Annotated in this window: 46 protein-coding genes (2 of these 46 running past the window's edge); 21 read left to right on the top strand and 25 right to left on the bottom strand. The window is 61.9% G+C overall.

Annotated elements, in window-relative coordinates; translation table 11 throughout:
- Both CAG25_RS02110 and CAG25_RS02105 read left to right on the top strand, forming a co-directional pair.
- A protein-coding gene (locus CAG25_RS02110) for a DUF3142 domain-containing protein (RefSeq protein ID WP_085612456.1) crosses the window boundary here: on the top strand, positions 1-1,009 show its 3' portion. It extends 185 nt beyond the left edge of the window; the window shows 1,009 of its 1,194 coding nt (coding positions 186-1,194); the start codon falls outside the window, past its left edge; the stop codon is at positions 1,007-1,009.
- The gene (locus CAG25_RS02105; protein ID WP_085612455.1) at positions 996-3,134 is read left to right on the top strand and encodes a hypothetical protein; all 2,139 of its coding nucleotides are present in this window, start codon (positions 996-998) and stop codon (positions 3,132-3,134) included. Before CAG25_RS02110 ends, CAG25_RS02105 begins: the two co-directional genes overlap by 14 nt.
- Here CAG25_RS02105 and CAG25_RS02100 read toward each other — a convergent pair.
- A complete protein-coding gene (locus CAG25_RS02100) occupies positions 3,131-3,760 on the bottom strand; it encodes a LysE family translocator (RefSeq protein ID WP_085612454.1) in 630 nt (209 codons plus the stop codon). The genes CAG25_RS02105 and CAG25_RS02100 overlap by 4 nt on opposite strands.
- 144 nt (positions 3,761-3,904) lie before the next feature.
- Here CAG25_RS02100 and CAG25_RS02095 point away from each other — a divergent pair, with 144 nt between their 5' ends.
- On the top strand, positions 3,905-4,378 hold the full coding sequence (locus CAG25_RS02095) for an Lrp/AsnC family transcriptional regulator (protein WP_007954205.1): 474 nt from the start codon (positions 3,905-3,907) through the stop codon (positions 4,376-4,378).
- Between the two features lie 37 nt (positions 4,379-4,415).
- Here the strand turns inward: CAG25_RS02095 and lpdA are convergent, their stop codons facing one another.
- The gene (gene lpdA / locus CAG25_RS02090; RefSeq protein WP_064600586.1) at positions 4,416-5,816 is read right to left on the bottom strand and encodes a dihydrolipoyl dehydrogenase; all 1,401 of its coding nucleotides are present in this window, start codon (positions 5,814-5,816) and stop codon (positions 4,416-4,418) included.
- A gap of 210 nt (positions 5,817-6,026) precedes the next feature.
- Between lpdA and hflK (CAG25_RS02085) the strand changes: the two genes are divergently transcribed.
- The 5 genes from hflK (CAG25_RS02085) (at position 6,027) to cfaB (ending at position 13,340) form a co-directional block, all read left to right on the top strand.
- The gene (gene hflK / locus CAG25_RS02085) at positions 6,027-7,973 is read left to right on the top strand and encodes a protease modulator HflK (protein WP_085612453.1); all 1,947 of its coding nucleotides are present in this window, start codon (positions 6,027-6,029) and stop codon (positions 7,971-7,973) included.
- Positions 7,970-9,016, top strand: coding sequence for a protease modulator HflC (gene hflC, locus CAG25_RS02080; RefSeq protein ID WP_085612452.1), 1,047 nt, complete (start codon positions 7,970-7,972; stop codon positions 9,014-9,016). The genes hflK (CAG25_RS02085) and hflC overlap by 4 nt, the downstream gene beginning before the upstream one ends.
- Positions 9,013-10,071: a protease modulator HflK gene (hflK, locus tag CAG25_RS02075; protein ID WP_085612451.1), complete on the top strand. Its 1,059-nt coding sequence runs from the start codon at positions 9,013-9,015 to the stop codon at positions 10,069-10,071. The genes hflC and hflK (CAG25_RS02075) overlap by 4 nt, the downstream gene beginning before the upstream one ends.
- Positions 10,068-11,975 (top strand): heavy metal translocating P-type ATPase, encoded by a 1,908-nt coding sequence (locus tag CAG25_RS02070; RefSeq protein ID WP_085612450.1) that lies wholly within the window; start codon positions 10,068-10,070, stop codon positions 11,973-11,975. Before hflK (CAG25_RS02075) ends, CAG25_RS02070 begins: the two co-directional genes overlap by 4 nt.
- Before the next feature lie 177 nt (positions 11,976-12,152).
- The gene (gene cfaB, locus CAG25_RS02065) at positions 12,153-13,340 is read left to right on the top strand and encodes a C17 cyclopropane fatty acid synthase CfaB (RefSeq protein WP_039765033.1); all 1,188 of its coding nucleotides are present in this window, start codon (positions 12,153-12,155) and stop codon (positions 13,338-13,340) included.
- Positions 13,341-13,342: 2 nt separating this feature from the next.
- Here the strand turns inward: cfaB and cls are convergent, their stop codons facing one another.
- Entirely contained in the window at positions 13,343-14,782 is a 1,440-nt protein-coding gene (cls, locus tag CAG25_RS02060; protein ID WP_085612449.1) for a cardiolipin synthase, read from the bottom strand.
- A 146-nt stretch (positions 14,783-14,928) separates the two neighbouring features.
- Between cls and CAG25_RS02055 the strand changes: the two genes are divergently transcribed.
- The gene (locus CAG25_RS02055; protein ID WP_007954220.1) at positions 14,929-15,447 is read left to right on the top strand and encodes a DUF3617 domain-containing protein; all 519 of its coding nucleotides are present in this window, start codon (positions 14,929-14,931) and stop codon (positions 15,445-15,447) included.
- 37 nt (positions 15,448-15,484) lie between these two features.
- On the opposite strand, the gene CAG25_RS02050 is transcribed toward CAG25_RS02055, so the two are convergent.
- The 6 genes from CAG25_RS02050 to folE2 are packed head-to-tail and all read right to left on the bottom strand — an operon-like array spanning position 15,485 to position 20,697.
- The gene (locus CAG25_RS02050) at positions 15,485-16,822 is read right to left on the bottom strand and encodes a dihydroorotase (protein ID WP_085612448.1); all 1,338 of its coding nucleotides are present in this window, start codon (positions 16,820-16,822) and stop codon (positions 15,485-15,487) included.
- A gap of 3 nt (positions 16,823-16,825) precedes the next feature.
- Positions 16,826-17,386 carry a carbonate dehydratase gene (locus CAG25_RS02045; RefSeq protein WP_085612447.1) on the bottom strand — a complete coding sequence of 187 codons (561 nt, stop codon included), beginning with the start codon at positions 17,384-17,386 and terminating at the stop codon, positions 16,826-16,828.
- Complete coding sequence (locus CAG25_RS02040) at positions 17,383-18,258, bottom strand: metal ABC transporter substrate-binding protein (RefSeq protein ID WP_085612446.1); 876 nt, start codon at positions 18,256-18,258, stop codon at positions 17,383-17,385. Before CAG25_RS02040 ends, CAG25_RS02045 begins: the two co-directional genes overlap by 4 nt.
- Before the next feature lie 11 nt (positions 18,259-18,269).
- Positions 18,270-19,136 carry a metal ABC transporter permease gene (locus tag CAG25_RS02035; protein ID WP_085612445.1) on the bottom strand — a complete coding sequence of 289 codons (867 nt, stop codon included), beginning with the start codon at positions 19,134-19,136 and terminating at the stop codon, positions 18,270-18,272.
- Positions 19,136-19,804 carry a metal ABC transporter ATP-binding protein gene (locus CAG25_RS02030; protein ID WP_085612444.1) on the bottom strand — a complete coding sequence of 223 codons (669 nt, stop codon included), beginning with the start codon at positions 19,802-19,804 and terminating at the stop codon, positions 19,136-19,138. The genes CAG25_RS02035 and CAG25_RS02030 overlap by 1 nt, the downstream gene beginning before the upstream one ends.
- Positions 19,801-20,697, bottom strand: coding sequence for a GTP cyclohydrolase FolE2 (gene folE2, locus CAG25_RS02025; protein WP_085612443.1), 897 nt, complete (start codon positions 20,695-20,697; stop codon positions 19,801-19,803). Before folE2 ends, CAG25_RS02030 begins: the two co-directional genes overlap by 4 nt.
- 84 nt (positions 20,698-20,781) lie before the next feature.
- Between folE2 and CAG25_RS02020 the strand changes: the two genes are divergently transcribed.
- Entirely contained in the window at positions 20,782-21,981 is a 1,200-nt protein-coding gene (locus CAG25_RS02020; RefSeq protein ID WP_085612442.1) for an N-acetylmuramoyl-L-alanine amidase, read from the top strand.
- On the opposite strand, the gene CAG25_RS02015 is transcribed toward CAG25_RS02020, so the two are convergent.
- On the bottom strand, positions 21,978-22,352 hold the full coding sequence (locus tag CAG25_RS02015) for a glutamine synthetase (RefSeq protein ID WP_085612441.1): 375 nt from the start codon (positions 22,350-22,352) through the stop codon (positions 21,978-21,980). The two genes, CAG25_RS02020 and CAG25_RS02015, sit on opposite strands and share 4 nt — an antisense overlap.
- A gap of 223 nt (positions 22,353-22,575) precedes the next feature.
- Between CAG25_RS02015 and zigA the strand changes: the two genes are divergently transcribed.
- Positions 22,576-23,781: a zinc metallochaperone GTPase ZigA gene (gene zigA / locus CAG25_RS02010; protein WP_085612440.1), complete on the top strand. Its 1,206-nt coding sequence runs from the start codon at positions 22,576-22,578 to the stop codon at positions 23,779-23,781.
- Positions 23,781-24,431: a DUF1826 domain-containing protein gene (locus CAG25_RS02005; protein ID WP_085612439.1), complete on the top strand. Its 651-nt coding sequence runs from the start codon at positions 23,781-23,783 to the stop codon at positions 24,429-24,431. The genes zigA and CAG25_RS02005 overlap by 1 nt, the downstream gene beginning before the upstream one ends.
- Before the next feature lie 4 nt (positions 24,432-24,435).
- Here CAG25_RS02005 and CAG25_RS02000 read toward each other — a convergent pair whose 3' ends face one another.
- Positions 24,436-24,792, bottom strand: a complete 357-nt coding sequence (locus tag CAG25_RS02000) for an NADH:ubiquinone oxidoreductase (protein WP_085612438.1) — start codon at positions 24,790-24,792, stop codon at positions 24,436-24,438.
- Between the two features lie 24 nt (positions 24,793-24,816).
- Between CAG25_RS02000 and CAG25_RS01995 the strand changes: the two genes are divergently transcribed.
- Complete coding sequence (locus CAG25_RS01995) at positions 24,817-25,788, top strand: GTP-binding protein (protein ID WP_085612437.1); 972 nt, start codon at positions 24,817-24,819, stop codon at positions 25,786-25,788.
- 1 nt (position 25,789) lies between these two features.
- Here the strand turns inward: CAG25_RS01995 and CAG25_RS01990 are convergent, their stop codons facing one another.
- Entirely contained in the window at positions 25,790-26,203 is a 414-nt protein-coding gene (locus CAG25_RS01990) for a DUF3301 domain-containing protein (RefSeq protein WP_039765057.1), read from the bottom strand.
- A 117-nt stretch (positions 26,204-26,320) separates the two neighbouring features.
- On the opposite strand from CAG25_RS01990, the gene pdxY reads away from it, so the two are divergent.
- Positions 26,321-27,193 (top strand): pyridoxal kinase PdxY, encoded by an 873-nt coding sequence (pdxY, locus tag CAG25_RS01985; protein WP_064379732.1) that lies wholly within the window; start codon positions 26,321-26,323, stop codon positions 27,191-27,193.
- Positions 27,194-27,309: 116 nt separating this feature from the next.
- Here the strand turns inward: pdxY and CAG25_RS01980 are convergent, their stop codons facing one another.
- Entirely contained in the window at positions 27,310-27,792 is a 483-nt protein-coding gene (locus CAG25_RS01980) for an acyl-CoA thioesterase (RefSeq protein WP_003229693.1), read from the bottom strand.
- A gap of 282 nt (positions 27,793-28,074) precedes the next feature.
- Between CAG25_RS01980 and CAG25_RS01975 the strand changes: the two genes are divergently transcribed.
- Positions 28,075-29,838 carry a cation:proton antiporter gene (locus tag CAG25_RS01975; RefSeq protein ID WP_064379734.1) on the top strand — a complete coding sequence of 588 codons (1,764 nt, stop codon included), beginning with the start codon at positions 28,075-28,077 and terminating at the stop codon, positions 29,836-29,838.
- Positions 29,839-29,860: 22 nt separating this feature from the next.
- On the opposite strand, the gene CAG25_RS01970 is transcribed toward CAG25_RS01975, so the two are convergent.
- The 4 genes from CAG25_RS01970 to uvrD all read right to left on the bottom strand — a co-directional run bounded on the left by CAG25_RS01970 (position 29,861) and on the right by uvrD (position 34,232).
- The gene (locus tag CAG25_RS01970) at positions 29,861-30,268 is read right to left on the bottom strand and encodes an SMI1/KNR4 family protein (protein WP_007954245.1); all 408 of its coding nucleotides are present in this window, start codon (positions 30,266-30,268) and stop codon (positions 29,861-29,863) included.
- A gap of 137 nt (positions 30,269-30,405) precedes the next feature.
- Positions 30,406-31,284, bottom strand: a complete 879-nt coding sequence (locus tag CAG25_RS01965) for a Tim44 domain-containing protein (protein ID WP_085612436.1) — start codon at positions 31,282-31,284, stop codon at positions 30,406-30,408.
- 175 nt (positions 31,285-31,459) lie between these two features.
- On the bottom strand, positions 31,460-31,900 hold the full coding sequence (locus CAG25_RS01960) for an EamA family transporter (protein ID WP_064379739.1): 441 nt from the start codon (positions 31,898-31,900) through the stop codon (positions 31,460-31,462).
- 148 nt (positions 31,901-32,048) lie between these two features.
- Positions 32,049-34,232: a DNA helicase II gene (gene uvrD, locus CAG25_RS01955; RefSeq protein ID WP_007954248.1), complete on the bottom strand. Its 2,184-nt coding sequence runs from the start codon at positions 34,230-34,232 to the stop codon at positions 32,049-32,051.
- 259 nt (positions 34,233-34,491) lie between these two features.
- On the opposite strand from uvrD, the gene CAG25_RS01950 reads away from it, so the two are divergent.
- The 3 genes from CAG25_RS01950 (at position 34,492) to CAG25_RS01940 (ending at position 38,696) form a co-directional block, all read left to right on the top strand.
- Positions 34,492-37,365, top strand: a complete 2,874-nt coding sequence (locus CAG25_RS01950; RefSeq protein ID WP_085612435.1) for a GGDEF domain-containing phosphodiesterase — start codon at positions 34,492-34,494, stop codon at positions 37,363-37,365.
- Positions 37,366-37,514: 149 nt separating this feature from the next.
- The gene (hexR, locus tag CAG25_RS01945) at positions 37,515-38,381 is read left to right on the top strand and encodes a transcriptional regulator HexR (RefSeq protein ID WP_007954250.1); all 867 of its coding nucleotides are present in this window, start codon (positions 37,515-37,517) and stop codon (positions 38,379-38,381) included.
- 108 nt (positions 38,382-38,489) lie between these two features.
- Positions 38,490-38,696 carry a PA3496 family putative envelope integrity protein gene (locus CAG25_RS01940; RefSeq protein WP_085612434.1) on the top strand — a complete coding sequence of 69 codons (207 nt, stop codon included), beginning with the start codon at positions 38,490-38,492 and terminating at the stop codon, positions 38,694-38,696.
- Here CAG25_RS01940 and CAG25_RS01935 read toward each other — a convergent pair.
- Positions 38,638-39,600, bottom strand: coding sequence for a LysR family transcriptional regulator (locus CAG25_RS01935; protein ID WP_039765068.1), 963 nt, complete (start codon positions 39,598-39,600; stop codon positions 38,638-38,640). The genes CAG25_RS01940 and CAG25_RS01935 overlap by 59 nt on opposite strands.
- Before the next feature lie 190 nt (positions 39,601-39,790).
- Here CAG25_RS01935 and CAG25_RS01930 point away from each other — a divergent pair, with 190 nt between their 5' ends.
- Together CAG25_RS01930 and oadA are read left to right on the top strand one after the other, a co-directional pair.
- The gene (locus CAG25_RS01930; protein ID WP_007954255.1) at positions 39,791-41,206 is read left to right on the top strand and encodes an acetyl-CoA carboxylase biotin carboxylase subunit; all 1,416 of its coding nucleotides are present in this window, start codon (positions 39,791-39,793) and stop codon (positions 41,204-41,206) included.
- A gap of 11 nt (positions 41,207-41,217) precedes the next feature.
- Positions 41,218-43,026, top strand: coding sequence for a sodium-extruding oxaloacetate decarboxylase subunit alpha (oadA, locus tag CAG25_RS01925; RefSeq protein ID WP_039765069.1), 1,809 nt, complete (start codon positions 41,218-41,220; stop codon positions 43,024-43,026).
- Between the two features lie 103 nt (positions 43,027-43,129).
- Here oadA and CAG25_RS01920 read toward each other — a convergent pair whose 3' ends face one another.
- The 5 genes from CAG25_RS01920 to CAG25_RS01900 all read right to left on the bottom strand — a co-directional run bounded on the left by CAG25_RS01920 (position 43,130) and on the right by CAG25_RS01900 (position 49,740).
- Complete coding sequence (locus tag CAG25_RS01920; RefSeq protein ID WP_371857697.1) at positions 43,130-44,203, bottom strand: autotransporter domain-containing protein; 1,074 nt, start codon at positions 44,201-44,203, stop codon at positions 43,130-43,132.
- 593 nt (positions 44,204-44,796) lie between these two features.
- Positions 44,797-47,754 carry an autotransporter domain-containing protein gene (locus CAG25_RS01915; RefSeq protein WP_085612432.1) on the bottom strand — a complete coding sequence of 986 codons (2,958 nt, stop codon included), beginning with the start codon at positions 47,752-47,754 and terminating at the stop codon, positions 44,797-44,799.
- 221 nt (positions 47,755-47,975) lie between these two features.
- Positions 47,976-48,647, bottom strand: a complete 672-nt coding sequence (locus CAG25_RS01910) for a GNAT family N-acetyltransferase (RefSeq protein ID WP_085612431.1) — start codon at positions 48,645-48,647, stop codon at positions 47,976-47,978.
- Between the two features lie 12 nt (positions 48,648-48,659).
- Positions 48,660-49,106 (bottom strand): GNAT family N-acetyltransferase, encoded by a 447-nt coding sequence (locus CAG25_RS01905; RefSeq protein WP_011336633.1) that lies wholly within the window; start codon positions 49,104-49,106, stop codon positions 48,660-48,662.
- 10 nt (positions 49,107-49,116) lie between these two features.
- Positions 49,117-49,740 (bottom strand): FMN-binding negative transcriptional regulator, encoded by a 624-nt coding sequence (locus CAG25_RS01900; RefSeq protein ID WP_085612430.1) that lies wholly within the window; start codon positions 49,738-49,740, stop codon positions 49,117-49,119.
- A 92-nt stretch (positions 49,741-49,832) separates the two neighbouring features.
- On the opposite strand from CAG25_RS01900, the gene CAG25_RS01895 reads away from it, so the two are divergent.
- On the top strand, positions 49,833-51,386 hold the full coding sequence (locus CAG25_RS01895) for a PLP-dependent aminotransferase family protein (protein WP_085612429.1): 1,554 nt from the start codon (positions 49,833-49,835) through the stop codon (positions 51,384-51,386).
- A gap of 15 nt (positions 51,387-51,401) precedes the next feature.
- Here CAG25_RS01895 and CAG25_RS01890 read toward each other — a convergent pair whose 3' ends face one another.
- A complete protein-coding gene (locus CAG25_RS01890) occupies positions 51,402-55,994 on the bottom strand; it encodes a dermonecrotic toxin domain-containing protein (RefSeq protein ID WP_085612428.1) in 4,593 nt (1,530 codons plus the stop codon).
- Positions 55,995-56,136: 142 nt separating this feature from the next.
- Positions 56,137-57,671: the 3' portion of a dermonecrotic toxin domain-containing protein gene (locus CAG25_RS01885; protein WP_085612427.1), read on the bottom strand. It continues 3,031 nt past the right edge of the window; the window shows 1,535 of its 4,566 coding nt (coding positions 3,032-4,566); the start codon falls outside the window, past its right edge; it ends in the stop codon at positions 56,137-56,139.

The raw sequence follows: 57,671 nt of genomic DNA, 5'->3' as shown, positions 1-57,671 counted from the left end.
GGCGTTCCCGAATGCCGGATGGAGTCGGGCACGCGTCGATTCTGCGTTGCTGAGACGCGATGCCCGGCCGTTGATTGCGGTGATTCGCCTCGACGGCCAGCTCAAGGCGCTCGACCCGCAAGCGGTCACGGCGCAGATCCTCCAAGTGCTCACTGACTGGCAAGGTCAGGGACTTACCCTGGCCGGGATCGAGATCGACCATGACGCCGGCAATGCCCGCCTGCCTGCTTACACCGGATTCCTTGCTCACTTGCGTACGGCATTGCCGGCCAATCTGCCCCTGAGCATCACTGCGTTACCTGCCTGGCTCGACAGTCCGCAATTGCCGGCGTTGCTGGCGACCGTCGACAGCAGTGTGTTGCAGGTGCATGCCGTCAGCGATCCGCGTCGCGGTCTGTTCGACTCCGAACAGGCGCGGCGCTGGGCCAAGGCCTGGGGGCGAGTGACCGACAAACCGTTTTATCTGGCGCTGCCGGCCTATGGCGTGGCGCTGTTGCCGGATGTCGATGGCGCTCCGGTGGTGGAAAGCGAAGTACCGCTCGAACGGGGTGGCCAGCGCCGCGAATTGCTTGCCGATCCACAACAACTGGGCCGGCTGGCAAATGAGTTACGCGAGGATCGCCCGGCGCATCTGGCCGGCCTGATCTGGTTTCGTCTGCCGTTGGCCAACGACCGCCGAGCCTGGAGCCTGAGCACGCTGCGTGCGGTCGCCCGAGGCGATGCGTTGAGCAGCCAGCTCGGCGTGGTGTTTACCGAACAGAATGGCCTGCAAGACATTGCCCTGCGTAACGTCGGTAACCTCGACAGCGCCTGGCCCGCCCGCATCACCGTCAAGGCCCGGGGCTGCGAAGGGAATGACGCGCTCGCCGGTTATGCGTTGCAACAGACGGCGGATCTGCTTACCTTCACCCGCCTGCGCGACGGCCGATTGCCGGCAGGCGGGCAGCGTGCGATCGGTTGGGCACGTTGCGCAAATATTGATCAAGGAGGTTCGCATGTTGACCCGTAACTGGCCCCGCCATCTGCTTTGCCTGAGCCTCAGCCTGCCGCTGGGCTCGGCGCTGGCCTGTGGCCCGGACTTCCCGATGCGCCTGCTCGACGATCGCGGGCAATCGCTGGCGCAAATGCCGGAGGGCAACTTCAGGTTCGAGATCAGTCGCCTCGGCAAAACCATCGCCGGGCTGAAGAACGTCACCGCCGCCACCTACAATCCGGATGACATCTACGCCGAGACGCCAGAACCCGCCGAGGTGCGCGACAAGGCCGAGCAGATCGGCCTGACGCCTGAACAGCAAACGCTGGTCAAACGCCTGCGCAGCCTGACCGACGCGCGTCAGGTCGACGTGCAGGGCGCGAGCCTGCCGGCGGAACTGCGCCTGTATGTGGCGGGCGCCGTGGCGTTCGGCGCCGGTGACCATCAATTGGCGGTCGAGTATTTCCGCCAGTTGCTGGCGCTGCCGGCCGATCAGCGTGGGTTGCGCAGCACCTGGGCCGCGTATTCGCTGGGCCGGGCGTTCTTTGCCATGAGCAGCGAAGCGGGCGATGCGCTCGAAGCCTTGGAAAACGCCATCGACGCCTTCCGTCAGACGCGGCAGCTGAGCATCGACGGTTTCAGCGATCCGCTGGAACTCGGCGTGGCCAGCCTCGGCGAAGAGGCGCGGGCGTTGCGCACGGCGGGTGACTGGAACAACGCCATCAAGCTCTATGCCGCGCAGAACCTGCACGGCTCGAACGTCGGTTACACCTCGCTGAAGCAGTTGATGAACGAACTGGCCGAGGAGCCCGAAGATCGGCTGGCGAAATTGCTGCGCGGCGAAGCGGTGCAGCAACTGGTGACCGCCTCGCTGATCAGCCGGATCGGCTGGTCGTTCGGCGATGAGCCACCGAACGAGAAGAAGCTGGTCAAAGCGCTGCAAGCAAGCACCCGCGGCAGCCTCGATAACGCCGATCGATTAGCGGCGATGAATTACCAACAGGGCGATTACGCCAGCGCCAAGGCATTCCTCGAACACGCTGGCGACAGCGGTCTGGCGTGGTGGCTGCGGGCAAAACTGGCCGTGCGCGATGGCGACAGGAACGCGGCAGCTGCGGCCTATGCGAAAGCTGTGCAAGCGTTCCCGCAGGAGGAGTCCTGGGGCGAGCGGCGTACCGCCGACTGGAATCTCGAAACCGTGCAGCCGAAATGCCGGGTCGAGGGCGAGAGCGCGATCCTTGCGCTGCAACGTGGCGAGTACCTGCAGGCCTTCGACCAGTTGTATCGCAGCCAGCACCTTTACTGGTTCGACGCTGCGACCGTGGCCGAGCGAGTGCTGACGGTCGAGGAGCTGAAAAACTATGTCGATACCAACGTGCCGGCACCGCCCGCGCTGAGCCAGCAGGATCGCGACAATTACGTGCCGCTGCCGGTGGCCGCCAGCCTGCGCAATCTGCTGGGTCGGCGGTTGTTGCGTGAGGGGCACTACGAAGAAGCGGTCGGTTATTTCGACAATGCTGATCTGCAGAACAAGGCCCGGCTCTATGGCGAGCAACGCCTGAAGGCCGATTCGGCATGGTGGCCGACCAAACGTGCCAGCGCACTGTTCAATGCGGCGTGGACAGCCCGTGAGTGGGGCATGGACATCCTGGGCTACGAAATGGCCCCGGATTACGCGACCTTCGGCGGCAACTACAGCCTGGAAAACACCGAGCTGAAAGTCGGGCCGCTGGTCAGCGAGGCCGAAGTGCAACGACAGAAGGCCAGTGAAGCGCAGCCGGATGAGCGTTATCACTATCGTTTTGTCGCCACGGCGCTGGCCAGTCGTGCGGCGGATAATCTGCCGTACACCAGCCAGGCGTTCGCCGCTGTGTTGTGTTCGGCGGCGGGCTGGAACAGCAGCCTGGAAGAGCAGAGTGCGTTGTACAAACGCTATGTCGATGAAGGGCCGTATGTTCCGTGGGCCGTGGATTTCGGCCATCAATGCCCTTATCCGGATTTTGAAAACGCTGACAAGCGCTACGTCACTCAGGTGACCGATTCGGTGCGTTCGACACTGCGGCCGTACAAGTGGCCGGTGCAGATCGGAGCGATCGTGGCCTTCAGCGCTGTGGCGTTGCTGCTGATCACTCGCCGCCGGCGCAAGGCCCGCAAAGCCTAAGCCTGCTGGACGAACGTCAGGCGCACGGCGAAGCCGATCAACAGGCTGCCGAACAACCACTGTTGCACTCGCTGGGCCGTCGGGCTGTGTTTCAGCCAGCGGCCCAGCGCGGCGCCGGTCAGGGCGTAGGCGCTGTCGAACAACAGGCCGGCGCCCACCAGCATCGCGCCGAGCAGCGCAAACTGCGTCAGCACTGGTGCACCATTCGCCACAATGAACTGCGGCAGCAGCACCGAACAGAACAGCAAGGCTTTCGGGTTGAGCAGATTGGTCAGCAGGCCGCGACGGATGGCCGCGTACCACTGCGCATGACTGTCCGTCACGGTGCCGGCGTCCAGATCCGGCAACAGCGTGGTGCGCAGGCATTGAATGCCGATCCACAGCAAATACGCCGCCCCGGCGATCCGCACAGCATCGAACGTCCACGGCGCCGCCTTGAACAGCGCCGCCAGCCCCAACGCCGCGAGCGCTACATGACAGCCTCGGGCGATGGCCAGACCCACCGCCGTGGCCAGCGCTGCACCGCGTCCCTGGCGAGCGCCGGTCTGCAGCAGCAGGATCATGTCCGGGCCGGGCAACAGAAAGACCACTGCCAGCGCCAGGAAAAACAGCCAGAGACTTGCCATGTCGCACCCCTTTCGTTGTCGATTCGGTAGCCTCAGTCTAGGGCCGAAGGGCAGGGCAGGTGGTTGCGTAGTCAGCTTCTAAAGGCCTCTGGATTGGCATAATCTGCGCTCTTTCACCGCGAAAACCATCAGGATCTGCCAACCATGAAACTGGATGCCTTCGACCGCAAGATTCTTGCCGCACTGCAACGGGACGGACGCCTGAGCAACGTACAACTGGCCGACGAAATCGGCCTGTCGGCATCGCCGTGCCTGCGCCGGGTGCGGATGCTCGAAGAGGCCGGGGTGATTCGCGGATATCAGGCCAATCTGGACCGTGATGAAGTGGGGCTGGGGCTGACGGTGTTTGTCGGGGTCAAGGTCGAGCGGCACAACGATGAACAGGCCGAGGCGTTTCACCGGGCGGTGACGGCGTTGCCGGAGGTGATTTCGGCGTTTCTGGTGTCCGGGGAATCGGACTTTCTGCTGCAAGTGGTGGTGCCGGATCTGCGCGCCTATGACCGTTTTCTCACCGGGTGCCTGTTGAAACTGCCGGGGGTGAGCGACATCCGCAGCAATTTTGCGATTCACACGGTGAAGACGCCCGGCGCGCTGCCGTTGGGGCATCTGCCGTCCTGATACTTCCCGCATTGCGCGGGAAGTATTCGCAAAGGGCTTACATCTGCGTCGCCATCCCTTCGACATTCATTGCCGCCTGACGCAACGCTTCGGAGCGGGTTGGATGCGGGTGACAGGTCAGCGCGATGTCTTCGGCCGAGGCGCTGAATTCCATGGCCACGCAGAACTCGCCGATCATTTCGCTGACGCTCGGGCCGACCAGGTGCACGCCGAGGACTTCGTCGGTGCGTTCATCGGCGATGACTTTGGCAAAGCCTTCGGTCTCGTGATTGATCTTCGCCCGGCTGTTGGCGGTGAACGGGAATTTGCCGACCTTGTACGCCCGGCCTTCGGCCTTCAACTGCTCTTCGGTCTTGCCGACGCTGGCCAGCTCCGGCCGTGTGTAGATCACGTTGGGAATCAGCTCGTAATTGACCTCACCGGCCTTGCCGACGATCTGCTCGATGCAGGCCATGGCTTCGTCTTCAGCCTTGTGCGCGAGCATCGGCCCCGAGGTCACGTCACCGATCACCCACACACCGGGCGCTTCGGTGCGATGCTGTTTGTTGGCGAGCATGCCGCGTTTGTCGGTGCTCAGGCCGACGTTTTCCAGGCCCAGGCCCTGGGTGTACGGGCGACGACCAATGGCCACCAGCACGTAATCGGCCTCGAGGATTTCCGCGCTGCCGCCAGCGGCGGGTTCGACGCTGAGCTGTACGCCAGTGGCCGAGGAGGTGGCGCTGGTCACTTTGGAGCTCAGCTTGAAGCTGATGCCTTGTTTGCTCAGCGAGCGTTGCAGGGTCTTGCCGGCTTCGCCGTCGACACCGGGGCAGATGCGGTCGAGGTATTCCACCACCGTCACCTGCGCGCCGAGTCGGCGCCAGACCGAGCCGAGTTCGAGGCCGATCACGCCCGCACCGATTACCACCAGATGCTTGGGCACTTCGCTCAAGGACAGCGCGCCGGTGGAGTCGAGGATGCGCTTGTTGTCGATCTCCACGCCGGGCAGGGGAGTGGGCTCGGAGCCGGTGGCGATGACGATGTCCTTGGCCGTCAGCTCGATCCGGCTGCCCTGATCGCCGGTCACGCTGACTTTTCCGGGGCCGTCGATATGGCCCCAGCCCTTGATCCAGTCGACCTTGTTCTTGCGAAACAGGAATTCGATGCCTTTGGTCAGGCCGCTCACGCTTTCGTCTTTCTGTTTCATCATTTGCGCAAGGTTGAGCGTGGGTTTGACTTCGATACCGAGGTTGGCGAACTCCGTTCCCAGCGCCGCTTCGTAGAGCTCGGACGCATGCAAAAGCGCCTTGGACGGCATGCAGCCGACGTTCAGGCAGGTGCCACCCAGCGTGGCGCGACCCTCGACGCACGCGGCCTTGAGGCCCAGCTGGCCGGCGCGGATCGCTGCGTTATAACCGCCGGGGCCACCGCCCAGAATCACCACGTCATAGTTGCTCATGCTCTTACTCCTGGATGAAGGATGCGGATCGGTAAAAGTAGTTCGTGCTAAAAATTACGAACGTAATATGTGCGTTTCCAGACATTTCGGTCAAGGCTTCAGGCAAGCGACAGGTTGCCCATCTTTGAATGATGCAAATGAGTACAAATATTTCACGACTTTCGTTATATCGTAACGATATGTGCAGTGAGCCAAAGAGTTTGGGGGGATATGCAAGTCGATCTGGATGAAGGCACGCCGGTGACCGGGTTGCCGCGCTTTCAGCAAGCGGCAACGCAGGGCCGGCGTTTGCGTCGCCTGGCGATCAGTCTGGGCGCGCTGACCGGGGCAGGGTGGGTACTGGCATTTTTTGTCGGGCTGTTTGCGCCGCAATCGCTGTGGCCCGCGCTGCTGGTCAATCAAAGCGCGGCGCTGCTGGTGCTGGTGGCGGGGCTGCAATCGGCGTGGTGGGTGACGCAATGGCGGGCGCGGGTGATCAATCCCGTGGTGCCGGTGACGGTCGCTGAAGAACCTGCGCCGGACGGCTGGTACGAGCGGCTGCTGGATCGGATGAGCCAGCGCAGTCTGCATCTGCTCGGGCAGATCGGCGCGGCCACGTTGTGGCTCGGCGGGTGGTCGTTGCTGGTGCTGCTGAGCCTCGAGCAGACGTGGAATCTGACGCTGCCTGCGGCGGGTGTGGGGTTGTCCGCCACGGTCGGTGCGGCCATCGCCTTGCTCTTGGCGTTCGGTCTGCTGGTGCTGGAGCGACAGCTGGCGCAGGAAAACCCGGCGCAATGGCCCGAGGCCGGAGTACTGGCGCAGCTGACGCGGGTGGCAATCATCAGTCTGGTGCTGGGCGCGTTGTGCCTGTTGTTCGCCAGTGACAGTGCAATCTGGCCGGTGCGTCTGGCGGTATTGATCGGCATTCTGCCGGGGCTGGTTGCCCTAGAGTTGCTGTTGCGTGCGCTGCTGTCGCTGTTCAGCCCGCGCCGCGAACAACTCGAACCGGTGCTGCTGGCCCGCAGTTTCGTCGCCGATCTGCTGCGCTGGCCGCCACAACCGTTGCTTGCGTTGCAGCACGAATTGCACAACCGCTTCGGCATCGATCTGCGTCAGATCTGGGCCTTCGGTTACATGCGCCGGGCGTTCTTGCCGGTGTTGGTGCTGGTGGCAACGCTGGGCTGGTTGCTCACCGGGCTTCACGAAATTCCGATGCAAAGCCGTGGGATTTACGAGCGCTTCGGCAAACCGGTGCAGGTGTTCGGGCCGGGGCTGCAGACGGGTTTGCCTTGGCCGTTGGGGCGTGTGCTGAATGTTGAGAACGGCGTGGTCCATGAATTGGCGACCAGCGTCGGTGAAAACCCGGCACCCGTGCAGTTGGATCCGGCAGAAGGCCCGGCGCCACTCACCGCCAACCGTTTGTGGGACGCCAGTCACGTCAATGACAAGTCTCAGGTTATCGCCAGCAGTCGGGGCGATCAGCAGAGCTTTCAGATCGTCAACATGGACGTGCGCTTCGTCTACCGCATCGGCCTGAGCGATCAAGCCGCACTGGCCGCCACCTACAACAGCGCCGATGTGCCGACGCTGATCCGCAGCACCGCCAGCCGGATTCTGGTGCATGACTTTGCCTCGCGCACACTCGACGGTTTGCTTGGCGAGGACAGGACCGGACTCGCCGAAGAAATCGGCCGCGCCGTGCAAAGCGATCTGCAGAAACTCGACAGCGGCGTGGAAATTCTCGCCACGGTGGTCGAAGCGATACACCCGCCCGCCGGGGCGGCCAATGCCTACCACAGCGTGCAAGCGGCGCAGATCGGCGCTCAGGCGTTGATCTCCCGCGAGCGCGGCGCCGCTGCCGAAGCGAGTAACCAGGCGCAGTTGCAGGCCAGCCTCGCTCGGGATCAGGCCAGTGCCAATGCCCATGAAATCAATGCCACCGCCCGGGCGGCGGATCTGAAATTCAGCGCCGAACAAAAAGCCTACGCCAGCGCCGGCCAAGCCTTCGTGCTGGAGCAATACCTCAGCCAACTCAGCCAGGGTTTGAGCAAAGCCAAACTGTTGGTACTCGACCATCGCCTGGGCGGCAGCAGTAACGCACCGACCATCGACCTGCGTACGTTCACGCTGCCGGTAGATCCGGCGCGCACCACCGCTCAGCCAGGAGCCACCCATTGAGCCAGTCGCACACTCACGATCACCATGACCACAGCGGCCACGATCATGCTCATGGCGGCGGTCATCACCATCACGGGCATCATCACCATCACCACGGTGCGCCGGAAGAGGCGGGGCCCTTTCCGTGGAAGCGTATGGGCTGGGCAGCGTTGCTGGTGGCGTTCGCCATCGCGGCGGCGAGCCTGGTGCAAGTGCGCTCCGGTGAAGCCACGGTCATCACCCGGTTCGGCAATCCGTCCCGCGTGTTACTGGAACCGGGGCTGAGCTGGCGCTGGCCGGCGCCGTTCGAAGCGGCGATTCCGGTGGATCTGCGTTTGCGCACGACCTCCAGCGGCTTGCAGGACGTCGGCACCCGCGACGGTTTGCGCATCATCGTTCAGGCGTACGTGGCTTGGCAGGTGCAGGGCGATCCCGACAACGTGCAGCGTTTCATGCGCGCCGTGCAGAACCAGCCGGATGAAGCCGCACGGCAGATTCGCACGTTTATCGGCTCGGCACTGGAAACCACGGCCAGCAGTTTCGATCTGGCCAATCTGGTGAATACCGATGCCAGCCAGGTTCGCATCGCCGATTTTGAAGCGCAGCTGCGCCAGCAAATCGATCAGCAGCTGCTCGCCACTTACGGCGTGCGGGTGGTGCAGGTGGGCATCGAACGGCTGACATTGCCATCGGTGACCCTCACTGCAACGGTTGACCGGATGCGTGCCGAGCGTGAAACCATCGCCACCGAGCGCACGGCCATCGGCAAGCGAGAGGCAGCGCAAATTCGCTCCGCCGCCGAACGCGATGCGCGAATCGTGCAAGCCGATGCCACGGTGAAAGCTGCCGATATCGAAGCCCAATCGCGGGTGGAAGCGGCGCAGATTTACGGGCGTGCTTACGCCGGTTCACCGCAGCTGTATAACCTGCTGCGCTCGCTGGATACCCTCGGCACCATCGTTTCGCCAGACACCAAACTGATCCTGCGCACCGACGCCGCGCCGTTCCGGGTGTTGGTTGACGGTCCGCCCAATCTCGACAGCAAGAGCGGATCGCAGCCATGAGTGAAGTTCCACGTGGAACACATTCGCTGAACAGTCCGTGGATTCAAGCGGGACGTCTGGCGTTTTTCGCTCTGTATGCGGTGACAGTGCTCGCGGCATTGGCCTGGGCGTTTTCCAATGTCCGGCAGATCGACCCGCAAAACCGCGCGGTGGTTTTGCATTTCGGAGCGCTGGATCGTATTCAGAATGCCGGGTTGTTGTTGGCGTGGCCGCAGCCGTTCGAACAGGTGGTTTTGTTGCCGGCGGCGGATCGGGTGATCGAGCGCAGAGTGGAAAACTTGCTGCGCAGCGATCAGGCCCTGCAAGCGGATCGCGTGGCAACCTTCGCCACGCCGCTGAGTGATGCGCTCGCCGGTTCCGGTTATCTGCTCACTGGTGACGCCGGTGTGGTGCAGCTGGATGTGCGGGTGTTCTACAAGGTCACCGATCCCTATGACTTCGTGCTGCAAGGCGAGCACGTGCTACCGGCGCTGGATCGATTGGTGACACGCAGCGCGGTGGCGCTGACGGCCGCGCGGGACTTGGACACGATTCTGGTGGCGCGGCCGGAGTTGATCGGCGCTGACAATCAGGCGGCCGAACGTCGCGAACGGTTACGTGGCGATCTGGTGCAAGGCATCAATCGACGTCTGGCCGAGTTGAAGGCGAGCGGTCAGGGCATCGGCATCGAAGTGGCGCGGGTCGATGTGCAATCGAGTCTGCCGGAGCCGGCGGTGAGTGCGTTCAACGCGGTCCTCACCGCCAGCCAGCAAGCCGACAAAGCGGTCGCCAATGCCCGCACCGAGGCCGAGAAGCTCACTCAGTCCGCCAACGAGCAAGCCGACCGCACGCTGCAAGTCGCCCACGCCCAGGCCGGTGAGCGCCTGGCCAAAGCCTCCGCCGACACGGCGACGGTATTGAGCCTGGCCAAGGCGCAACAGCAGGGCACGGACCCGCAAATGCTGTTGCGTCTGTACCGCGAGCGGATGCCGAAGATTCTCGGTCAGGCCGGCTCGGTCACCACGGTCGATCCGAAAGACGATTCACGCCTGATCATTCAGGGAGCCAGCAAATGACTGCCACCACCACCGCACCGAGCCTGTTGTCCTCGGCCGAGCAACGCCGCGCCGCGCGCCAGTTGACCTTGGCGATGCTCGCCCTCGGCTTGCTCGGTCTTGGGCTGATCTGGCGCTGGTTGATGCCGGAACAGACGGGCGTCAGTCAGTTGCTGCTCGGATTTGCTTCTTTGTTAGTCGCGGTGCCGGTAATGCGTTCGGCGTGGTTCAGCCTGCGTTATCCGAGCCTGCACGGCATCACCGATCAGTTGATCGCTTTGGCGATGATCGGGGCCTGGGCCACGGGCGATCTGCTCACGGCGGCGCTGTTGCCGATCATCATGATCTTCGGCCACGTGCTGGAAGAACGCAGTGTGATCGGTTCCCAGGAAGCGATTCATGCCCTCGGCCAATTGACCCGCAGCCACGCGCGCAAGGTGCAGGCGGACGGCTCGATCATCGAAGTCGACAACGGCACGCTCAAGGCCGGCGACAAAGTCGAAGTGCGCGCCGGGGATCGAGTGCCGGCGGACGGTCGGGTTTTGTCCGGCCAGGCCAGCCTCGATACAGCGTCGATCACCGGTGAGTCGGTTCCGATGGAGGCGGGCGTCGGCATGGCGGTGTTCGGCGGTGCGATCAACCTCGACGGGCTGCTGCGAATCGAAGTGACCCGTACCGGGGATGAATCCACCCTCGGCAAGGTCATCGCGCTGATGCAGAACGCCGAACGCTCCAAGCCACCGATCACCCGGTTGCTCGAACGTTATGCCGGCAGCTACATGGTGCTGGTGTTGCTGCTCGCGGCGGTGACCTGGTTTATCACCAACGATGCGCAGGCGATGCTCGCGGTGCTGGTGGCGGCATGCCCATGCGCGCTGGTGTTGTCGGCGCCGGCCACGGCGATTGCCGGGGTGGCGGTGGCGGCGCGGCACGGGATTCTGATCCGCAGTTCTGCGTTCCTTGAGGAGCTGGCTGATCTCACCTCGCTGGTCGTCGACAAGACCGGCACCCTGACGTACGGCACGCTGCGCTTGCAGTCGATCAACAGCCCGCGAGCAGATCACGGGTCGGTGATGGCGCTGGCTGCAAGCCTGGGTGCGGCTAGCAGCCATCCGGTCAGCCGCGCGCTGGCCGGACTGGTCAGCGCGGAAGAGGTGCTGGTGCTGACCGATATTCATGAGCGGCAGGGGTTGGGCGTGGTCGCCGGAACTGCGCAAGGCGAAGCAGCGCTCGGGCGTCCGGAGCTGTTTGCGCAGTTGGGCATCCCGACCACCGCCATCCCCGACCACGATGGCCCGATTGCCGGGTTGGCATTGAACGGAGAATTCCTTGCCTGGCTGTTGTTGGCCGACACGGTCAAACCGGAAGCGCGATTTGCGCTGAGTGAACTGCGTGACCTCGGGCTGGGGCGGCAATTGCTGTTGACCGGCGACAGACAGAGCGTCGCGCAAACCCTCGCCAGGGATGTCGGCCTGCACGAAGTCGAAGCCCAGGCGTTGCCCGAAGACAAACTCAATCGAGTGCTCAAGGAAATCGACAACGGCTTTCGGCCGATGGTGGTCGGCGACGGGATCAACGATTCGCTGGCGCTCAAGGCGGGTGTCGTGGGTGTGGCGATGGGCGCGGGCGGCGCGGATATTGCGCTGGCATCCGCCGATATCGTGCTGATCGGCAGCGACCTGCGTCGGCTCGGCACCTGTGTGCGCCTGAGCCGCCAGTGCCGACGGACCTTGCAGGTGAACGTGATCATCGGCCTGGGCTGGACGCTGGCCATCGTGGTTTTCGCCGCCTTCGGCTGGCTCGGTGCGGCGGGGGCGATGATCGCCGCGTTGCTGCACAACCTGAGCACGCTGTTGGTGCTGGGCAACGCCGGACGCCTGCTGCGTTTTCAGGAACCACTGCTGAAGCTGAAAGCGTCGGACTGATCATTTTTCGAACTGTGCGCCGCTCTCGCAGTCATTTGAGAAGGCGCACTGAACCAGGGATGACAGCGCGATGATAGCCTCTGAGGCTGATAGTCGGCGACTATCAAATCGATAGCCTGCTAATTTTCAAGGATGGTCTACCCTCAGATCAGACGTCTGAAACCAGGGGGATATTCCATGCTCGCGCAACTTCCACCGGCCTTACAGAATCTGCAGCTTCCGCTTCGCCTGCGACTCTGGGACGGCCATGAATTCAATCTGGGCCCGACGCCCAGTGTCACCATCGTGGTCAAGGACCCGTTGATGGTGTCCCAGTTGACCCATCCAAGTCTCGACGCGCTGGGGGCGGCGTTCGTCGAGGGCAAACTCGAACTGGAGGGCTCGATCAGCGAGGTCATCCGGGTGTGCGATGAGTTGAGCACGGCGCTGCTCGACGAGGACGAAGACAGTCAGCCGGTGCGCACCGTGCATGACAAGGAAACCGACGCCAAAGCCATTTCCTATCACTACGACCTGTCCAACGCGTTCTACCAACTGTGGCTGGACAGCGACATGGCGTATTCCTGCGCATATTTCGAAACCGGCAGCGAATCCCTGGAGCAAGCCCAGCAAGCCAAGTTCCGGCACCTGTGCCGCAAGCTGCGCCTGCAGCCCGGCGACTATCTGCTGGACGTTGGTTGCGGTTGGGGCGGACTGGCGCGTTATGCCGCCCGAGAGTTCGGCGCCAAGGTCTTCGGTATCACCCTGAGCAAAGAGCAACTGGCGCTGGCCCGTGAGCGGGTCAAAGCTGAAGGTCTTGAAGACCAGATCGAACTGCAATTGCTTGACTACCGCGATCTGCCCCAGGACGGGCGCTTCGACAAAGTGGTCAGCGTCGGCATGTTCGAGCACGTCGGCCACGCCAACCTCGCCGAATACTGCAAAACCCTGTTCGGCGCGGTGAAAGAGGGCGGTCTGGTGATGAACCACGGCATCACCGCCAAGCACACCGATGGCCGCCCTGTGGGGCGCGGCGCCGGGGATTTCATCGAGAAATATGTGTTCCCCAACGGCGAGCTGCCGCACCTGGCGATGATCTCGGCCGAGATCAGCGAAGCGGGTCTGGAGATCGTCGATGTCGAGAGTCTGCGCCTGCACTACGCGCGCACCCTGGACCACTGGAGCGAACGGCTGGAGGACAACCTTGAAGCCGCCGCGAAACTGGTGCCGGATCAGGCGCTGCGTATCTGGCGTCTGTACTTGGCAGGCTGCGCTTATGCATTCGCTCGCGGCTGGATCAACCTGCACCAGATCCTCGCCGTGAAGGCCCATGCCGACGGCAGCCATGAACTGCCGTGGACGAGGGACGACATCTACCACCCTTGAACCTAGAGGATCGGTGAAATCAGCCGGGCGATCCGCATACCGACCTGTTGCAGGCGGTGGATCTCCCGGCTTTCTTCTTTGGCGACTTCGTAGGCCTGGGCGAAGTCATCGTTGAGCATCTGTTCCACGCTGGCGGCGAATTCGCTGTCGACGGTCAGCAGCATGACCTCGAAATTCAGCCGGAACGAGCGGTTGTCCAGGTTGGCGCTGCCGATGGCGCTGATCTCGCTGTCGATCAACACCACTTTCTGATGCAGGAAACCCGGTTCGTAGCGAAATACCCGCACGCCGGCGCGCACTGCTTCGAACGCATACAGGCTGGAGGCGGCGTAGACGATGCGGTGGTCGGGGCGCGAAGGCAGCAACAGGCGCACGTCGACCCCGCGCAATACGGCGAGGCGCAATGCTGCGAATACGGCTTCGTCGGGAATGAAGTAGGGGCTGGTGATCCACACGCGCTCGGCGGCGGCGTGGATGGCTTCGACGAAGAACAGCGAGCAGGTTTCGTAGGCATCCGCCGGGCCGCTGGCGAGCAATTGGCAAAGCACGCCTTCATCCGGGTAAGCGTCCGGCAGGATCAGCGGCGGCAATGACCGCGCGGCCCAGAACCAGTCTTCGGCAAAAGACTCCTGCATGCACGCCACCACCGGGCCGCGCACCTGGACGTGAGTGTCGCGCCACGGTGCCAGCGGTGGTTTTTCACCCATGTATTCGTCGCCGACGTTGTGGCCGCCGACAAATCCGATCAGCCCGTCGACCACCACGATCTTGCGGTGGTTGCGGAAATTCACCTGGAACCGATTGAGCCAGCCGCTGCGGGTGGCGAACGCCTTGACCTCGACGCCGCCATCGCGCAGCGCCTGCACGTAGCTGTGGGGCAGGGCGTGGCTGCCGATGCGGTCGTAGAGCAAATGAATCACCACGCCTTCGGCGGCTTTCTTCAGCAACAGGTCACGCAAACGCTGGCCGAGGCGATCGTCGTGAATGATGAAAAACTGGATCAGTACGGCTTTCCGCGCTTGGTCGATTGCGTGGAAAATCGCCTCGAAGGTCGCCGCGCCATTGATCAGCAATCGCACTTCATTGTTGGCCAGGCATGGCATGCGCCCCAGCTTCGGCATTGCGCGCAACGAGTCGTAAGCATTCGAGGCGCGGGCGGTCAGGGCCTCTTCCACCCAGGGTCGCCAGTTGAGCTCGGAAATCGCCAGGCGCATTTGTTCGTTGGCCTGGCGGCGGGCCTTGATGTAGCCATCGAAGGTGCTGCGGCCGAACACCAGATAAGGAATGAGGGTGAGGTAGGGAATGAAGATCAGCGACAGCGCCCAGGCGATCGAGCCTTGGGCGGTGCGGACGGTCAACACGGCATGGATCGCGGCGATCGAGCCGAGGGTGTGTATCAGGGCGATCAGATAACCGAAAATGTGCGGTCCGAAATAATCCATGGGGCAACCTTGCTCCTGAAGATTCAATGCTTAACAGACCATGTTCCATGGCGATTGTCGCTATTTGTTTTCAAGACGCCAGCGCCTGCCATGAACCGAAACAGGCGGCCGGCGTCTAACGGCCACTACTGATCAGGAGTTTTTCAATGAACGTTCGTCTGCTGGGTTTGGCGCTGGGCCTGGGTTTGGCCTTGCCGGTGGTTGCTCAGGCGCAAATGCTGCAGCCGGGGTTGTGGGAAATGACGTCGAGCAATGTGAAGGTCGATGATCAGGTGATGGATGTGCAATCGATCCTCGGTCAGATTCAGGGCCAGATCACCCCGCAGCAGCGGGCGGAACTGGAGAAGCAGGGGATCAACATCGGTGGCAAGGGCATCCGCGCCTGCCTGACGCCACAGCAGGTAGCAACCAACGATATCCCGCTGGCGGACCCGCAGTCGGGTTGCAAACAGCAGATCACCGAGCGCGTCGGCAACCAGTGGAAATTCCGCTTCAGTTGCCCGAAAGCCCAGGGCACCGGCGTCGCGACGTTCCTCAGTGATCGTGAGTTCACCACCGTCGCCAACGGCACTTTCAACGCCATCGGGATCAACCAGAAGGGCAGTCTGGAAACCCGGGCGGTCTGGCTGGGGCAGGATTGCGGCACCGTCAAACCGAGAGCGTAAATCAAACCGCCTCCACATCGAGTGGAGGCGGTTTTTTTCAGCGCATGAACCGCAGCGGCAATCCCTGACAGTTGTCATGGATCCGATGGTCATGCCACGCGATCTGCCCCGACACCATCGTCGTGCTGACCCGATGCCGAAAGCTGCGCTGAGCGAACGGCGTCCAGCCGCATTGCGACAGAACCGGTTGGCGGGACACCGCGACACCCCCAGGCTCCGGTTGAACCAACACCAGATCCGCCCAATACCCTTCACGTAAATAACCGCGATCCGGAATGGCAAACAGATCAGCCACCCGGTGGCTGGTCTTCGCCACCAGCGTGGTGATCGGCAATACGCCATCCGCTACCAGTTCCAGAAGCGCCGGCAGCGCGTGTTGCACCAGTGGCAGTCCAGACGGAGCCTGTTCATACGCTTGCTGCTTTTCCGCCCAGGTGTGCGGTGCGTGATCGCTGCCGATCACGTCCAGTCGATTGCTCAGCAGTGCCTGACGCAAGGCATCACGATCGGCTTGGGACTTGATCGCTGGATTGCATTTGATCAGGTTGCCAAGGTTCGGATAGTCACGGTCATCGAACAGCAAGTGATGCAGGCAGACTTCGGCGGTGACGCGTTTTTGCGACAGCGGTTTGTCTTCGAACAACGCCAGCTCGCGGGCCGTTGTCAGGTGCAGGACGTGCAGGCGAGTGCCATGACGTTTGGCCAGATCCACCGCCAGAGACGATGAACGAAAGCAGCTGTCGGCATTGCGGATCTGCGCGTGGGCATCGGCTGGCAATTGGTTGCCGAACCGTTCACGCAGGTTGGTGGCGTTCGCTTCGATGCTCGGCGTGTGTTCACAGTGGGCCAGCAGAATCGTCGGCACTTCGGCGAACAGACGCTCGAGGGTGTTGGGGTCGTCCACCAGCATGTTGCCGGTGGACGCGCCCATGAACACTTTCACACCGGCCACCTCGCTCGGATTCAGCGCTGCAACCGTGTCCAGATTGTCGTGACTGACGCCAAAGTGAAAACCGTAGTTGGCCACCGAGTTGATTGCTGCCCGGCGCTTTTTGTCGGCCAGCGCTTCAAGGGTCAGGGTGGCTGGGTTGGTGTTGGGCATGTCCATGAAACTGGTGATGCCGCCGGCCACCGCCGCACGGGACTCGGTGTGGATGCTGCCCTTGGCCGGCGCACCCGGCTCACGGAAATGCACTTGGTCGTCAATCATTCCCGGCAGCAGCCATTGACCGTTGGCGTCGATTTCCCGGGTCGCGTTTTCACCTTCGATGCTGCCGGCGATCTTGACGATGCGCCCGTGGCTGACCAACAGATCGGCGTCGAATTCACGACCCTCGTTCACCAGCCGCGCATTGCGAATCAACACACTGCTCATGATTCAGAACTCGTTCTGCAAGGCTTTGTAGCCGCGCACCAGGTCGACGTTGGTGCGCGCCACGTCTTCGGAAAACTCCGAAGCGCTGACGCTCACCGGCGGAAATTGCGAGAGGTCGGTGCCCGGGCCGATGCGGGTGGTGGAGGGCACGTAGAACGCGTCCGGCAGGTCCCGGCCGTCGACCACCGAGTTGTGCCGCACCACGCAACCATTGCCCACGACGCAGTTGAACAGCACGCTGTTGAAGCCGATGAACACCCGGTCTCCGACCGTGCATGGGCCGTGCACGATCGAGCGGTGGGCGATAGAGCTGAATTCGCCGATGGTCACCGCCGCGCCGGATTTGGAGTGGATCACCACGCCGTCCTGAATGTTCGAATTGGCGCCGATGGTGATCGGTTCCATCTCGCCCGTGGCGTCCACTTCATCAGCGCGGATCACCGCGTACGGGCCGACGAACACGTTTTCACCGATGATGACTTTGCCGCAGATGATCGCGGTTTTATCGACGTAGGCAGACTCGGCAATCTGCGGCAAATCACCGGAAGGATTTTTTCGAATCATGGTTGGCTCAGGGCTTCGTAGAGGGTGTTGAGGTTGTATTCGAACAGCCCGGTGAAGGTGCTGGCCGGTCCTCTGGTGGCGAGGGCGTCGGAGTACAGCGTGCCGCCGATGTGTGCGCCGCTTTCGTCGGCGATCTGTTTGAGCAGGCGTGCGTCCTTGATGTTTTCCATGAACACCGCTTTGACCTTGGCCTGGCGAATCTGGGTGATCAGCGCGGCGACTTCGGCAGCGGAGGGTTCGCGTTCGGTGGACAGACCTTGTGGCGCCATGAAGTCGATGCCGTAGGCCTGACCGAGATAACCGAAGGCGTCGTGGCTGGTGACGATCTTGCGGTTGCCCGGCGGCAATGAACCGAGCCTGGCTTTCGCCTGGGCGAGGAGGGCGTAGATCTGTTTCAGGTAGGCCTGGCTGTTGCGCTCGTAGTCGGTCTTGTTTGTCGGGTCAGCAGCGATCAGCGCCTTGGTGATGTTGGCGACGTACAGTTCGGCGTTTGCCAGGTTGTGCCAGGCGTGAGGGTCGGGGACGGTTTCGCCGTCCTCATCCAGCGAGCGCGGAATCACGCCGCGACTGGCGCTGATTACCGGAGCTCTGGTGTCGGTGCTGGCGACCAGCCGATCCAGCCACGGCTCGAAGCCCAGCCCGTTCTTGACGATCAGTTTCGCCTTGAGCAGGGCCTTGGCGTCATCCGGCGTCGGTTCGTAAGTGTGGGCATCGGCGTCAGGGCCGACCATGTTGGTGATCTGGATATGCTCGCCGCCGACCTGATGCACCATGTCGGCAAGGATGCTGAAACTGGTGACCACCGGCAGTTTTTCCGCCGCCGATAACGACATCGACAGCATCAGGCTGAACAGCACGAGTAGAGCGCGCATCGGGAAACACCTCATTGGGATGTGAGCAAAGGCGGGCGGCGCAACAGACCGTGCACCGGTCCGAACACCACGGACAACAGGTAACCGCCACCGGCGACCAGCACGATGGCCGGTCCGCTGGGCAGCGAGTAGTAGAACGACAGCAACAGGCCGAGCCATACCGATGCGCAACCGATGAGCGCGGCGATGGCAATCAGGACCGGCAGGCGTCGGCTCCAGAAGCGTGAAGCGGCGGCGGGCAGCATCATCAGGCCGACTACCATCAAGGCGCCGATCGCCTGGAAACCGATCACCAGATTGAGCACCACCAGCGTCAGGAACACGCCATGGGCGACGGGGCCGAGTCGGCTGACTGTGCGCAGGAAAAACGGATCGAGGGTGTCGAGCAGCAAGGGTTTGTAGATCAGCGCCATGGCCATCAGGCTGAGTGCCGACACCCACAGCATGCCGTTGAGGGTCGGCCCATCGACCGCCAAAGCGGAGCCGAACAGCAGGTGCAGCAAATCGAGTCGCTTGCCAGCGATGCCGAGAATCAGCACGCCGCTGGCCAGTGAGATGGGATAGATCGCGGCGAGGCTGGCGTCTTCGCGCAGGCCGGTGCGGCGGGTGATCCACGCGGCGAGTCCGGCCATGCTCAGGCCGGCACCGAGTCCGCCGAGGGTCAGCGCCGGCAGACTCAGCCCGGCGAACCAGAACCCCAACGCGGCGCCAGGGAGGATGCCGTGGGCAACGGCGTCGCCAATCAGGCTCATCCGGCGCAGGATCAGAAACACGCCCAGTGGCGCCGTGCTGCACGCCAGGACCAGACCGCCGAGCAGGGCCCGGCGCATGAAGACGAACTCGTGGAACGGCTGCCATAAATGGCTGAGCGTCAGCATCAAGCCACCTGCGTGTGAGGCGTTTGCTGGATGAGGTCGGTGCTGCTGCCGAATGCGCAGCCGTTCTGTTTGATCAGCAAGGTCTGTGGAATGTGTTGGCGCACGGCGGCAAGGTCATGGCAAACCACGACCAGGGTTCGTCCCTGCTCATGCCAGGCGTGCAGGTGTTGCCACAACAGTTTCTGCCCCAGTTCGTCGAGCGCGGCATGGGGTTCGTCGAGCAGCAGCAACGGAGTGTCGACCAGACTCAATCGGGCCAGCAGGGCGCGTTGCAGTTCTCCGCCGGAGAGAGCCATCAGGGGACGATGCTCCAGACCGCTCAGATGCCAGTCTTCCAGTGCGGATTCGAGACGCTGGGCCCTGAGTTGCGATGACAGTCGTCGCCCCCAGAAACCGGCGGCCACCAACTCTTGAAGACTGATCGGGAACTGTCGATCCAGATGCTGTTGCTGAGGCAGGAAGGACAAACCGCTTTGGCGTGGAACACCCAGTTCGACTTTGCCGGCCAGCGGTCGCTGTAATCCGGCGATGACTTTGAGCAGGCTGCTTTTGCCGCTGCCGTTGACGCCGATGATTGCGGTCAGGCTGCCGCTTTCCAGCCGAAGGTTCAGAGGCGCAGTGAGCGGTTGGCCGGGTGTTCCCCAGCTCAGGTTCTGGCAACGAATCATGGCTGCTCCCGGCGCCAGTGACTTTCGGCGACCGCATCGTGGGCATGAAGGCTTTCGGCGTGGATGACTCGGACGTGGAACTCGCTGATACCGGCTGAACGACGCAGGGCCAGATTCAGGCGTCGAGCAGCGTCTTCGCAGAACATCAGGTTCTGGCCGTTGGCGAGGGCGAAGGCCTGTTCGTCGGCGCGTTTCACAGCGGTTTGCACGGCGGTGCCGAGGGCTGCTTCGGCGTCGTTGATGATGGACGTCAGCGGTAGTTCGTCGACGAATTCATCCAGGTGGAGATGCAGCTGTGCGGTACTGCGTTGGCTGTGAGGTGTGGCCACGATGCCTTGGGTCGAACCCAACCACGCCAACACGTCGGCGTGCTGCAGTGGCTTGTTTGCAAAGTCGTCGATGAATTGTTGCTGGATCAGTTGCCTCGCCAATGCTGCAGAACACGGGCAAGTCGACGAGTAAGCCACCTCCATTTTCAGTTCCACGTGGAACATTTTGCTTTTCAGGTGGGCTGAAACAGTGACGGGATAAGATTTCCATCCTGCCAAAGGACTGATCAATGCCGGCCTTCTCAGTAGTAAATCGGTGTGGATATTGAGATAGGCGGCTTCGGACAGATCTTCGTGGCTATCGAGAAAACGCTGCAGAACTTTTCGCAGAAGCGCGGGAGACAGGTTCTGCTGCTCCAGCGCTTCCAGCCCCAGATAGAGCCGCGACATGTGAATGCCTCGTGCGTCTCCATCATCCAGACTGACGCCTGCATCCGCTTTGGCAGCCAGGCGTTGGCCTTCGATAAACACAGGTAATGCGATGCCGCACATCCCCACCCATTCGAGAGGCAGGGCCTGGCGGGCGGCTTGAGCCGCGACATCCGGCAAAGTCAGCGCGTTCATGAGCAGTTCCATCATGGTGATTGAATTTAATGTTACATTATAACAATTCAAACCACGATGCCTTTTTCATGAACAGGCTTTCATATGCACAGACGCCATTTGCTCAACCTGATGCTGGCCAGCGCGGCCTTTGTTTTGCCTTTTTCGGTGTCCGCCACGCAGATACGCAATGCGCGGCTCTGGCGTTCGGATGACAAGCTTCGGCTGGTGTTCGATCTGAGTGGTCCCGTGAGCTACAAAACGTTTACCTTGAGTGCACCGGAACGATTGATCATCGATTTGAGCGGTGCCAGCCTGAATGGAGATTTCAGCCAGTTGGCCTTATCCGGCACCCCTATTCATTCGATTCGCTCCGGCCATTTTGGCCAAGGGAACACCCGGATCGTGCTGGATTTAAGCAGCCCGGTTCAGCTCAATTCATTCTTGCTGGCGCCTCAAGATGGGCAAGGGCACCGTCTGGTTTTGGACTTGATGAGTGCATCACCGGGGTTGCCTGCGAGCGTTCCACGTGAAACACCTCAGGAAAAATCTCACCCCAAGCGCGACGTCATGGTGGTGGTGGACCCAGGGCATGGAGGAAAAGATCCGGGTGCAATTGGCGCCAAGGGCGAGCGTGAAAAGGATGTGGTTTTGTCCATTGCGCAATTGCTTGCACGTCGGCTTAAGCGAGAGAAAGGCTTTGATGTGAAGCTGGTGCGTAATGACGACTTCTTCGTCCCGTTACGCAAGCGTGTGGAGATCGCGCGTCAGCACAAGGCTGACATGTTCATCTCGGTGCATGCCGATGCTGCACCGCGTCTGACGGCTTCCGGGGCGTCGGTGTACTGCTTATCCGAAGGTGGCGCTACGTCCGCCACCGCGCGGTTCATGGCGCAGCGTGAGAACGGTGTGGATCTGCTCGGTGCAACCAGCCTGCTCAATCTCAAAGACAAGGACCCGATGCTCGCTGGCGTGATCCTCGACATGTCGATGAATGCAACCATCGCCGCCAGTCTACAACTCGGAAGCACAGTGCTGGGCAGTCTGGCCGGCATCACCACGCTGCACCAAAAGCGCGTGGAACAGGCTGGATTTGCCGTTCTGAAATCGCCGGATGTGCCGTCAATCCTGGTGGAAACCGGGTTCATTTCCAACGCGCGGGACAGTCAGCGCTTGGTGACCGCGCGTCATCAGCAAGCCGTGGCAGACGGTTTGTTTGAGGGGTTGCAGCGTTATTTCCAGAAGAATCCACCTGTCGACAGCTACATGGCCTGGCTACAAGAGCAGAAAGGGTCGCGGGTTTAGCAGCCAGTGATCCGGCTGCAGGTGAACTTCGCACTGCTGCCGCCTGAGCTGGAAAACCGGTTGATCGTCGTCCAGCCCACGCGCCGGTTGTAGCCAACCCAGGCTTCCCCATCGGAAGCGATGCCGGTGAAGAAGGTCAGTTGCCCATAGCGGCTGTTGGTTTGCGCCCAATAGCGGTTTCCCGCTTTTTCAAATCCACGCAGGTACATCGTGCTGCCGACGGTGTTGACGCTGTAGGCGTTGCCGTTGCCATCGATGCACGCCAACAAGTTCGCGCTGCGCGTGCAATTGGCGAGCCCCGGCAGTTGTGCTTTGGCATTAACCGCTAGCAATGCCAGGCAGATAAACGAGTATTTCAACGCGGTTTTCATGACGTAACTCGGCGACGACCTGATTACAGCTTCCGGCCCTTTGTCAGTTTGGGCAAGAAGAGAGTGGATTGACTTTGTTGTTATACTATAACATTCATCGGACAAGGCTTTCTGTGGCTTCCATTTCAAGCGTCCGTTTCCTTGGTGACCCCATCGAAGCCCAAGAACGCTCGCCCCGAGAGCCTCCAGCGCTGTTTAGCGACCGTCTGATGAGGTTTATCCAATGTCTTCCCGACTTCCCGTGACCGTTTTGTCCGGCTTTCTCGGCGCCGGAAAAAGTACACTTTTGAATTACGTACTACGTAACAGAGATGATTTGCGCGTCGCCGTTATCGTCAACGATATGAGCGAGATCAACATCGATGGCAGCGAAGTCCAGCGTGATGTCAGCCTGAACCGTGCTGAAGAGAAGCTCGTCGAAATGAGCAATGGCTGTATCTGCTGTACGTTACGTGAAGACCTTCTGGAAGAGGTCAGTCAGTTGGCCCGCGAAGGCCGCTTCGACTATTTGCTGATCGAGTCCACTGGAATCTCCGAGCCGCTGCCAGTGGCCGAGACATTCACCTTCCGTGATGAGCAGGGGCAAAGCCTCGCCGACATCGCACGCCTCGACACCATGGTCACTGTAGTCGACGGTATGAGCTTCCTGCCGGACTACCAGGCCGCTGAAAACCTCGCCTCCCGTGGCGAATTCCTCGGTGAAGAGGATGAGCGCTCGATCACCGATCTTCTGATCGAGCAGATCGAATTCGCCGACGTCCTGTTGATCAGCAAGATCGACCTGATCAGCAGCCGCGAGCGGGAAGAGTTGATGGCCATTCTCAGACGCCTCAACGCTCAGGCCGAGATCATTCCGATGGTCATGGGTGAGGTACCGCTGGAGAAAATTCTCAATACCGGTCGTTTCGACTTCGAAAAGGCCGCCCAGGCCCCGGGCTGGTTGCAGGAATTGCGTGGCGAACATGTGCCGGAAACCGAGGAGTACGGCATCGCATCCACGGCCTATCGGGCGCGCCGGCCCTTTCATCCGCAGCGTTTCTTCGACTTCATCGATCGCCCTTGGGTAAACGGCAAACTGCTGCGCTCCAAAGGCTTCTTCTGGCTGGCCAGCAAACCCACGGACGCCGGTAGCTGGTCCCAGGCAGGTGGCTTGATGCGCCATGGTTTCGCCGGGCGCTGGTGGCGCTTCGTGCCGAAAGAACAGTGGCCGCAGGATCAGGAAAGTACCGCCGCGATCATGGAAAACTGGATCGCCAGCGTAGGCGACTGTCGTCAGGAGCTGGTGTTTATCGGGCAGAACATCGATTTCGCACAGCTGTCGTCGGAACTGGATGATTGCCTGCTGACCGATGATGAAATGGCGCTCGGTACTCAAGGCTGGCTTCAACTGACCGATCCGTTTGGCTCCTGGCACGACGAGGTGGCCTGATGCTCGCCCTGAAACCTCTGCCAGGCAGTACACGTCATCAATCGTTCGGCCAGACCCCGCAGGCGCTGGCGGACATTCTTGACGACGAGATCAACCTCGCGGTCTGGCAACGGCAGCTTCCGCTGCACATTGCCGAGTTTGCGGACTTGTTGTTGTCTCTGAACGAACCCTACGCCGAGGCACTGTGCCTGGAATTGCCGGACGAAGACGCAGAACCGGATCTCACGGGATTGGCCAGCGGCTTTCGCGATCTGGAAGGCTACGAAGGGTTTATCGCCGACTTGAAATGGCTGGTCAGTGCCTTCGCCTGCCTGCTGGGCGCGCGGCGAATCGGCTTGCGCTTGCGGGTATTGGACAAGGCCATGTGTCCGCGTTTTCACGTCGATCATGTGCCGGTGCGGTTGATCACCACGTACGCAGGCGTCGGCAGCGAATGGCTCAGGGAAGGGGAAATGGATCGTCGGCAACTGGGAAATCCGCAAGCCGAGCCGCAGGAAGCGTCACGGATTCAGCAATTGAATCGCGGCGAAGTGGCATTGCTCAAGGGCGAAAAATGGCACGGCAACGAAGGTTTCGGCCTGATCCATCGCTCGCCACAACCGACGCCGGGAGAGCGGCGACTGCTGCTGACCCTCGACTGGCTTGGATAGCGCCTCAGGGCTTGAGCCACTTCCCCTGGCTCTGGCCCTCGCAATAGGGCTGCAAATACGCCGCATCGGTGGCTATGCCGTAATAGTGGATATCCTGGCGATAAGGCATATTGGCGACTTGCGCGTTGCTGCACACGCCGAACGCGCCGGCGGGGCACTGGTCGGCGTATTGAACCTCGACTTTCTGCCCGGCCAGGGTCGGCTGGCAGAAGCCGTCGTTGAACAGTTTCTCCGGGATGTTGCGGTTCTGCTGGCAGACTTTCACGTCGAGCCGCTCCGCCTGGCTGTGCACCACGCAGGCCTGGGCCAAAGCCTCGCCCGACACCAGCGTCAGCAGCAACGACCATCCCATCCACCGCATCTTCGACCTCCAGAAATCTTGATCATGTTGCAGAACATTCCCACCCACGTCATCGCCGGCCCCTTGGGCGCGGGCAAGACCAGCCTGATCCGCCAGCTCATGGCCCAGCGACCGGCGGGCGAGCGCTGGGCGGTGCTGATCAACGAGTTCGGTCAGATCGGGCTCGACGCGGCGCTGTTGACCCGCGACGCCGATGGTATCGCACTGGGCGAAGTGGCCGGGGGCTGTTTGTGTTGCGTGAACGGTGCGCCGTTCCAGATTGGTCTGGGGCGTTTATTGCGCAAGGCGCGGCCGGATCGCTTGTTCATCGAGCCATCCGGGCTCGGACATCCGGCACAGTTGCTGAAGCAGCTGAACGAGGCGCCGTGGCAAGGCGTACTCGCCGTACAACCTTGCGTGCTGGTGCTGGACGCCCAGGCCCTTGCCGCGGGCAAACCGCTGCCGGACGCGCAGCAGGAAACCTTGTACAGCGCAGGCCTGCTGCTGTTGAACAAGGCGGAAAACCTCGACGAGCCCACGCGTGAGCGAATCACCCGACAGTTGCCGCCTGTCAGACTGATCTGGACGCAACAGGCGATGTTGTCGCTCAGCGAGCTGCCGGGGCTGGCCGTACAGGCGCAGGCAGGTGTTGATAAGTTGGTCGTGCCTCAGGGGCTGGCACAAATCCCGGCCATCTGGAGCGATCCGGCGTTGCCGATCTGCCTGAGTCAGGCGCAGGAGGGTGGCTGGAGCATCGGTTGGCGCTGGCATCCGAGCCAGGTGTTCGATGTGTCGGGGATAACCCAATGGCTGAAAAGCCTGAACTGGCGCCGGGCCAAACTGGTGATTCACAGCCCGGTCGGCTGGCAGTCAGCCAATGCGCTGGACAATGCCGAGCTCAGCTGGCTGCCCAGTGAATGGCGCAAGGATTGCCGGATCGAGCTGATTTTCGACGAGCCGCAGGCGGTTGGTGAATTACAGGCCGGGCTGGCCCGGTGTCGGCTTCAGGCGAGCTGATTCAAGGCTTCCACTTGGTGTGCTCCTGACGCCACTGGCTCAGCTCGATCACTTCACCACGCGGCTTGGTCACTTCCACCACGGGCGGCGTGTCATCAAATGGCGCCGGGTAGGGCGCCAGTTCGATCTGCGCGCTGTGCGCACCGAACTGGGTGATGGTGCCGTTGTGCCGGGTTTCGCCGGTCACGGTAAATTCGAAATTGTAGACCCGGGCCAGACGTCGCCGACCGCTGGCGTCCTTGATCAGGCCGATCTTCTTTAGCGCCACGTTACCGTCGAGCAACTCGACGCCGACATTCACGCAATGCTGTTTAACCCGCTCCAGCGCCCGCTCGCGCAAGCCGTGGTTGTGCCAGAGCCACGCACCGGCGGCGGCGAACAGCATCAGCACGAAAATGTTTTCCAGGGTGAGCATCAATACGAAACTCCAAATGATGGCGTCAGCTTAACTGCGTCGCCGGTCTGTCGTACAGGCTGCGTTTCGTCGCATACTGCGCGGCTTGAATTTCAATCGTTTTACGGAAAAACCCGAATGAAACGTACGCCTCATCTGCTCGCCATCCAGTCCCATGTGGTGTTCGGCCACGCCGGCAACAGCGCTGCGGTTTTTCCGATGCAGCGGGTCGGGGTGAATGTCTGGCCGCTCAATACGGTGCAGTTCTCCAACCACACCCAGTACGGCCAGTGGGCCGGTGAAGTGCTGGCACCGCACCGGATCCCCGAGCTGGTCGAGGGCATTGCCGCCATCGGTGAGCTGGGCAATTGCGACGCGGTGCTGTCCGGCTATCTCGGCAGTGCGGCGCAGGGGCGGGCGATTCTCAGTGGCATCGAGCGGATCAAGGCGGCCAACCCGAAAGCCCTTTATCTGTGCGACCCGGTGATGGGGCATCCGGAAAAGGGCTGCAGCGTTCCTGCTGAAGTCAGTGATTTTCTGTTGGACGAAGCCGCTGCCGTTGCGGATTTCATGTGCCCGAACCAGTTGGAGCTGGACAGCTTCTCCGGGCGCAAGCCGCAGTCGCTGTTCGATTGCCTGGCGATGGCGCGGGCGCTTCTGGCGCGTGGGCCGAAAGCGGTGCTGGTCAAGCATCTGGATTATCCGGGTAAACCGGCGGATGGCTTTGAAATGTTGCTGGTGACGGCCGAGGGCAGCTGGCATTTGCGGCGTCCGCTGCTGGCGTTTCCGCGTCAGCCGGTGGGGGTGGGCGATCTGACGTCCGGTCTGTTCCTGGCGAGAGTGCTGCTCGGTGACAGCCTGGTGGCGGCTTTTGAATTCACCGCAGCAGCGGTTCATGAAGTGCTCCTGGAAACCCAGGCCTGCGCCAGTTACGAGCTGCAACTTGTGCGGGCGCAGGACCGGATTGCGCATCCGCGGGTGAAATTCGAAGCCACGCCGATCAGCCTGTAAGACCGCGTCGCCCCATTCGCGAGCAAACCCGCTCCCACAGGGGGAACGCATTCCAAATGTGGGAGCGGGCTTGCTCGCGAAAGCTATCTACAGAGCGCCGTAGATCGAAGGGCTGATCAGGCGTCGCCCTTGATTTCCTGATAGCGCTTTTCCAGCTCCTGACGAATCTGCCGGCGCTGCTGCGCCTGCATGTAGCGGCGCTTGTCTTCGCTGTTCTGCGGTTGCAGCGGCGGTACGGCGGCGGGTTTGCGCTGATCGTCCACCGCGACCATGGTGAAGAAGCAGCTGTTGGTGTGGCGCACCGAGCGCTCGCGGATGTTCTCGGTCACCACTTTGATGCCGACTTCCATCGAGGTGTTGCCGGTGTAGTTCACCGACGCCAGGAAGGTCACCAGTTCGCCGACATGGATCGGCTCGCGGAAAATCACCTGATCCACCGACAGGGTCACCACGTAGCGGCCGGCATAACGGCTGGCGCAGGCGTAGGCCACTTCGTCGAGGTATTTGAGCAGGGTGCCGCCGTGGACATTGCCAGAGAAGTTGGCCATGTCGGGGGTCATCAGTACCGTCATCGACAGCTGGGCGTTTCCGGGTTCCATAACGTTCTCACGGGTCAAGGCAGGGTTGCTGGAAGAAACACCTCTGCGGGTGCCTGGTCGCTTTTCAAAAGCACCGTTATCGGGACGCCAGGCAACTGGCCGCCGTCACGCCCGAATCGATCTGTTTCCATATATTGCACCGCCTTTCAGCCGGAAGTCGCGGTGTTACCCTGCAAAAGCGCCTCCCCAAGGGCGATTCCTACACCCAAAGCGGATTTTTACTCAGCTCACCCAGACATTTCCGATGCCTGCGTGAGCCTCGTCATTCAAGGAGCCCACACCATGCATGCCATCAGCTTTATTCAGGATCTGGCGGTGATCATGTTGGTCGCAGGTGTGGTGACCGTGCTGTTCCATCGCTTCAAGCAGCCGGTAGTGCTCGGCTACATCGTCGCCGGTTTCATCATCGGCCCGCATACACCGCCGTTCGGCCTGATCCACGATGAAGAAACCATCAAGACCCTCGCCGAGCTGGGGGTGATTTTCCTGATGTTCTGCCTGGGCCTGGAGTTCAGCCTGCGCAAACTGTTCAAGGTCGGTGCCACGGCATTCATCGCGGCATTCCTCGAAATTGTCCTGATGATCTGGATCGGCTACGAAATCGGCCGCTGGTTCGACTGGAACACCATGGATTCGCTGTTCCTCGGCGCGATCCTGGCGATTTCCTCGACCACCATCATCGTCAAGGCGCTCAACGACCTGAAGATGAAAAACGAGCGCTTCGCGCAGCTTATCTTCGGCGTGCTGATCGTCGAGGACATTCTCGGCATTGGCATCATCGCCTTGTTGTCGAGCATCGCCGTCAGCGGCACGGTGAGTTCCGGCGAAGTGTTTTCCACTGTCGGCAAGCTCTCTCTGTTCATGATTGTCGCCCTGGTGGTCGGCATCCTGCTGGTGCCGCGTCTGTTGGCTTACGTCGCCAAATTCGAAAGCAACGAGATGCTGCTGATTACGGTGCTGGGCCTGTGTTTCGGTTTCTGCCTGTTGGTGGTCAAGCTTGAGTACAGCATGGTGCTGGGGGCGTTCCTGATCGGCGCGATCATGGCCGAGTCGCGGCAACTGCTGAAAATCGAGCGCCTGATCGAGCCGGTTCGCGACCTCTTCAGCGCAATCTTCTTCGTCGCCATCGGCCTGATGCTCGACCCGATGATCCTGCTGCAGTACGCGTGGCCGATCGCGGTGATCACGGTCGCCGTGGTGCTGGGCAAGATGCTGTCGTGCGGGCTCGGTGCGTTTATCGCCGGCAATGACGGGCGAACCTCACTGCGGGTCGGGATGGGACTTTCACAGATTGGCGAATTTTCTTTCATCATCGCGGCGCTGGGGATGACTCTGCAGGTCACCAGCAACTTTCTCTATCCGGTGGCCGTGGCGGTTTCGGTGATTACCACGTTGCTGACACCGTACCTGATTCGGGCTGCCGATCCGCTGTCGATCAAGCTGTCCGCCGCCATGCCGCAACGCCTGGGTCGAGTGTTCGGAATGTACGGCGAATGGCTGCGCAGCATTCAGCCGCAGGGTGAGGGCGCGATGCTGGCCTCGATGATCCGGCGAATCCTGCTGCAGGTCGGGGTCAATCTGGCGCTGGTGATCGCGATCTTCTTTGCCGGGGCTTTCTTTGCCGGGCGCCTCTCGATCTGGATGCAGGACTGGATCAGTGATCCGAGCTGGCAGAAAGCGTTGATCTGGGGCGGGGCGTTGCTGGTGTCGCTGCCGTTCCTGATCGCGGCCTATCGCAAGCTCAAGGCGCTGTCGATGCTGCTGGCGGAGATGGGCGTGAAGCCGGAAATGGCCGGGCGTCACACGCAGCGAGTGCGCCGGGTGATCGCCGAAGTGATCCCGATCATCTCGCTGCTGGTGATTTTCCTGCTGCTGGCAGCCTTGTCGGCCAGTATCTTGCCGACCAACAAGTTGCTGGTGCTGATCGCCGTGGTCGCTGCCGCCGTGGCGGCGCTGCTCTGGCGCTGGTTCATCCGGGTGCACACGCGGATGCAGGTGGCCTTGCTGGAAACCCTCGACAACCACAAGGAGCCGTCGGGGCACTGACCACCAATCGAGGCGGGGCGTGTCAGCTTTCCAGCCAGACGTCCCGCGCCCAGTGCCAGACCGATTCCCAGGACTCTTCGGTGATCAGTTCTTCTTCGCCGGACCACAGCACCACGGTGCCGTCTTCTTCGACGCAGTAGTAGTCGTCACCGTCCTGGCAGATCGGGATCAGGTCGCGCGGCACGCCGGCATCCCAGGCGTTGGCGGCGACGTCCGGCAGGTAGGTGTGGGATTGCGGGTCGGTGACGGTCACCGGCTCCAGACTGCCGTAAACCACGTCGCTGACGGTCAGCAGAAACTCTTTGAAGACGAACGGGATGTTGATGAAGAGTTCTTCTTCGATTTCCACCAACTGGTCTTCGTCGGGCAATTCCAAAGGAACCGGTACGGGTTCGTTGGCTTCGCGCAGTTGTTCGATGATTTCTTCCACGTCCGGGATCCTCTTGCTTGAATGGCGCGGTTCATATGGGCCGGTTTATACAGTAGCTCGCTATAGATGCAACCGCGAAATAGAAAACCCCGGCCGAGGCCGGGGTTTTATTGCAGCGAGTAAAACGTCGAAGGTGATCAGCCGTTCTGGCGGATACCGGCGACCAGCCAAGGCTGGTTGTCACCCTGTGGACGTTCCATGTTCCAGCTTTCGCTGAACACTTCGCCCTGCTGGTCGAAACGCGAAGTCTTCGACACGCCGTTGAAGGTCAGGGTAGCGATGGTCTTGTCCGCACGGTCATCCACGCCATCCAGTTGTACCTGGAGGTTGTCGATGTAGGTGGACTGGAACGCGTCGCCCAGTTCCGCGCGCTCGCGCTTGAGGAACTCGAGCATCTGCGGGGTCACGAACTCGGCGATCTTGTCCATTTCGTTGGCGTCCCAGTGCTGCTGCAGCGCCTGGAAGTGGCTGCGGGCGGCTTCAAGGAAGCGCTGTTCGTTGAACCAGGCCGGTGCGTTGATCACCGGACGAGCGGCAGCGGGAGCCGCCGAACCACCGAAGATCGAACCCATCGCCGCTGGTTTCTGTTCGAACACTTCACGCTGCATCGGCGCGCCGGCCGGAGCGAACTGCTCCTGCTGTTTGCGGCGACGGGCGGCAATGAATCGGAAGATCACGAACGCGATCACGGCCATGATCAGGATGTCGAAGATCTGCATGCCTTCGAAGCCGCCGCCCATGAACATGGAAGCGAGCAGGCCACCGGCAGCGATGCCGGCCAGAGGGCCGAGCCATTTCGAAGCGCCGCCGGCCTTGGCCGCAGCGCCCGCGGCACCGGCAGCACCAGCGGTCGCCGCAGCGCCGCCCATGCCTGGGGAAGAAGGAGCCATCTGGCTGGTCTGGTGTGTCGGCGCAGCGCCGGCACTTTTGCCACCACCAAAGCGCTTGGCGTTGGCGTCGAGGCTCATCGTCAGGCCGATGCACAACGCCATGGCGATGCTAAGAAAACGTTTCATAAAGGGAATTCCCGTTTGTGGAGACACGCGCGCCATGTTGCACAGCTGAAGTGTTACTGGCTAGCGAGAGAGTGTTTCGGGCTTTTGCCTGACAGGTTACGTTCAGCTCGGTCGGGGCAATAAGGCCATGTACTTTTGTCTGTAGGAAAAGGAGATAGGTTCAGCAGGAAATGGATCAGCGCCGCAAGGCCAGCATCACCACACCAGCGGTGATCAGGCCAATGCCGCCCCACTGGCGCAGGTCGAGTTTCTCACCCAGCAGGATCACACCGAGCACCGCCACGAAGACCACGCTGAGTTTGTCCACCGGGGCAACCAGAGATGCCGGTCCGACTTTCAACGCCCGGAAGTAGCACAGCCACGAAGCGCCAGTACCCAGCCCGGACAACAGCAGGAACAGGTAGCTCTTGGCGGAGATCGATCCCAAGGACTGATATTGGCCCGTGGCGTACAAAATCAAGGCCAGGCTGACCAATACGACGATTGTGCGCAGCAGGGTGGCGAAGTCGGAGTTGACGTTTTCTATGCCGATCTTGGCGAAGATGGCCGTCAGCGCGGCGAAAGTGGCCGAGAGCAGGGCCCAGAACGTCCACGAAGAAAAGAAGCCCGAGCCCATGGGTGTTGCCTCCAGTGTTCGTGTCCGATCGTTCCCACGCTCTGCGTGGTAACGCCGCCATGGACGCTCCGCGTCCACAGTGACGCAGAGCGCCACGGGATGCATTCCCACACAGAGCGTGGGAATGATGAGCAACGACGGGCTGCCCTTAAATGGCTTCCAGCTTCGCGTACCCGAGCATCAGCCACTTGCTGCCTTCGGCGAAGTTCACCTGCACCCGGGCCTGGGCGCCGGCGCCTTCGAAGTTGAGGATCACGCCGTCGCCGAAGATCGAGTGCCGGACAGCCTGGCCAAGGCTCAGGCCGGTTTCCGGAATCTCGCTGCCGCTGAACAGGTTGCTGCCGCCCATCGACTGGTTGCCGCCGAACGGCCGGCTGACGCTGTTGGACAGACGCACTTCCTGAATCAGACCCTTCGGTACTTCCCGTACGAAACGCGACACCTTGTTGTAGGTTTCACTGCCGTACAGGCGTCGGGTTTCAGCATAGGTCATCACAAGATTCTGCATCGCCCGGGTAATGCCGACATAGGCCAGTCGCCGCTCCTCCTCAAGGCGCCCCGGTTCTTCCAGGCTCATCTTGTGCGGGAACAGGCCTTCTTCCATGCCCACCAGGAACACGTAAGGGAATTCCAGGCCCTTGGCGCTGTGCAGGGTCATCAACTGAATGCTGTCTTCGTGCTCGTCGGCCTGGGTGTCGCCGGCCTCCAGCGAGGCGTGGCCGAGGAACGCCGCCAGTGGCGTCAGTTCTTCGTCTTCTTCGGTATTCTCGAAGTTGCGCGCGGCGCTGACCAGTTCCTCAAGGTTTTCTACCCGGGCCTGGCCTTTCTCGCCTTTTTCCGCTTCGTGGTAGGCGATCAGTCCGGATTGCTCGATGACGGTCTGGGTCATCAGGTGCAACGGCATCTCGGCGCACTTGGCGGCGAGGTTCTCGATCAGCTCGATAAACGCACCGAGTGCACCGGCGGCGCGACCGGTCAGGCCTTTGTTGGCCACCAGCTGGCGCATGGCTTCCCACATCGACACATCGCTGTGGCGTGCATGATCGCGGATCGCTTCGACGGTTTTCTCGCCGATGCCGCGCGCCGGGACGTTGATCACCCGTTCCAGCGCTGCATCGTTGCCGCGACCTTCCAGCAAACGCAGGTAGGCCATGGCGTTCTTGATTTCCGCCCGCTCGAAGAAGCGCTGGCCGCCATAGATGCGGTACGGAATGCGTTCACGCAGCAAGGCTTCTTCCAAAACGCGCGATTGGGCGTTGGAGCGGTAGAGAATCGCGATATCGCTGCGAGCCAGGCCGGTTTTCAGCGCGCTTTCGATGGTTTCGACAACGTAGCGCGCTTCATCGTGTTCGTTGAACGCGGCGTAGAGGTTGATGGCTTCGCCGTCGCCACCATCGGTCCACAGCTCTTTGCCCAGACGCCCGGTGTTGTTGGCGATCAGGGCGTTGGCGGCTTTCAGGATGCCGGCCGTGGAGCGGTAGTTCTGCTCCAGACGGATGGTCACCGAGTCCGGGAAGTCGGAAGAGTACTGGTGGATGTTTTCGATTTTTGCGCCGCGCCAGCCGTAGATCGACTGGTCGTCGTCGCCGACCACCATCAGGCTGTCGCCGCCCTTGCCCAACAGACGCAGCCAGGCGTACTGCACGGCGTTGGTGTCCTGGAATTCGTCCACCAGAATGTGTCGGAAACGCTTCTGGTAGTGCGCCAACAGGCCCGGGTGGTCGCGCCACAGGTCGAGGGCGCGCAGCAGCAGTTCGGAGAAATCGATGACGCCGGCCCGCTGGCATGCCGCCTCGTAGGCTTCATAAATGCCGCGCATCGTCGCCAGGAACAGATCGCCGCTGGCTTGAATGTGTTGCGGACGCAGACCTTCGTCTTTCTGCCCGTTGATGAACCATTGGGCCTGACGGGCCGGCCAGCGTTGCTCGTCCAGCCCCAGCTCGCGGATCACCCGCTTGACCAAGCGTTGCTGGTCGTCGCTGTCGAGAATCTGGAAGGTCTGGCTCAGCCCGGCTTCCTGCCAGTGCGCCCGCAACAGGCGGTGCGCCAGGCCGTGGAAGGTGCCGACCCACATGCCGGCCGGGTTGATGCCCAACAACTGCTCGATGCGGTGACGCATCTCGGCAGCGGCCTTGTTGGTGAAGGTCACCGACAGAATAGAGTGGGGCGAGGCGTTCTCGACCTGGATCAACCAGGCGATACGGTGCACCAGCACTCGGGTTTTGCCGGAGCCGGCACCGGCCAGGACCAATTGACGACCAACGGGAGCCGCTACGGCCTGGCGTTGGGCATCGTTGAGGGAGTTCAGCAGAAGGGAGAGATCATCGCGCATCGGGGCATTCTAGGGTGCGCCGCAGGCCCGGGCAAACCGAGCTTTGCATTAGCCGATGAAAGTGCCGCCCGTGACGACCGGTCGGTCACCGGCTACAGGCGTTGGCCCGCCTGAGCTCAGGGCTTTGGTGGGGGCTGGGCGGCGGAAAAGTTTCGGTGAAATTATGATCTGGGGCAGTTTGGCAAGTGGTTCGGCTTGTGTATGCTCCGTCCACGTTTCCGGGCGCATGCTCACACTTATAAGAACAAGAACGTTGCCTATGACCCTCAGCTTCGACCTGTCGGGCCCCTCTGTGGAACCTCGGGTGATCCGCAAGCTTTACGCCACCCAGATGGCGGTCGAGCGCACGCGCCTTCTTTATCAGGGTTCGCTGTTGCCCACCCTGTTCATGTTGATCAACGGTCTGGTCTGCGCCGCTCTGCTCTGGAGCCCGCAGCGTTACTTCGTGGTCAGCGTCTGGCTGGTGTGGCTGTTGTCGCTGGTGGCGTTGCGGGTGATTCAGGTCGCCGCGTTCGACTCGGCGATTCCCGATCGCCAGGCCCAGCCGATCTGGGGGCGCATGTTCCTGCTCGGCTCGAGCATGACCGGCCTGACCCTGGCCGGCGCCGGCATCGCCCTGGTCCCGGCCGACAACTTCATGCAGCAGGCCTGGGTGTTCGGCCTGATCGGCGCCGCAACCCTGTCGGCCAGCGTGGCCTACGCCGTGAGCATTCCGGCGTTTCTTTCCTTTACCTTGCCGTGCCTGCTGCCGGCCATCGGCTACCTGTTCTGGGGCGGTGACGAACTGGCGCGGGGTTGGGGCTGGCTCGGGCTGATCCTGCTCGGCTCCCTGAGCGTGGTGGCGTGGCAGGTCAATCGGCTGATCGATCGCGGTTTGCTGCGGCGCTTCCAGAACCAGCACCTGATCGAGCACCTGCAACAAACGCAAACCCGCAGCGAACAGCTCAATCAGGAGCTGGCGAAGGAAATCGAGCAGCGGCGTTGCGCCGAGGGCAAGCTGCGCGAGGCGCAGGTCGAGCTGGAGGACCGGGTCGCCCAGCGCAGCCGAGAGCTGGACGTCGCCAACCAGGCGCTGAGCAAAAGCGAGGCGCGCCTGGCCCTGGCGTTGAAGGCCAGTGAGCTGGGGCTGTGGGACTGGAACCTGCAGACCGACGAGGTTCACCACACACAGATTCAGGAACTGTTCGGCCTTGACCCGCAATACGTCACCGGGCTGCTCAGGCATCTGCGGCCCCGGCTGCACCCGGAAGATGTGCCGCCGCTCAAGCGCGCGCTGATCGAGCACTTGAAGGGGCGCACCGAGGATTATCAGATCGAATACCGCGTGCGCCATGGCGACGGCCACTGGGTCTGGATCGAAGACCGTGGACGCGCAGTGGAGCGTGACGAGAACGGCCGGGTCATCCGCATGGTCGGCACCCGCCGCGACATCAGCGTCAGCAAAAGTCTGGAAGCCCAGCAGCAATTGGCGGCGACGGTGTTCGAGGCTGCCAGCGAAGGCATCGTGATTCTCGATCCGAATTACTCGCTGATCGCCATCAATCAGGCTTTCAGCCGGGTCACCGGGTATGACATCGACGACATGCTCGGACGCAACGTTGTCGAACTGCCGTGCAGTCGCGACGCCCGCCGTCATTACGTCGCGATCCGCCACGCGCTGGAGCAGCACGGCAGCTGGCAGGGCGAACTGGTGGAAACCCGCAAGAACGGCGAGCTGTATCCGCAGTGGCTGCAACTGAATGCCGTGCGCGACAGTCGGGGAAATGTGAGCCATATCGTCGGTTTCTTCGCCGATCTGTCGGCGCGCCGCGAATCCGAAGAGCGCATGCGCTACCTGACCCACTACGACGAGCTCACTGGCCTGGCCAATCGCTCGCTGTTCCGCGAACGCCTGCACGAAGCCCATCAGCGCGTGCGGCAGGGCGGGCGCCGGAGTCTGGCGCTGCTGCACATCAATCTGGATCGCTTCAAGCTGCTCAACGACAGCCTTGGCCACGAGATTGCCGACCAGTTGCTGCAAAAAATGTCCCGGCGTCTGGTCAATGCTCTTCCGGAAGCCGACACCATCGCCCGGCTGTCCGGCGATGAGTTCGCGGTACTGTTCGACGCCTACGGCAACCTGTCGAGCCTGGCGCGGGTCGCCACGCGACTGTCGAGCAAGCTGCGCCTGCCGTTGACCGTGGAAGGGCATGAGCTGGTAGTCAGCGCCTCGATGGGCATCAGCATGCTACCGGACAACGCCCGGGAGATTTCCGCGCTGGTCAGCCAGTCGAACATGGCCATGCAACATGCCAAGCACCTGGGCGGCAACAACTTCCAGTTCTACACCGACAGTCTGCAGGCCAGCACGCTGGAGCGCCTGCAACTGGAAAACCAGCTGCGCAAAGCCATCGAGGACAAGCAGCTCAACGTCTTCTATCAACCGAAACTGTGCCTGGCGACCGGCCGTCTCAATGCAGCCGAAGCGCTGGTGCGTTGGGATCACCCGACCATGGGTCGGGTGCCACCGGGGGATTTCATCGGTCTGGCCGAAGAAACAGGGCTGATCGGGCCGATCGGCGAATTCGTCCTGCGTCAGGCCTGCTGGCAGGCGTGTGAATGGCAGCGTCAGGGGCTGGCGCCGATCCGGGTTTCGGTGAACCTGTCGGTGCATCAATTGCGCCAAGGCAAACTGGTCAGTCTGGTGCGCCAGGTGCTGGAAGAAACCGGCCTGGCGCCGCACTACCTCGAACTGGAACTGACCGAAAGCCAGCTGCTCGACAGCGTCGAACACATCATCGCCACGTTCCAGCAGTTGCGGGATCTGGGGGTGAAACTGGCCATCGACGATTTTGGCACCGGCTATTCATCGCTGAGCTATCTGAAGCGGATTCCGGTGGATTACGTGAAGATCGATCAGGCCTTTATCCGCGGGTTGGGTGAGGGCAGCGAAGACGCGGCGATCACCCGGGCGATCATTGCGATGGCTCATGGGCTGTCACTTAAAGTGGTCGCCGAAGGTGTCGAGCGATCCGAGCAACTGGCGTTTCTGAAAGCTGAAGGTTGCGATGAGGTGCAGGGCTATCTGATCAGTCGTCCGGTGGAGGCGGTTGGCCTTGCCGCGTTGTTGCGTGAACAGGAAAAACCGCTGTAAGGGCTACATGCAGCGCATGTCGCCTGATCCGGGGGGATCCGGTTACGCATTGAGCAGGCAAAAAGCCGATTCATGTAGTATAACTACAAGCTTGCTACATCCCTGGCATCTGGCCAAAGCACATCTTTCCATAACAAGAGTCCAGCCCCTTGAATCTGCTGCAACACATCGCCCAGTCACGTCACCTGTTACGCAAGTCGGAGCTCAAGGTCGCCGACCACGTGCTGCTTGACCCTGCGGCAGTGATGCACAGTTCCATGGCCGACCTGGCCCACAGCGTCGGCATCAGCGAGCCGACCATCGTGCGCTTCTGCCGTGCCATTGGTTGCTCCGGTTTCCAGGATCTGAAACTCAAGCTCGCGCAAAGTCTCGCGGCCGGCGCCAGTTTTGGTCAGTTCGCGATCCATGAAGACGATTCCGTCGCCGACTACAGCCTGAAAATCTTCGACACCACGTTGCACACGCTGATGGAGGTTCGCGAGAAGCTCGATCCTCTTGAGCTGCAACGGGCGGTGACGTTGATGTCCCAGGCCCAGCGCGTCGAGTTCTACGGTTTTGGTGCGTCGGGTGCGGTGGCGGCGGATGCGCAGCACAAGTTCTTCCGTCTGCTGCTGACGGCAGCGGCGTATTCCGACCCGCACATGCAGGCGATGTCAGCGGTGACGCTGAAGCCGACCGATGTGGCGATCTGCATTTCCCAGTCCGGCCGTTCCAAAGATTTGCTGATCACCGCCAACCTCGTTCGCGAGAGCGGTGCGTCACTGATCACCTTGTGCCCGAGCCAGACGCCGCTGGCCGAGCTGTCGACCGTCAACCTGGCGATTGACGTGCACGAAGACACCGAAATCTACACCCCGCTGACCTCGCGTATCGCTCACCTGGTGGTGATCGACGTGCTGGCGATGGGCGTGGCCATGGCGCGCGGGCCGAGCCTGGTCAACCACCTCAAGAGCGTCAAGCGCAGCCTGCGCAGCTTGCGGCTGTCGCCAAAATCGGTGAAAGCGCTGGATGACTGATTGTTGTGGGGTGCAGGCAATCTTCATCTGCCTGTAACCCCGACGAAGCCAAACCGTCATCCCCCGGGCCTATCGTGAAACTCCCGTAATCGCCTTGGGAGACTCGAAATGGCTCAGCCTTACGAAGAACGCAACAGCGCCGCGAAAACCCGTCGTCAGCAGGAAGACCAGCGCCGCATGGAATTTCGCCGCGCTATCGAAGATCGCTTCGAACTCCGCCAGCTTCAGGCCGAAATCGGCGGTTTTCCCGAGGACATCAATCACTGGCAGGCAGCGCCGGCAGCTTCCCGTCGAAGCGCTCAACCAGCGCGCTGATCTGCACCCGTTCGCTGCGGATAAACGCCAGGAAGGCGTGGGCCACCGGTGACAGCCGTTTGGCTTTGGCTTGCACCAGGCACCAGCTGCGAAACAGCGGCAACTCTTCGACCGGCAGCTCGACCAGGCCGCCGGTCGCCAGCTCCAGGTTCAGGGCGTGGCGCGTCAACAGCGCCAGGCCCAGACCCGCCACCACGCATTCACGCTGGGCTTCGGCCGACGCCACTTCCTGGGTCTGGGTGAAGTGCACGCGCTTCTCCTTGAAATACTCCTCGCAGGCCAGCCGCGTACCCGAACCCGGTTCGCGGATCAGCAGGGTGTATGGTTCGAGGTCCTGCAAGCGCAGCGGGCCCATGTGCGCCAGCGGATGATCCGGCCGCGCCACGGCAACGATCGGGTTGTTGAGGAACGGCAGGAATTCCAGGCCCATGTCCTGCGGCACCATCGACATGATCACCAGATCGTCGCGGTTGTCGGAGAGTCGACGAATCACCTGGCCACGGTTGACCACTGTCAGTTGCAGGTTCACTTCCGGATGCTGGCGCTTGAACGCCGCGAACAGGTGCGGCACGAAGTATTTGGCGCTGGATTCCACCGCCAGTTTCAACTGGCCCTGCAGCGAACCCTGCATGTCCGACAGCTGCATGTCGAGGTTTTCCAGGCGGCCGAAGATGTCCCGGCTGGCGCGCTGCAGTGCTTCGGCGGCCTCGGTCATGTAGAGTTTTTTGCCGACGTAATCGAATAATGGCTGGCCGATCAGCTCTTCGAGCTGACGAATCTGTAGGCTGACGGCCGGTTGCGTGAGCGACATTTCCTCGGCCGCTCGGCTGTAGGAACGTAAATCACACACTTCGTTGAAGATCTGCAATTGACGCAATGTCATACGCATCAGGGACTTACGCATTTTCTACCGACTCTGGCCGCGGGCTGATGCGCTGACTATAAGTCTTTACTTATGCCTGACCCAATTTTTATTCATTTTTGTTAATCCCTTGTCAGCGCTAGTGTGGGGCCGAGACCAGATTGAAACATTTGGTCACGTGCCGACCTGGGTCTAGCAGGTCGTGGTGCCACCGGCTCAAGGGAACCTCCAAGTGATAACAAAGATCCTGATCGCCAACCGTGGTGAGATTGCCGTACGAATCGTGCGTGCCTGCGCCGAGATGGGCATCCGTTCGGTCGCGATCTATTCCGACGCCGACCGGCATGCCTTGCATGTGAAGCGTGCGGACGAGGCCCACAGCATTGGTGCCGAGCCACTGGCCGGTTACCTGAACCCGCGCAAGCTGGTGAACCTGGCCGTGGAAACCGGCTGCGATGCACTGCACCCCGGCTACGGTTTCCTCTCGGAAAACGCCGAGCTGGCAGACATCTGCGCCGAACGCGGGATCAAATTCATCGGCCCGTCGGCGGAAGTCATCCGCCGCATGGGCGACAAGACCGAAGCGCGCCGCAGCATGATCAAGGCCGGTGTGCCGGTCACGCCGGGCACCGAAGGCAACGTCTCCGGCATCGAGGAAGCATTGAGCGAGGGCGACCGCATCGGTTACCCGGTGATGCTCAAGGCCACTTCCGGTGGCGGCGGTCGCGGTATCCGTCGCTGCAACAGCCGCGAAGAACTCGAACAGAATTTCCCCCGGGTCATTTCCGAAGCCACCAAGGCTTTCGGTTCGGCGGAAGTGTTCCTGGAAAAATGCATCGTCAATCCGAAGCACATCGAAGCGCAGATCCTCGGCGACAGCTTCGGCAACGTCGTGCATCTGTTCGAACGTGACTGCTCGATCCAGCGCCGCAACCAGAAGCTGATCGAAATCGCCCCGAGCCCGCAACTGACCCCGGAACAGCGCGCCTACATCGGCGACCTGTCAGTGCGCGCAGCCAAGGCCGTGGGCTACGAGAACGCCGGCACCGTGGAGTTCCTGCTCGCCGAGGGCGAGGTGTACTTCATGGAGATGAACACCCGGGTGCAGGTGGAACACACCATCACCGAAGAAATCACCGGGATCGACATCGTCCGCGAACAGATCCGCATCGCCTCCGGCCTGCCGCTGTCGGTGAAGCAGGAAGATATCCAGCATCGCGGTTTTGCCCTGCAGTTCCGGATCAACGCCGAAGACCCGAAAAACAACTTCCTGCCTAGCTTCGGCAAGATCACACGCTACTACGCCCCCGGCGGCCCTGGCGTGCGTACCGACACGGCGATTTACACCGGCTACACCATTCCGCCGTTCTACGACTCGATGTGCCTGAAACTGGTGGTCTGGGCGCTGACCTGGGAAGAGGCGATGGACCGTGGTCTGCGCGCGCTCGACGACATGCGTCTGCAAGGCGTGAAGACCACCGCCGCGTACTACCAGGAAATCCTGCGCAACCCGGAATTCCGTAGCGGCCAGTTCAATACCAGCTTCGTCGAAAGCCATCCGGAACTGACCAACTACTCGATCAAGCGCAAACCCGAAGAGCTGGCCCTGGCCATCGCCGCCGCCATCGCCGCCCACGCAGGCCTGTGAGGAATACAAGAATGAGCAAGAAGATCTTTGTCACCGATACCATCCTGCGCGACGCTCACCAATCGCTGCTCGCCACCCGCATGCGCACCGAAGACATGCTGCCGATCTGCGACAAGCTCGACAAAGTCGGCTACTGGTCACTGGAATGCTGGGGCGGCGCAACCTTCGACGCCTGCGTACGTTTCCTGAAAGAAGACCCGTGGGAACGTCTGCGCCAACTGCGCGCTGCGTTGCCCAACACCCGCCTGCAAATGCTCCTGCGCGGCCAGAACCTGCTGGGCTATCGCCATTACAGCGATGATGTGGTCAAAGCGTTCGTCGCCAAGGCCGCGGTCAACGGCATCGACGTGTTCCGCATCTTCGACGCAATGAACGACGTGCGTAACCTGCGCGTGGCGATCGAAGCGGTGAAGGCTGCCGGCAAACATGCCCAGGGCACCATCGCCTACACCACCAGCCCGGTGCACACCATCGACGCGTTCGTCGCCCAGGCCAAGCAAATGGAAGCCATGGGTTGCGACTCGGTGGCGATCAAGGACATGGCCGGTCTGTTGACCCCATACGCCACCGGTGAGCTGGTGCGTGCACTGAAAGCCGAGCAGTCGCTGCCAGTGTTCATCCACTCCCACGACACCGCCGGCCTGGCAGCCATGTGCCAGCTCAAGGCCATTGAAAACGGTGCCGACCACATCGACACCGCCATCTCCAGCTTCGCTTCGGGCACCAGCCACCCTGGCACCGAATCGATGGTCGCTGCACTCAAAGGCACCGAGTTCGATACCGGTCTGAACCTGGAGTTGTTGCAGGAAATCGGCCTGTACTTCTACGCCGTGCGCAAGAAGTACCACCAGTTCGAAAGCGAATTCACCGCCGTCGACACCCGTGTTCAAGTCAACCAGGTGCCGGGCGGGATGATTTCCAACCTGGCTAACCAGTTGAAAGAGCAGGGTGCTCTGAACCGCATGGGCGAAGTCCTGGCGGAGATCCCGCGCGTGCGCGAAGACCTCGGCTTCCCGCCACTGGTCACCCCGACTTCGCAGATCGTCGGCACCCAGGCGTTCTTCAACGTGCTGGCCGGTGAGCGCTACAAGACCATCACCAACGAGGTGAAGCTCTATCTGCAAGGCGGTTACGGCAAAGCGCCGGGCACTGTGAACGAGAAGCTGCGTCGTCAGGCCATTGGCAGCGAAGAGGTGATCGACGTACGCCCGGCCGACCTCCTCAAGCCGGAAATGGCCAAGCTGCGTGCCGATATCGGCGCACTGGCCAAGTCCGAAGAAGACGTGCTGACGTTCGCCATGTTCCCGGACATCGGCCGCAAGTTCCTTGAAGAGCGTGCCGCCGGCACCCTCACCCCGGAAGTGCTGCTGCCGATCCCGGAAGCGGGCAAGGTGGCTTCGGCCGGCGGCGAAGGCGTACCGACCGAGTTCGTCATTGACGTTCACGGCGAAACCTACCGCGTGGACATCACCGGTGTTGGCGTCAAGGCTGAAGGCAAGCGTCACTTCTACCTGTCCATCGACGGCATGCCGGAAGAAGTGGTGTTCGAACCGCTCAACGAATTCGTCGGCGGCGGCAGCAGCAAGCGCAAGCAGGCTTCGGCACCGGGTCACGTCAGCACCACCATGCCGGGCAACATCGTTGATGTGCTGGTCAAGGAAGGCGACACCGTCAAGGCGGGCCAGGCCGTGCTGATCACCGAAGCGATGAAGATGGAGACCGAAGTCCAGGCCGCGATTGCCGGCAAGGTTACTGCCATCCACGTTGCCAAGGGCGACCGGGTGAACCCGGGCGAAATCCTGATCGAGATCGAAGGCTGAGATAACGGCCTCGATACAACGCTTTAAACCTCGGGGGGGCATGTGCTCCCCTTTTTTTGCCTTCAAGTTGCTGCCGCAACGTGCGGCAGCAGCCAGTCTGGGCTCAGAACGCCATTCGCCACTGGCCTGATACGCCGTGGTTTCGGTTGTCGGTACCGATCTCACCCGACAAGCCAATACCGAGTGTGTGGTTGGCCGAGACGGCCAGATCAAGCCCGGTGTCCAGCGTCAGGCTGTTGCGGTCCAGCTCTGCGCCATAAACGGTGTAGTCATGGCCACCGGTGACCAGACGTTGTCGGGTACTGGTGTCGGTCTCGCCATAAACATGTTTCCATCCCGCGCTGAATCGTGGCGTGAGGCGCATGCCGTTATCCAGCGTGCTGACTTTCGCCATGCGCAGGCCGACGGTGGTGTTGAAGTTGCCTTGGGATTGATCATCTACCCTGAGTGCCGCTGCCCCGCCTTTCTCGGTGTAGCTGTCGCGCTGGTAGCGCTGGTAGCCGAGGCTGGCAAAGGGTTCGATGCTGACGTTGGCCCGACCCAGGTTGTATCCCGACTCGATGAACGCTTGCTGGGTAGTGGCCTGGTAGTTGCCTTTTAGTCGGTCATGGAAGCGGCCGAACGCGACTTCGCGACGGGTGCTGCCTTCATGGCGGCTCCAGGTTGCGCCGAGCCGAAGTGACAACGGACCGGTCTGGCGCAAGGCGTAGGCGCCGAGGTGCCAACTGTCGAGATCGCCGTCCAGTTCCTTGCTGTCCATGCGCGTGTCGGAGGTGCCGCCCATCAAGCCCAGTCGCCATTCTTCGTCGAGGCGCCAGTCCGCACCTAGCAGCAGGCCTTTGGTGGAATGCTGCATGGGCTTCACATCGCGATCCAGTTTCCCGCTGTGGCCGAGGGCCTGCAGCCAGACCCTGCCGCTCTCAGCGTTTCCGGCTGCGTGGCGGGGTGCGTTTGGTTGATTGTCATGCAGGTTATCGAGTTGGTGCATGGCCGACAGCAAGCTGGCGCTGACCGGTGTGACGCTGCTCAAGGTTGCCTTGGCGAGGTTGGCGTTGCTGCCACCGGCCAGTTGATCGAGGGCAAGGGCGGCCGTGGTTTCGTCGGCGGCGAGCACGGCCGCAATGGCTGAGTTGCCCGGTGGTGAAGGGGAGTCCGTTGACGGTGGCTGGTCAGCCACTGGGGCTTGTTGAGCTGCGGGCGTTTCGGCCAGGACCGGTTCCGGTAAGGGCGCTGGTTTTTCCAGGCTTTCTTCGAGCGCGCTGCCACTCTCTGTCGTGGCGACTGTTTTGGATGGAATGTCGTCGGCTGGGTGAGCGGGTACCACGGGAATCTCGGTGCTGACGGGGATTTTTTCCAAGGGTGGAGCGATCCTTTCCTCACGCGTTGTTTCTTCAGCGACCTTGAGTGGAGTAGGTTTGTCCTTAGGTTTGCGCGGGTTCTTGGGTTTCACCTCTTTCACCACCGGCACGTCGGGCTCCGACTGCTCCGCCAGAGAAAATTCCACGCAACCGACTGCCAGCGCAACCGCCAGGACAAGATGTTGGAGCTTGTATTTGCATTGAATGGGCATTCCGTTCGCCTCAGGTGAAATGAGGCCAAACTGTAAAAGTCGACGCCGGTCCTCCGATGCCGGGCAATTCCGAGCCACATGCAGGTGATAGCGTCTGCTTTTGTAGCCCGGTCGCCGGCGGGAGGTGAACCCGCCATGATTACCCAATCGTCCAGACGCTTTTACCTACAACACCCGCTGAAATCCGGATTGGCGAAATCTCAAAAACTCATCTGCCACTGCCCGATCAACCCGTGATTACGGCTGTTGCTGCCAATCTCGCCGCTGTATCCCAGCCCCAGCGTATGTCGTGCCGAAACGCCCAGATCCAGCCCTGCTTCCAGCACCAGACTGTCACGATCCAGTGAACTGCCATCGACGTTGAACGCCGTGCCACCCACGACGAAGGCCTGACGGGTCGAGCTGCTGACATCGCCGTAGGTGTGCTTCCAGCCAGCGGCCATGCGCGGGGTGAGGCTCATGCCATTGTCCAGCGAGCTGAGGTGCGCCAGGCGAAGGCCGAAGGTACTGCTGAAGTTGTCCTGAGTCTGGCTGTCGACCTGCAAGGCCGCCGCGCCGCCCTTTTCCTGATAGCGCTCGCGGTGATAGCGCTGGTAGCCGAGGCTGGCGAACGGTTCGGCGCTGAGCCGGCCAGTGCCCATGGCATAGCCGAGTTCGGCGAAGGCTTGCTGGCTGTCGGCGTCGTAATCGCCTTTGGGACGATCGCTGAAACCATTGAATGCGATGGTGCGTTTGCTTTCGCCCTGATGGCCGCTGTACGCGGCGCCCAGGCGCAAGGCCAGCGGGCCGTTTTGATGCAGCGCATAAACACCGGCGTGCCAGCTCTCGACATTGCCGTCGACGCCGGTGGCGTCCAGGTCGGTCTTCGAATAGCCGCCGAGCACGCCCAGTCGCCATTGTGGATTCAGCGCCCAGTCGGCGCCGAGCACGCTGCCCTTGGTGCGCTGTTCCAGACCGCTGCTGCCGTGTTCGCCATCCAGCTTGCCGTAGCCGCCGATGGCCTGCAGCCAGAGCCGGCCCCGGGCATTCGGGTCATTAAGGTTTCGAGCTTCGGACGGAACGCCGTTAGCCGCGAGGATCGGCGTATCACGCTGATCAAGACCGACCATCAAGCCGGGACTGCCACCCATTTGCTGCATGGCCGAGAGCATGCTGCTGCCAACCTGGCTGCTGGCGCCGAGGGTGGCGCTGGTGAGGTTGGCGTTGCTGGCGCCGGCCAGTTGCTCGATGGCCGCGCCCGCGCTGGATTGAGTGGTGTTGAGCAGGGCGTTGTACAGCGCATTGTTCTTGCCGATCGAGGCCAGGCTGTTGGCGGCGTTGCTGCCGTTGCCGGTGGCGGCGAATTCATTGAACGCTACGTCATTGCGGGTGTAAGTCAGGTCGACCTGAGTCGGCGTGTAAGCGAGGGTCGGGGTGAGGAATGCGTAGTCGCTGGTGACTGCACCGAATGTGCCGTTGACCCGCGCTGCCTGCAGCACTGTGTAATGGCTCTGCCACGGATAAGTGCCGCTACCGGGATTGACCGCCAGCGTCGCGCCGTTGAGGTTGGCCGTGCCGCCAACCTGAACCGGTGCGCTGCTGCCATCGGCGTTGACGCCGTAGGCGAGGGTGGATGCGCTGCCCATGTTCAAGTCGTGCACGATGGTCGCGGTGCCGAGGCGGGTGTCGGTGCGCAACGTGCCATTGACGTTGAGGTTGCCCACCGAACCACCACCCGCATACACACCACCGGCGTCCACGGTCAGGTTGCCGGCGATGCCACCCTGGTTGACCAAAGTGGCGCCGTTGCGCACGGCACCGCCGTCGCTGAAGTCGTCGCTGCCGGTGAGCGTCCAGGCGCCTTGTTTGATCTCGAGCCATTCGAAATTGCGGCTGGTACCGAAGCTGCCGCCCGCCGCGTCGTCCATCACCACGCGGTCATATCCGCTGCCACCGTCGACCACGCCGACAAAGCGGCTGCCGCTGCGCAGGGTCAGGCTGTCATTGCCGCCACCCAGGTCCAGCGCCAGGCCGTTGCTGCCGCTGATCGTGCCGCCGTTGATCACGCTGTCGGCGAACTCTCCGACGAATTTCACGCCGAAGCCGTTGAGGCCCTGGATAGTGCCGTAGTTCTCCAGCGTGGTGGCCGCCAGCCCTGCACCGCCGCTTCCGTCATCTACCAGAATGGCGCTGTTGGCGCCGCTGATCAGTGCATCCTTGGCGTTGAGAATGTAACCGCCGCCCAGGGCAATGCCTTCACTGCCATTGGCGAAACCACCCTTGTCCACACCGCCGGCGCCGACGCCCTGGATGGTGCCGTAGTTTTCGATGTGGGCGATCTTGTCGATGTCCACGCCGTCGCCGTCGCCATTGGGTTGCAGCCCGGAATACGCGCCAGTGATGGTGCCGTGGTTGATCACCGTGCCGTCGCCATCGGAGCCGAAACCGGAGCCGTTGCGCCCGGTGATCTGCCCGTAGTTGACCAGCGTCGCTCCCAGGTCGGTGGTGATGCCATGGCGGCCGCCGGAAATCACGCCGTAGTTGGTCACGCTGACGCCGGTCGCGGTGTCGATATCGATGCCGTCGAATTTCTGGTCGGCGTTGTGCGAGTCGCCAGTGGAAATCTCGCCGTAGTTGCTGATGGTCGCGTTGGCACCGGTCTTCATGCCGTCGCTGGCGTCGCCACGAATCAGCCCGCCCGCGCGGTTGATGATCGTGGTTTTTACCCCGTCGCTGCGCAACGCATCCAGATCCAGGCCTTGGCCGGTAGTCGAGCGAATGGTGCCACTGTTGTCGATCAACAGGCTGCCGCTGACAAAGTTGCTGTCGATGCGAATCGCGTCGTTGGAACCGAGAATCTGCCCGCCGCTGCGGTTGTAGATCGCGTAGTTGCGTGCCTGGGTCAGATCGCCGCTGCTGTCGATAGCCCGGCCGCCGCTGGAAATGATCTTGCCGGCGTTATTGATGATCACACCGACGCCGCTGGTGCCGTCCTTGAGGCTCACAGCCTTGCCGCTGTTGGTGATGCTGCCCGGCGCCGAAATCGTCAGTGTGTCTTTACCGCCCAATGTTTGCGACGCGGTGGTGGCGGTGTCGATCTGCACGGTCTTGCCGTGGGCGGCGCTGGTGGCGATCAGCAGGGCAATGGCAAACGACAGGCGCTGGGGCGGGAAGGGCATGGGCAGAACGTCCTTTTTGTTATAAGCGGGGCGTCCTGTATAGCGGAGGGTTTTTACAGAATGATGTACGGCCTATGTGCATTCTTTTGCAGTTCAGGCCTCAGATTTGGACGTTCATCTGCAATTCATTGCAGATCCGACGGTGGTGCAGAGTCGAAATCGCAGCCTTGGACATCGTTTGAATGAGATGCCGCAGGCTGCGCTCTTTTACGTTCACTGGCTCAACCGCGGCACTCGACCAACCCCTTCACCTGCCCATCCGCCGTCTGATTCTCAACGCTCAACCAACGTTCGAACCCGGCCGCAATCGCCGGCCATTCCGAATCCAGAATCGAGTACCACGCGGTATCGCGGTTCTGGCCCTTGACCACCATGTGTTGGCGGAACACGCCTTCGAAGCTGAAGCCCAGGCGCTCGGCCGCGTATTTGGAGCGGGCGTTGCCGTTGTTGCATTTCCATTCCAGGCGGCGGTAGCCGAGGGCGAAGGATTCCCTGGCCAGCAGGTAGACCGCCTCGGTGCTTTTCGGCGAGCGCTGCATCGGGGCGCCGAAGGTGACGTGGCCGATTTCGATGCGGCCCTGAGCCGGGACGATCGACATCAGGCTGAGGATGCCTTGCACCTGGCCGCTGGCGCGGTCGATGACGCTGAAGAAATACGGATCGCTGTGGGCGGCGTGGTTGTTCAGCCAGTCATTGAAGGCACTGCGTTCCGGGAACGGGCCGTAGGGCAAGTAATCCCAGAGCTTCGGGTCGGCGCCAGGGCCTTGCAGGGCATTGAACAGGTCGTCGCCGTGGCGCGCCGGGTCGAGCTTTTCCAGACGGATGAAGCGGCCTTCGATCAGGGTGGTCGAGGGCGGCGGCACGCCTTTCCAGTCAGCGAGAGAAATGGTCATGCGCGTGGCTCCTTAAATGGCTTTGCGAAACTGGATGAAACCCGGGCGTTCGGCGATGCGCTCGTAGAGCTGGATCGCCGTGGCATTGGTTTCGTGGGTCAGCCAGTGCACCTTGCAGCAACCGTCGGCCTTGGCCGTGGCGTAGACGTGTTCGATCAACAGGCGACCGACGCCGGTGCCACGGGTTTGCGGCTCCACCAGCAGGTCTTGCAGGTAGCAGGAGTTTTCGATGCTCCAGTTCGAACGATGGTAGATGAAATGCACCATGCCCACGGCTTTGCCGTCAGCCCAGGCGAGGGCGGCATGGGTCGGTTCGTTCGGGTCGAGAAAGCGCTGCCAGGTGCTTTGGCTGACGGCGTCCGGCAATTCCGTGTTGTAGAAGCGCAGGTAGGCCTGCCACAGCGGCAGCCAGGCGGCGTGATCGGCGGCGCTGACCGGACGGATGTCGATCTGACTCATGGTGATTTCCTTAACGCATCAAGTGAGCGAGGGTTTGATCGTTGATGTCGGAGCTGGCGGCCAGGCCTTCGCGCACGCCGGCGATGTCTTCGGCGCTGCGGTTCTGGCTGAGCTTGCGCTTGCCTTCGAGGCGGTCGATCGGAATGGCGAACCCGACGATGGCCTTGAGCATGCCGTCGATGTAATCGGCCGGGGCATCGTCGACCGACCAGGGCTGGGCGCGGCCCGCTTCATGGCGATTGGTGAGGGTGCTGACGATATCCAGCAGCCGACCGCCATCGCTGAAGGTTTCGGCGTGACCGTAGGCGTGCACGGCGACGTAGTTCCAGGTTGGCACGACTTTGCCGTGCTCGGCCTTGCTCGGGTAAAAGCCCGGGCTGACGTAGGCATCGGCACCGGGGAAAATCAGCAGGGCCTCGGCGCCGTCGCGCAGGTCTTTCCACTGCGGATTGGCCTTGGCCAGATGCCCGTACAGCGTACCGTTCGGACCTTGTTCACGATGCAGCAGCACCGGCACATGACTGGCCTGCAAGCCTTGTCCGCCGTGGGTCACCAGAATGGCGAGGCGGGTGGCGAGGATCAGTTCGTGCAGTTGGGACAGGTCGTCGATGGCAAAGGCGCGGGGTGTGTACATGGAGAAAATTTCCTTGGCGAATGCCTGCATCGTAGGCAGGCTATTGGTCTGTTGTAAGAGCCATTGATGACCAATTTCATAGGTCCATTGTCATGCCCGATCCGACCACACTGTCGCTGCCGTTCAACCCTGCCGGTATCGAACTCGACCGCCGCAAAGGCCTGAGCCGTCAGCTCTACCAGGCCTTGCGCCTGCGGGTACTCGACGGGCGCCTGGCCAGCGGCACGCGGTTGCCGGCGAGCCGTGATCTGGCGGCAGCACTGGCGATTTCCCGCAACAGCGTGGTGCGTGCCTACGATCAGTTGTATGCCGAAGGCTTTATCGAAGGGCGGGTCGGGGACGGCACTTACGTGGCGCAATTACCGCAATCGCTGGCGCCCGCGAAAAAACTATCCACAAAAGTATCCACAGGGTTTTCAACAGGCTTACCCACAGCCTTATCCACAATTTCGTTAGATTCCACTGGTGATTTATCCAGCAAAGTTATCCACAGCGGTGCGTTGCAGCGGCTTGAACAGAACCATTTACCGACGCCACCAAGCGGTCCGCCGCGAGCATTCCGGGTCGGCGTTCCGGCCTTCGATCTGTTCCCGTTCGACGTCTGGGCCAAGCTGAACGCGGCGTTCTGGCGCAAACCCGATTTGCAGCAGCTGTGTTACGGCGATCCGGCAGGCGATGCGCGCCTGCGCGGTCTGATTGCCGCTTATTTGCGCAGTTCGCGGGGTATGCAGTGCTCGGCTGAACAAATTGTGATCACCAGTGGCGCACAACAGGGAATCAGCCTTTGTGCACAGTTGCTGGTGGAACCGGGCGCCGGGGTGGGCATCGAGAATCCCGGCTATCGCGCAGCGGGTCATGCGTTCGCGCTGGCCGGTGGTCGATTGCATGGCATTGCCGTGGACGAAGAGGGCATCGACTGCACGGCCCTGGCCGCCGCCGAAGACTGCCGGGTGGCGTATGTCACGCCGTCCCATCAATACCCGACCGGAGTGGTCATGAGCCTGGCCCGTCGTCTCGAACTGTTGGCCTGGGCCGAGCGCACTCAGGGCTGGATCGTCGAGGATGATTACGATGGAGAGTACCGCTACACCGGTGCGCCACTGGCCCCTCTGGCTGCACTCGACCGGCAAGGACGGGTGTTGTACGTGGGTACTTTCGGCAAAGTGGCGTTTCCGGCCTTGCGCCTGGGATATCTGGTGTTGCCGCCGGGCCTGGTCGAGGCTTTCTCGCAACGTCGCGCGGTAGACGTACGGCATTCCGAAGTCAGCACTCAGGCGGTGATGGCCGAGTTCATGGCCGCCGGCCATTTTCAGCGGCATATCCGCAGGATGCGCCGAGCCGCCCTGAGCCGGCGCGACACCTTGATGAGTGGCTGGCCGCAGGAGGTCGAGGGTGTCGGCCCGCTGCCCGCGGTCTCCGCCGGCCTGCATTTGACGGTGCCGGTGGAGAGCGTCGAGCGCGAGCGCCAGCTGATCGAACTGGCGCGCAGCATAGAGGTTGAGATCAGCGGATTGAGTAACTACTGGCTGCCCGACTCGCTGACCCCGCTCGATCGGCGAGCCGGTCTGGTGCTGGGTTTCGCCGCCGTCCCGGAGCCGGCGATCGATTCGGCGCTGGGCCGTTTGCGCCGGGCCTGGCGGGTGTGAGCCTGCGACGTGACGTCAATCGTCGACCGGGTCGCGGGGCTGCGGCTTCAGGAACAGGTCCCGAACCACCGGATCGACAATTTTACGCAGCGCATTCTCGACCGCATCGAACGTGCTCAAGGATTGCCGCGTCGCCGCGTCGAGCGTTTGCAAGTAGGGCTCGGCGGGTTTGAGGTGGGCGGTGGTGTATTTCGCGTCGGGGTCCTTCAGGGCGTCGTAATGGAAATGCGCCACCCAGAGCGGTTCATTATTGCGGGCTTTGTCGAGGATCCGGTATTCCTGAAAATAATCCCCGCGTTGCCGGGTGCGGATGCGTCCGCGTTCATCCTTGACCACCTCCACCAGCCCGTTGTCATACAGCCAGTGAAAGTACGCCTCCCGGGGTTTGCGTTGCTTGAGCATCGCGGCATAGGTGCTGATGCCTTCGGTCCGGGTGCGTTGCGCTCCGTTGCGTAGTTCCTGACTGAGAGAGGCCACCGGCAGAGGGGGGCGCCCAGCCCTTTGCTGGGCTGCGAGCGCAGCGTCGACGTCGCTGGCCGTTTGCGTGAGCCTGACCGATTGCTGTTCGAACATGTCACGAATGTCCGCTGGAATGCGGCCGGGACGTTTGGCATCTTCCCGGGTTGTACGGTTGAACTCGTTGATTTTCAGATTCAGTTCCAATGCCCGCGCGATGACATCGACGGCATCGGATTTTTTGGGGAGCCGCGAACGCGACAGTTTGATAAAGGGGATTTCCCTGATGGCACCGGACTCTTCGCTCTCGCGTGACGATTCGCTGGCGCCCTGACGAGGGCGGCTCTTGCTGACCTTCACCCTGGGTCTCGACGTCGACGGTCCCGGCTGCGAAACGGACACGACCGGCTGCTCGGTGCGCTCCGGTAGTTCTGCGACCAGACGCGCTCCGGCCAACGCATGGAATTCACCGATCAGCTCATGGATGCGATCCAGTCGCGCCTGCACGAACAGTCCCGGGTGGGCGGCGGGCAATTGCTCGATCTCTTGCGCGAGGCTGGCGAAGCGGTCGTTCAAGCGGGCCAATTGCTCGATTCGTTGGCGCTGCCCGCCGGCGACCGGTTCAGCCCTGGTCAGCTCGATCAGGTCATGGCTGGCAGTCGAAGCGTTGCCGGTGATGAGGTTGACGGCTTCTCGGGCATCTTCCATGGCCGGGCCGGGCTGTTCGCGCACGCACCATTCGTAAGCCATGCTGATTTCGTTGGCCTTGAGGTCCAGATCGGTGAACGCCGGAAGCAGCCGTTCCAGATCGTGCCCCACTTTGCTCGAAATCCCCGCCAGTTGTCCCAGGGTGTCCAGCGACTGACGCAGAACCTGCCGTCGGGCGATCATCTGGTCGCTCAGTGCCGTGGCTCGGGTGGTGATATCGATCTGTTCGTCCCGTGACAGGGAGATATCTGTGCTTGCACTGTTGGCGAATTTTTCGGTCATTTGTGCATAGACACGCATCTGCAGGCGCAGTGCACCGCCCAGGCATCGGTGTTGTTCTGCGGTCAGGCGCATCAGTTGGGACTGATAGAACACGCCACCGCCTCCGCTCTGACGCCAGGTTTCCAGGTGTCCGAGCGCCTGGGTGTATTCGTCACCCAGCGCCTCGGCCAACGCCAGGTAGCGTTGGGCCCTGGGTTCGAATTCACTCGAGGAACCGTCCCGTGGCAACTCGAGCAGGGCGCTGCTCACGGCGTTTTTGCGGGTCACTTCCTGCGCCATGAACTGATGAAGGGCCGTCCAGGCTTTTTCCTTGTTTTGCGCCTTGGCGCGCCGCAGCGCCTCGATTCGCCCGGTCGGGCTGCCTCCGCGCAGTCGCAGTTTCGGGTCCCAGTGCCACTCACCCAGCGTGTCATCGAATTTGATGGCCAGGCCGGTATGCGAAGGGTCGGCCGGGTCTACGATGCAGACCGGTTCATTGTCGGGGGCCGTCACTTGAAACCAGCGCGCTCCCACGCGTGCGCATAGCCGGTCGCCGAGGGTGTAGAGGTGGCTGACCGGGGAAATCGAATGTCCGTCCAGATCCGGTTCGGGTATTTGGAAACGCTCCAGCATGGCCGTGAATCCGGCGCTGGTCGACGGGCGTACCAGAGTGCCTGGCTCGACGCTCGACAGATGGTTCGGGGCAATCACGTCGGTCATGGCGTTTGCGTTGAAACGGATGGTCGGCGGCGTTGGCGGGAAAGCACCGGAAACGGCGGGCATCTCTTCCAGTGTCTGTTCAGCCGAGGTCTCGAACAGCGCCAGGGGCGTACGACTGCGCAGCGTGGCGATGTGCTGCGTCAGGATGATGCCGAGGGTCAGCAGGATGTCTCCGACGGAGCGCCACTCCACCAGTGTGTCTCCCTGTTCCCGGGCATCGATTGCCTGCTGGATCTGTTCGATGGTTTGCCAGACCCACACGGCGGTGCCTGCTGCGCCAACCATGAAATTGGACGCGATACTGAACACCGCCCAGCCGCTGTTCGCGAGCAAGGCTCGCCGACGTTCGCTGTTGGAGACTGACTGGCGGTCGGCCAGTTCGGCCAGCGCCTGGCTGTTGGCAGTGTGAAGGGCGTCGAGGATATCGCCGGTCAGCGGCGTATCGTCCAGTCCGATCGGGCCGATCAAGTCGAAGTGGATAAAGGGCTCGAACGCCATCCGGGGAATGATCCAGGGTGACGGAATGCCGCTGGAAAAAACAAACTGGGCGTATTCGAAACTCAGCGACGGGCTGGCCAGCCAGGCCAGCACCGAGTCTCGCAACTCTCCAGGCTGATAAATGGCGTAGAGCAGGTTTTGCGGCGAAGCGAACTGCCGCAGCGGGGTGTCCGACAATGGCCGGTAAAGCAGACAGGGGCCCAGCTCCGGCTCGCGCGGCCCGATGATGAACGTGTTGGCCACCGTGTCGGTCACGTTGCTCAAGCGGAATCGAGGCCTGAAGGCCAAAGGGCGGATGTACACGCCGGGCTCGGTGTCGGACTGCCCCGCGCTGATGGATGCCATCAGTTGACAGATATACGTGTAACCGCGCTCGTCGACATCGCCTCGATGCCGGAGCTTGCACTCCAGGGCCAACAGCGGCAACAGGGTCGGCAGCTGGCGCCGGTAGCGGGCCCTGTGGCGGGCGGCCTGTTGCGGGTCGTCGATCAGTGCCTTTTTTATCAGTGCCGGATAATGGCCTCCAATATCGACCTGCTCTGCCATCTGCGTCAGGTAGTCGACGGTCAACCATGCCGGCACGCCATGGCCATTGGTGAACGCGACGCTGGCGAGATACGGCGTGGTGTTTTCAAGGGCGAACTCGCCGAGGGTCTGATGTTCCTGCTCCAGCGGGTTGGGCAGGGTCAGGCCGGCAACCTCGAAGCTGTGAGTGACGGTTATCTGCAGATCGTCGAGCGGCAGCGAGGCGGCGTCTTCGGCAGCCTTGTCGGCGACAATCGCCTCGCGCATCTGTTGTTGGGCGTAGGACTTGATCGAAAGCAGAGGCTGTCCGACGTTATCACTCGGTTCCTCCTTATGAAGCCTTCCGAGTTCGACGATGTAGCGTGTGTAAGCCTGAAAATCACGGATCGATCCTGTGTAAAGCCACTTGGGAATGGCCCGGTTCAACTGGCTGAGCCGGGCATGGTCCCTGCCGCTTAAATGCCTGTTGTGCGATGGCGAGGAAAGGGCAGTCGGAACGACGGGGCGGTTGGCGGGATCAAGGGCCTTGATGTCGTCCAGCTGAATGTTCACCAATGCCCACGTACAACTGTCGAAAATGTTTTCCTGCGGCTCCACCAGTCGCCACTCGAGGCTGCGCCCGCTCAGGTCCAGGTCAAGGCGTCCGGGCAGTGACTCTCCCAGTTCGGCGAGGGACGAAAACGATTCGTGGCCGGCGCCGATGGTGTACATCAAAAACCGTTCGCGCTGTTTGACGGTCGCGGTCAGCACGATCGCGCCTGCGATGGTCAAGTGGGTGGTGTTCGAGCCCTCGACCAGGTCGATATCCAGCAGGCAGGCGCGGATCTGGCTGAATCCGTTTAGCGTCGATTGACGCATGGGCTTTTCCGGATGGTTGGCCACCCACTGCCCAAGGGCGCAGGCGTCGGCATCCCAGCCAACAGCGGATTGCACGTCCACGGCGGTTTTCAATGTGTCGGACAGCTTCTGCCAGCGGGGGCGATGTGCGCCGGTTCCATTCCAGTAGTCGAGTTGTTGCTGTGCGAAGGCGATGAAAAAGAATGCGGCGTGCTCGTTGAGCAGCGATGTCAGCTCATCCATGTCGACGGCCAGGTGAGTGGCCGGTTGGGCGTCCGGCGTGACCGTCAGGAAATGTTCGCCTTCGATCAGGTTCGCTCGGGTTTTCTCGACACTCTGTCGGATGAGCGCGTGGGTCAGGGATTCGAACCGGAAAGACTCGATCGCGAACCCTTGTTCATCGTCGCGCCAAACCGGAGTGGCGAGCATGGTGTGATCGGGGTCGATCTGCAGGTGTGCATAGTGCTTTCCCAGCGCCTGTTGCAGTAGCGTCGAGGCCACCTGATTCAGCGTCGGGCCCTGGCTGATCAGATCGATCAGCCGGCTCTGTTCGAGCAAAAACGGGGAAGAGGCAGGCGTGGTGCCGGCGGCGGTTTCAGTCATGGTTCAGATCCCGTGTGAAAGGGCAGCGCGGCTGGCGGCCCTGATGCGACGCACGTTATCCGTGCGGGCATCGGGCAGGGCGGTGCATAGATATATGCCGGTGCGCCGATGCCCCAAATTCGCGGGCACCGGCGCACCGGCGTCAGGAAAAGAACAGCGCAGCGGCCTGCGCACGATTGATTTCACCGCGGTAAATGGCGATGAGTTCCTGGTTGCCGGTGGTGCGTGGATCGAAGCGTCCACCCAGTCGGCGTTGCTCTACGGTTTTCAGGTGCGCGGCGTTGAAGGCGGTCACCGGATCATTGATTCCGCTGTAGTGGAAGTGCGCGTACCACAGAACCGCGTGGGTTTCGTGATCGAGCACCTCGTACTCGTCCAGGTAACCCTTCCCGGAGCCCTTGAGCCGCTGCCGGGCAGTGGCTTTCGAGATGTCTACCTGGCCCTTGCTCTTGAGCCATTCGACACGGGCCGCGGTGGGTGGTTGCTGCTTGATGATCCGGATGCGTGCGCTTTGGCCGCGTTGATAAAGCGCGGTGGCGGCATCGGCGAGTTCTCTGTTCAGGGTGCTGGCCGTGGCATTGCGATCATCGGTGAGATTGCGCGCGGTCAGGGCCCGGTCGATTGCATCCCGCGCTTCGCGCAACCGGTCGGCATGCAGGTAGTAGAGATCCTGAATTTCGCTCGGAATGCGCGCGGCCCGGTTGATGTGGGCCTCCGTGCGCCGGTGAAAGGCAAGCAGGCCATCGATCAGCGCCTGGCCTTCCTCGATACAGCGGTGCAGGCTGGGTGCCGGTCCTTTTGACACGGGTTTGGGTGTGACCCTTTCGAGCCAGACACCCGGACTCTTTTCGTGAAAGGTGGCGATGATCTTGCCCGTCAGGGGCGCGCGCACGTCGACCAGATCGGTTTCCCGGCCACTGGCGTCCTTGCGTGGTTCACCGACGACCGTGCCCTTGTAACGGGTCTTGATGACCTTTTTGGCCGACGCCGTCGATGGTTTCGAAGGGCCCGGTACGGGATCGAACTGTCGTTTGTCGCGCAGCAGGTTCACCAGCCGCTCGACCGTCCTGTCGGCAAATCCGGCAACGCGCCGGCGTACCTGTTCGATGCGATCGGCAAGCAGTTGCTCCGGATACTCGACGAGCAGGTCTGCAAAGCGCTGATCGACAGCGACGAACTGTTCGGCCAGATTGCTCATCGTCTCGATCCGCTGACTCAGATTTTGCAGACTCTCCTCGTTGCTCACTTCCAGAGAACTCTGGATGTTCAGCGCCGCATCATCGATCAGGTTTTCCAGCGCCAGCCGCGCATCGACCGGCTCTTGTGTCAGGTCCGGCCTGATGCACAGCTCCTGCTCCAGCGTGATTTGCAGCAGCTTGAGGTCATCGATCGTGTAGCGGGGGAGTTTCGCCTTGTAGTCTCGCGTGACTTCAAGGGCGTCCCTGCCCAGCAGGCTCAGTTCATCGAGTCGGCTACGGGCGTATTCGATCTTGTCGATCATGCCCTGGGTCATGTCACTGGCTTTGGTAAAAGGCGCGTTGCGCTCTGCCGACAAGGGTGCCGAGGGCTCGTCAAGCAACGCCAGGGTAGTGCTCAGGCTGCTGCGGAATTCGGACGATTGTTCGTCGAGCCAGGATTGCACCAGAAACAGCTGCAGTGATAACCGCTCGATCATGG

The organism is Pseudomonas sp. B16(2017), from assembly GCF_002113205.1.
In the GTDB taxonomy this organism is placed as follows: Bacteria; Pseudomonadota; Gammaproteobacteria; order Pseudomonadales; family Pseudomonadaceae; genus Aquipseudomonas; species Aquipseudomonas pharyngis.
Note: the sequence above shows the minus strand (reverse complement) of the source record. Positions and strands in the feature narration are given on the sequence as shown.

What these genes read in the sequence shown, in the direction of transcription:
- CAG25_RS02105 (WP_085612455.1), top strand. Translation starts at nt 996, where the DNA reads ATGTTGACCCGTAACTGGCCCCGCCATCTGCTTTGCCTGAGCCTCAGC.
- CAG25_RS02100 (WP_085612454.1), bottom strand. Translation starts at nt 3,760, where the DNA reads ATGGCAAGTCTCTGGCTGTTTTTCCTGGCGCTGGCAGTGGTCTTTCTG.
- CAG25_RS02095 (WP_007954205.1), top strand. Translation starts at nt 3,905, where the DNA reads ATGAAACTGGATGCCTTCGACCGCAAGATTCTTGCCGCACTGCAACGG.
- lpdA (WP_064600586.1), bottom strand. Translation starts at nt 5,816, where the DNA reads ATGAGCAACTATGACGTGGTGATTCTGGGCGGTGGCCCCGGCGGTTAT.
- hflK (WP_085612453.1), top strand. Translation starts at nt 6,027, where the DNA reads ATGCAAGTCGATCTGGATGAAGGCACGCCGGTGACCGGGTTGCCGCGC.
- hflK (WP_085612451.1), top strand. Translation starts at nt 9,013, where the DNA reads ATGAGTGAAGTTCCACGTGGAACACATTCGCTGAACAGTCCGTGGATT.
- CAG25_RS02070 (WP_085612450.1), top strand. Translation starts at nt 10,068, where the DNA reads ATGACTGCCACCACCACCGCACCGAGCCTGTTGTCCTCGGCCGAGCAA.
- cfaB (WP_039765033.1), top strand. Translation starts at nt 12,153, where the DNA reads ATGCTCGCGCAACTTCCACCGGCCTTACAGAATCTGCAGCTTCCGCTT.
- cls (WP_085612449.1), bottom strand. Translation starts at nt 14,782, where the DNA reads ATGGATTATTTCGGACCGCACATTTTCGGTTATCTGATCGCCCTGATA.
- CAG25_RS02055 (WP_007954220.1), top strand. Translation starts at nt 14,929, where the DNA reads ATGAACGTTCGTCTGCTGGGTTTGGCGCTGGGCCTGGGTTTGGCCTTG.
- CAG25_RS02050 (WP_085612448.1), bottom strand. Translation starts at nt 16,822, where the DNA reads ATGAGCAGTGTGTTGATTCGCAATGCGCGGCTGGTGAACGAGGGTCGT.
- CAG25_RS02045 (WP_085612447.1), bottom strand. Translation starts at nt 17,386, where the DNA reads ATGATTCGAAAAAATCCTTCCGGTGATTTGCCGCAGATTGCCGAGTCT.
- CAG25_RS02040 (WP_085612446.1), bottom strand. Translation starts at nt 18,258, where the DNA reads ATGCGCGCTCTACTCGTGCTGTTCAGCCTGATGCTGTCGATGTCGTTA.
- CAG25_RS02035 (WP_085612445.1), bottom strand. Translation starts at nt 19,136, where the DNA reads ATGCTGACGCTCAGCCATTTATGGCAGCCGTTCCACGAGTTCGTCTTC.
- CAG25_RS02030 (WP_085612444.1), bottom strand. Translation starts at nt 19,804, where the DNA reads ATGATTCGTTGCCAGAACCTGAGCTGGGGAACACCCGGCCAACCGCTC.
- folE2 (WP_085612443.1), bottom strand. Translation starts at nt 20,697, where the DNA reads ATGAACGCGCTGACTTTGCCGGATGTCGCGGCTCAAGCCGCCCGCCAG.
- CAG25_RS02020 (WP_085612442.1), top strand. Translation starts at nt 20,782, where the DNA reads ATGCACAGACGCCATTTGCTCAACCTGATGCTGGCCAGCGCGGCCTTT.
- CAG25_RS02015 (WP_085612441.1), bottom strand. Translation starts at nt 22,352, where the DNA reads ATGAAAACCGCGTTGAAATACTCGTTTATCTGCCTGGCATTGCTAGCG.
- zigA (WP_085612440.1), top strand. Translation starts at nt 22,576, where the DNA reads ATGTCTTCCCGACTTCCCGTGACCGTTTTGTCCGGCTTTCTCGGCGCC.
- CAG25_RS02005 (WP_085612439.1), top strand. Translation starts at nt 23,781, where the DNA reads ATGCTCGCCCTGAAACCTCTGCCAGGCAGTACACGTCATCAATCGTTC.
- CAG25_RS02000 (WP_085612438.1), bottom strand. Translation starts at nt 24,792, where the DNA reads ATGCGGTGGATGGGATGGTCGTTGCTGCTGACGCTGGTGTCGGGCGAG.
- CAG25_RS01995 (WP_085612437.1), top strand. Translation starts at nt 24,817, where the DNA reads ATGTTGCAGAACATTCCCACCCACGTCATCGCCGGCCCCTTGGGCGCG.
- CAG25_RS01990 (WP_039765057.1), bottom strand. Translation starts at nt 26,203, where the DNA reads ATGCTCACCCTGGAAAACATTTTCGTGCTGATGCTGTTCGCCGCCGCC.
- pdxY (WP_064379732.1), top strand. Translation starts at nt 26,321, where the DNA reads ATGAAACGTACGCCTCATCTGCTCGCCATCCAGTCCCATGTGGTGTTC.
- CAG25_RS01980 (WP_003229693.1), bottom strand. Translation starts at nt 27,792, where the DNA reads ATGGAACCCGGAAACGCCCAGCTGTCGATGACGGTACTGATGACCCCC.
- CAG25_RS01975 (WP_064379734.1), top strand. Translation starts at nt 28,075, where the DNA reads ATGCATGCCATCAGCTTTATTCAGGATCTGGCGGTGATCATGTTGGTC.
- CAG25_RS01965 (WP_085612436.1), bottom strand. Translation starts at nt 31,284, where the DNA reads ATGAAACGTTTTCTTAGCATCGCCATGGCGTTGTGCATCGGCCTGACG.
- CAG25_RS01960 (WP_064379739.1), bottom strand. Translation starts at nt 31,900, where the DNA reads ATGGGCTCGGGCTTCTTTTCTTCGTGGACGTTCTGGGCCCTGCTCTCG.
- uvrD (WP_007954248.1), bottom strand. Translation starts at nt 34,232, where the DNA reads ATGCGCGATGATCTCTCCCTTCTGCTGAACTCCCTCAACGATGCCCAA.
- CAG25_RS01950 (WP_085612435.1), top strand. Translation starts at nt 34,492, where the DNA reads ATGACCCTCAGCTTCGACCTGTCGGGCCCCTCTGTGGAACCTCGGGTG.
- CAG25_RS01940 (WP_085612434.1), top strand. Translation starts at nt 38,490, where the DNA reads ATGGCTCAGCCTTACGAAGAACGCAACAGCGCCGCGAAAACCCGTCGT.
- CAG25_RS01935 (WP_039765068.1), bottom strand. Translation starts at nt 39,600, where the DNA reads ATGCGTAAGTCCCTGATGCGTATGACATTGCGTCAATTGCAGATCTTC.
- oadA (WP_039765069.1), top strand. Translation starts at nt 41,218, where the DNA reads ATGAGCAAGAAGATCTTTGTCACCGATACCATCCTGCGCGACGCTCAC.
- CAG25_RS01915 (WP_085612432.1), bottom strand. Translation starts at nt 47,754, where the DNA reads ATGCCCTTCCCGCCCCAGCGCCTGTCGTTTGCCATTGCCCTGCTGATC.
- CAG25_RS01910 (WP_085612431.1), bottom strand. Translation starts at nt 48,647, where the DNA reads ATGACCATTTCTCTCGCTGACTGGAAAGGCGTGCCGCCGCCCTCGACC.
- CAG25_RS01905 (WP_011336633.1), bottom strand. Translation starts at nt 49,106, where the DNA reads ATGAGTCAGATCGACATCCGTCCGGTCAGCGCCGCCGATCACGCCGCC.
- CAG25_RS01900 (WP_085612430.1), bottom strand. Translation starts at nt 49,740, where the DNA reads ATGTACACACCCCGCGCCTTTGCCATCGACGACCTGTCCCAACTGCAC.
- CAG25_RS01895 (WP_085612429.1), top strand. Translation starts at nt 49,833, where the DNA reads ATGCCCGATCCGACCACACTGTCGCTGCCGTTCAACCCTGCCGGTATC.
- CAG25_RS01890 (WP_085612428.1), bottom strand. Translation starts at nt 55,994, where the DNA reads ATGACTGAAACCGCCGCCGGCACCACGCCTGCCTCTTCCCCGTTTTTG.